51 protein-coding genes (2 of these 51 cut by a window edge) are annotated in these 56,482 nt (G+C 70.2%); 21 read left to right on the top strand and 30 right to left on the bottom strand.

Annotated features, from left to right (window positions below):
* From KYK13_RS02200 to KYK13_RS02160, 9 genes are all read right to left on the bottom strand, one after another.
* Positions 1 to 1,361: the 5' portion of a 4-alpha-glucanotransferase gene (locus tag KYK13_RS02200; RefSeq protein ID WP_223641567.1), read on the bottom strand. The gene continues 619 nt to the left of window position 1, outside the view; the window shows 1,361 of its 1,980 coding nt (coding positions 1–1,361); the start codon lies at positions 1,359 to 1,361; its stop codon lies off the left edge, out of view.
* Between the two features lie 72 nt (positions 1,362 to 1,433).
* Entirely contained in the window at positions 1,434 to 4,619 is a 3,186-nt protein-coding gene (locus KYK13_RS02195) for an efflux RND transporter permease subunit (RefSeq protein ID WP_223641565.1), read from the bottom strand.
* A gap of 45 nt (positions 4,620 to 4,664) precedes the next feature.
* Entirely contained in the window at positions 4,665 to 5,939 is a 1,275-nt protein-coding gene (locus KYK13_RS02190) for an efflux RND transporter periplasmic adaptor subunit (protein WP_223641563.1), read from the bottom strand.
* 238 nt (positions 5,940 to 6,177) lie between these two features.
* The gene (locus KYK13_RS02185; protein WP_223641561.1) at positions 6,178 to 8,064 is read right to left on the bottom strand and encodes a hypothetical protein; all 1,887 of its coding nucleotides are present in this window, start codon (positions 8,062 to 8,064) and stop codon (positions 6,178 to 6,180) included.
* Positions 8,065 to 8,320: 256 nt separating this feature from the next.
* Positions 8,321 to 9,289: an ADYC domain-containing protein gene (locus KYK13_RS02180; RefSeq protein WP_223641559.1), complete on the bottom strand. Its 969-nt coding sequence runs from the start codon at positions 9,287 to 9,289 to the stop codon at positions 8,321 to 8,323.
* A 186-nt stretch (positions 9,290 to 9,475) separates the two neighbouring features.
* Entirely contained in the window at positions 9,476 to 13,291 is a 3,816-nt protein-coding gene (locus KYK13_RS02175; protein WP_223641556.1) for an SUMF1/EgtB/PvdO family nonheme iron enzyme, read from the bottom strand.
* A gap of 119 nt (positions 13,292 to 13,410) precedes the next feature.
* Positions 13,411 to 13,878: a response regulator gene (locus tag KYK13_RS02170; RefSeq protein ID WP_223641553.1), complete on the bottom strand. Its 468-nt coding sequence runs from the start codon at positions 13,876 to 13,878 to the stop codon at positions 13,411 to 13,413.
* A gap of 202 nt (positions 13,879 to 14,080) precedes the next feature.
* The gene (locus KYK13_RS02165; protein ID WP_223641551.1) at positions 14,081 to 15,835 is read right to left on the bottom strand and encodes an Ig-like domain-containing protein; all 1,755 of its coding nucleotides are present in this window, start codon (positions 15,833 to 15,835) and stop codon (positions 14,081 to 14,083) included.
* A 315-nt stretch (positions 15,836 to 16,150) separates the two neighbouring features.
* Positions 16,151 to 17,791: a carboxypeptidase-like regulatory domain-containing protein gene (locus KYK13_RS02160; protein WP_223641549.1), complete on the bottom strand. Its 1,641-nt coding sequence runs from the start codon at positions 17,789 to 17,791 to the stop codon at positions 16,151 to 16,153.
* Positions 17,792 to 17,942: 151 nt separating this feature from the next.
* Between KYK13_RS02160 and KYK13_RS02155 the strand changes: the two genes are divergently transcribed.
* The 3 genes from KYK13_RS02155 (at position 17,943) to KYK13_RS02145 (ending at position 21,789) form a co-directional block, all read left to right on the top strand.
* Positions 17,943 to 18,386 (top strand): HIT family protein, encoded by a 444-nt coding sequence (locus KYK13_RS02155; RefSeq protein WP_223641546.1) that lies wholly within the window; start codon positions 17,943 to 17,945, stop codon positions 18,384 to 18,386.
* Between the two features lie 86 nt (positions 18,387 to 18,472).
* Positions 18,473 to 21,337 carry a TonB-dependent receptor domain-containing protein gene (locus KYK13_RS02150; RefSeq protein WP_223641543.1) on the top strand — a complete coding sequence of 955 codons (2,865 nt, stop codon included), beginning with the start codon at positions 18,473 to 18,475 and terminating at the stop codon, positions 21,335 to 21,337.
* A gap of 14 nt (positions 21,338 to 21,351) precedes the next feature.
* The gene (locus KYK13_RS02145; protein ID WP_223641540.1) at positions 21,352 to 21,789 is read left to right on the top strand and encodes a GNAT family N-acetyltransferase; all 438 of its coding nucleotides are present in this window, start codon (positions 21,352 to 21,354) and stop codon (positions 21,787 to 21,789) included.
* 14 nt (positions 21,790 to 21,803) lie between these two features.
* Here the strand turns inward: KYK13_RS02145 and KYK13_RS02140 are convergent, their stop codons facing one another.
* Complete coding sequence (locus tag KYK13_RS02140; protein ID WP_223641537.1) at positions 21,804 to 23,015, bottom strand: MFS transporter; 1,212 nt, start codon at positions 23,013 to 23,015, stop codon at positions 21,804 to 21,806.
* Between the two features lie 137 nt (positions 23,016 to 23,152).
* Between KYK13_RS02140 and KYK13_RS02135 the strand changes: the two genes are divergently transcribed.
* On the top strand, positions 23,153 to 23,608 hold the full coding sequence (locus KYK13_RS02135; RefSeq protein ID WP_223641535.1) for an FKBP-type peptidyl-prolyl cis-trans isomerase: 456 nt from the start codon (positions 23,153 to 23,155) through the stop codon (positions 23,606 to 23,608).
* A gap of 4 nt (positions 23,609 to 23,612) precedes the next feature.
* Here the strand turns inward: KYK13_RS02135 and KYK13_RS02130 are convergent, their stop codons facing one another.
* The gene (locus KYK13_RS02130) at positions 23,613 to 23,834 is read right to left on the bottom strand and encodes a hypothetical protein (protein WP_223641533.1); all 222 of its coding nucleotides are present in this window, start codon (positions 23,832 to 23,834) and stop codon (positions 23,613 to 23,615) included.
* Positions 23,835 to 23,926: 92 nt separating this feature from the next.
* Here KYK13_RS02130 and nudC point away from each other — a divergent pair, with 92 nt between their 5' ends.
* Positions 23,927 to 24,757: an NAD(+) diphosphatase gene (nudC, locus tag KYK13_RS02125; RefSeq protein ID WP_223641531.1), complete on the top strand. Its 831-nt coding sequence runs from the start codon at positions 23,927 to 23,929 to the stop codon at positions 24,755 to 24,757.
* Between the two features lie 49 nt (positions 24,758 to 24,806).
* Entirely contained in the window at positions 24,807 to 25,499 is a 693-nt protein-coding gene (locus KYK13_RS02120; protein ID WP_223641529.1) for a radical SAM protein, read from the top strand.
* Positions 25,500 to 25,511: 12 nt separating this feature from the next.
* On the opposite strand, the gene KYK13_RS02115 is transcribed toward KYK13_RS02120, so the two are convergent.
* Both KYK13_RS02115 and KYK13_RS02110 read right to left on the bottom strand, forming a co-directional pair.
* On the bottom strand, positions 25,512 to 25,952 hold the full coding sequence (locus tag KYK13_RS02115; RefSeq protein ID WP_223641527.1) for a hypothetical protein: 441 nt from the start codon (positions 25,950 to 25,952) through the stop codon (positions 25,512 to 25,514).
* Positions 25,953 to 25,984: 32 nt separating this feature from the next.
* Positions 25,985 to 26,266: a hypothetical protein gene (locus KYK13_RS02110; RefSeq protein ID WP_223641525.1), complete on the bottom strand. Its 282-nt coding sequence runs from the start codon at positions 26,264 to 26,266 to the stop codon at positions 25,985 to 25,987.
* A gap of 91 nt (positions 26,267 to 26,357) precedes the next feature.
* Between KYK13_RS02110 and KYK13_RS02105 the strand changes: the two genes are divergently transcribed.
* The gene (locus KYK13_RS02105; protein ID WP_223641523.1) at positions 26,358 to 26,660 is read left to right on the top strand and encodes a hypothetical protein; all 303 of its coding nucleotides are present in this window, start codon (positions 26,358 to 26,360) and stop codon (positions 26,658 to 26,660) included.
* Between the two features lie 9 nt (positions 26,661 to 26,669).
* Here the strand turns inward: KYK13_RS02105 and KYK13_RS02100 are convergent, their stop codons facing one another.
* The 3 genes from KYK13_RS02100 to KYK13_RS02090 all read right to left on the bottom strand — a co-directional run bounded on the left by KYK13_RS02100 (position 26,670) and on the right by KYK13_RS02090 (position 27,881).
* Positions 26,670 to 27,071 carry a hypothetical protein gene (locus KYK13_RS02100; protein ID WP_223641521.1) on the bottom strand — a complete coding sequence of 134 codons (402 nt, stop codon included), beginning with the start codon at positions 27,069 to 27,071 and terminating at the stop codon, positions 26,670 to 26,672.
* A 189-nt stretch (positions 27,072 to 27,260) separates the two neighbouring features.
* Positions 27,261 to 27,500, bottom strand: coding sequence for a GIY-YIG nuclease family protein (locus KYK13_RS02095; RefSeq protein WP_223646483.1), 240 nt, complete (start codon positions 27,498 to 27,500; stop codon positions 27,261 to 27,263).
* A 69-nt stretch (positions 27,501 to 27,569) separates the two neighbouring features.
* On the bottom strand, positions 27,570 to 27,881 hold the full coding sequence (locus KYK13_RS02090; protein WP_223646480.1) for a CBS domain-containing protein: 312 nt from the start codon (positions 27,879 to 27,881) through the stop codon (positions 27,570 to 27,572).
* A gap of 152 nt (positions 27,882 to 28,033) precedes the next feature.
* Between KYK13_RS02090 and KYK13_RS02085 the strand changes: the two genes are divergently transcribed.
* The 4 genes from KYK13_RS02085 (at position 28,034) to pdxA (ending at position 32,324) form a co-directional block, all read left to right on the top strand.
* A complete protein-coding gene (locus KYK13_RS02085) occupies positions 28,034 to 29,053 on the top strand; it encodes an alpha/beta hydrolase (protein ID WP_223641519.1) in 1,020 nt (339 codons plus the stop codon).
* 178 nt (positions 29,054 to 29,231) lie between these two features.
* Positions 29,232 to 30,242, top strand: a complete 1,011-nt coding sequence (locus KYK13_RS02080; RefSeq protein WP_223641517.1) for a peptidyl-prolyl cis-trans isomerase — start codon at positions 29,232 to 29,234, stop codon at positions 30,240 to 30,242.
* A gap of 61 nt (positions 30,243 to 30,303) precedes the next feature.
* Positions 30,304 to 31,275, top strand: a complete 972-nt coding sequence (locus tag KYK13_RS02075; protein ID WP_223641515.1) for a peptidylprolyl isomerase — start codon at positions 30,304 to 30,306, stop codon at positions 31,273 to 31,275.
* Positions 31,272 to 32,324 carry a 4-hydroxythreonine-4-phosphate dehydrogenase PdxA gene (gene pdxA, locus KYK13_RS02070; RefSeq protein WP_223641513.1) on the top strand — a complete coding sequence of 351 codons (1,053 nt, stop codon included), beginning with the start codon at positions 31,272 to 31,274 and terminating at the stop codon, positions 32,322 to 32,324. The genes KYK13_RS02075 and pdxA overlap by 4 nt, the downstream gene beginning before the upstream one ends.
* Here pdxA and KYK13_RS02065 read toward each other — a convergent pair.
* The 5 genes from KYK13_RS02065 to KYK13_RS02045 form a co-directional block, all read right to left on the bottom strand.
* Positions 32,245 to 32,565 (bottom strand): hypothetical protein, encoded by a 321-nt coding sequence (locus KYK13_RS02065; protein WP_223641511.1) that lies wholly within the window; start codon positions 32,563 to 32,565, stop codon positions 32,245 to 32,247. The two genes, pdxA and KYK13_RS02065, sit on opposite strands and share 80 nt — an antisense overlap.
* An 8-nt stretch (positions 32,566 to 32,573) precedes the next feature.
* Positions 32,574 to 33,071 (bottom strand): SRPBCC domain-containing protein, encoded by a 498-nt coding sequence (locus KYK13_RS02060; RefSeq protein ID WP_223641508.1) that lies wholly within the window; start codon positions 33,069 to 33,071, stop codon positions 32,574 to 32,576.
* On the bottom strand, positions 33,068 to 33,421 hold the full coding sequence (locus KYK13_RS02055) for a helix-turn-helix transcriptional regulator (protein ID WP_223641505.1): 354 nt from the start codon (positions 33,419 to 33,421) through the stop codon (positions 33,068 to 33,070). Before KYK13_RS02055 ends, KYK13_RS02060 begins: the two co-directional genes overlap by 4 nt.
* A gap of 77 nt (positions 33,422 to 33,498) precedes the next feature.
* The gene (locus KYK13_RS02050; RefSeq protein ID WP_223641502.1) at positions 33,499 to 35,052 is read right to left on the bottom strand and encodes an AgmX/PglI C-terminal domain-containing protein; all 1,554 of its coding nucleotides are present in this window, start codon (positions 35,050 to 35,052) and stop codon (positions 33,499 to 33,501) included.
* A gap of 216 nt (positions 35,053 to 35,268) precedes the next feature.
* Positions 35,269 to 36,354, bottom strand: a complete 1,086-nt coding sequence (locus KYK13_RS02045) for an aldo/keto reductase (protein WP_223641499.1) — start codon at positions 36,352 to 36,354, stop codon at positions 35,269 to 35,271.
* 245 nt (positions 36,355 to 36,599) lie between these two features.
* Here KYK13_RS02045 and KYK13_RS02040 point away from each other — a divergent pair, with 245 nt between their 5' ends.
* Together KYK13_RS02040 and KYK13_RS02035 are read left to right on the top strand one after the other, a co-directional pair.
* Positions 36,600 to 37,259 (top strand): hypothetical protein, encoded by a 660-nt coding sequence (locus KYK13_RS02040; protein ID WP_223641497.1) that lies wholly within the window; start codon positions 36,600 to 36,602, stop codon positions 37,257 to 37,259.
* On the top strand, positions 37,256 to 38,395 hold the full coding sequence (locus KYK13_RS02035) for an OprO/OprP family phosphate-selective porin (RefSeq protein WP_223641494.1): 1,140 nt from the start codon (positions 37,256 to 37,258) through the stop codon (positions 38,393 to 38,395). The genes KYK13_RS02040 and KYK13_RS02035 overlap by 4 nt, the downstream gene beginning before the upstream one ends.
* On the opposite strand, the gene KYK13_RS02030 is transcribed toward KYK13_RS02035, so the two are convergent.
* The 6 genes from KYK13_RS02030 to KYK13_RS02005 form a co-directional block, all read right to left on the bottom strand.
* Complete coding sequence (locus tag KYK13_RS02030) at positions 38,396 to 38,731, bottom strand: HPF/RaiA family ribosome-associated protein (RefSeq protein WP_223641491.1); 336 nt, start codon at positions 38,729 to 38,731, stop codon at positions 38,396 to 38,398.
* A gap of 158 nt (positions 38,732 to 38,889) precedes the next feature.
* Positions 38,890 to 40,326: a S41 family peptidase gene (locus tag KYK13_RS02025; protein WP_223641489.1), complete on the bottom strand. Its 1,437-nt coding sequence runs from the start codon at positions 40,324 to 40,326 to the stop codon at positions 38,890 to 38,892.
* A gap of 63 nt (positions 40,327 to 40,389) precedes the next feature.
* Positions 40,390 to 41,022 (bottom strand): DUF1360 domain-containing protein, encoded by a 633-nt coding sequence (locus KYK13_RS02020; protein ID WP_223641487.1) that lies wholly within the window; start codon positions 41,020 to 41,022, stop codon positions 40,390 to 40,392.
* Between the two features lie 59 nt (positions 41,023 to 41,081).
* A complete protein-coding gene (locus KYK13_RS02015; protein WP_223641485.1) occupies positions 41,082 to 42,125 on the bottom strand; it encodes a zinc-dependent alcohol dehydrogenase family protein in 1,044 nt (347 codons plus the stop codon).
* A 52-nt stretch (positions 42,126 to 42,177) separates the two neighbouring features.
* Positions 42,178 to 43,020, bottom strand: a complete 843-nt coding sequence (locus KYK13_RS02010) for a GIN domain-containing protein (RefSeq protein WP_223641483.1) — start codon at positions 43,018 to 43,020, stop codon at positions 42,178 to 42,180.
* A gap of 33 nt (positions 43,021 to 43,053) precedes the next feature.
* A complete protein-coding gene (locus KYK13_RS02005) occupies positions 43,054 to 44,526 on the bottom strand; it encodes an LA_2272 family surface repeat-containing protein (RefSeq protein ID WP_223641481.1) in 1,473 nt (490 codons plus the stop codon).
* A 258-nt stretch (positions 44,527 to 44,784) separates the two neighbouring features.
* Between KYK13_RS02005 and KYK13_RS02000 the strand changes: the two genes are divergently transcribed.
* On the top strand, positions 44,785 to 45,609 hold the full coding sequence (locus KYK13_RS02000) for an aldo/keto reductase (RefSeq protein ID WP_223641479.1): 825 nt from the start codon (positions 44,785 to 44,787) through the stop codon (positions 45,607 to 45,609).
* On the opposite strand, the gene KYK13_RS01995 is transcribed toward KYK13_RS02000, so the two are convergent.
* Positions 45,606 to 46,100: a hypothetical protein gene (locus tag KYK13_RS01995; protein ID WP_223641477.1), complete on the bottom strand. Its 495-nt coding sequence runs from the start codon at positions 46,098 to 46,100 to the stop codon at positions 45,606 to 45,608. The two genes, KYK13_RS02000 and KYK13_RS01995, sit on opposite strands and share 4 nt — an antisense overlap.
* Positions 46,101 to 46,266: 166 nt before the next feature.
* Here KYK13_RS01995 and KYK13_RS01990 point away from each other — a divergent pair, with 166 nt between their 5' ends.
* The 6 genes from KYK13_RS01990 to KYK13_RS01965 all read left to right on the top strand — a co-directional run bounded on the left by KYK13_RS01990 (position 46,267) and on the right by KYK13_RS01965 (position 52,289).
* The gene (locus KYK13_RS01990; RefSeq protein WP_223641474.1) at positions 46,267 to 46,785 is read left to right on the top strand and encodes a pyridoxamine 5'-phosphate oxidase family protein; all 519 of its coding nucleotides are present in this window, start codon (positions 46,267 to 46,269) and stop codon (positions 46,783 to 46,785) included.
* Positions 46,786 to 47,214: 429 nt separating this feature from the next.
* Complete coding sequence (locus KYK13_RS01985; protein ID WP_223646472.1) at positions 47,215 to 48,549, top strand: inositol-3-phosphate synthase; 1,335 nt, start codon at positions 47,215 to 47,217, stop codon at positions 48,547 to 48,549.
* Positions 48,527 to 49,462, top strand: coding sequence for a phosphatase PAP2 family protein (locus KYK13_RS01980; protein ID WP_223641472.1), 936 nt, complete (start codon positions 48,527 to 48,529; stop codon positions 49,460 to 49,462). Before KYK13_RS01985 ends, KYK13_RS01980 begins: the two co-directional genes overlap by 23 nt.
* Positions 49,455 to 50,699, top strand: a complete 1,245-nt coding sequence (locus tag KYK13_RS01975) for a GtrA family protein (RefSeq protein ID WP_223641470.1) — start codon at positions 49,455 to 49,457, stop codon at positions 50,697 to 50,699. Before KYK13_RS01980 ends, KYK13_RS01975 begins: the two co-directional genes overlap by 8 nt.
* Entirely contained in the window at positions 50,689 to 51,687 is a 999-nt protein-coding gene (locus KYK13_RS01970) for a hypothetical protein (RefSeq protein ID WP_223641468.1), read from the top strand. Before KYK13_RS01975 ends, KYK13_RS01970 begins: the two co-directional genes overlap by 11 nt.
* A 20-nt stretch (positions 51,688 to 51,707) precedes the next feature.
* A complete protein-coding gene (locus tag KYK13_RS01965) occupies positions 51,708 to 52,289 on the top strand; it encodes a phosphatase (RefSeq protein WP_223641466.1) in 582 nt (193 codons plus the stop codon).
* A gap of 30 nt (positions 52,290 to 52,319) precedes the next feature.
* On the opposite strand, the gene KYK13_RS01960 is transcribed toward KYK13_RS01965, so the two are convergent.
* Entirely contained in the window at positions 52,320 to 52,907 is a 588-nt protein-coding gene (locus KYK13_RS01960; RefSeq protein ID WP_223641464.1) for a sterol desaturase family protein, read from the bottom strand.
* A gap of 138 nt (positions 52,908 to 53,045) precedes the next feature.
* Positions 53,046 to 55,529 carry an RND family transporter gene (locus tag KYK13_RS01955; protein ID WP_223641462.1) on the bottom strand — a complete coding sequence of 828 codons (2,484 nt, stop codon included), beginning with the start codon at positions 55,527 to 55,529 and terminating at the stop codon, positions 53,046 to 53,048.
* 432 nt (positions 55,530 to 55,961) lie between these two features.
* On the opposite strand from KYK13_RS01955, the gene KYK13_RS01950 reads away from it, so the two are divergent.
* A protein-coding gene (locus KYK13_RS01950) for an RND family transporter (protein ID WP_223641460.1) crosses the window boundary here: on the top strand, positions 55,962 to 56,482 show its beginning. Its footprint extends 2,005 nt past the window's final position; the window shows 521 of its 2,526 coding nt (coding positions 1–521); the start codon lies at positions 55,962 to 55,964; the stop codon falls past the right edge of the window.

The raw sequence follows: 56,482 nt of genomic DNA, 5'->3' as shown, positions 1-56,482 counted from the left end.
TCGTAGGGCAGCGTGCTCAGCACCTCGCACAGCACGTCCTCACGCGCGCGGCCGTACTCCCGCGCCGCGCGCACCACGGAGTCGAAGAGGATGGCGTACCGGGCCACCTGGTCTTCCGTGAGCCCCGTCACCCACCCATCCGCGTAGCGGGGCACCGAGCGATTCAGCTGTTCCGGAGCCACGATGGCGTACCGGGCCAGCTCCGCGTGGTCCGGCAGGTCCGGCGAGGAGAACAACCGCGCCCCACCCTGCACCGCGCGCAGCGGATCCGCGGAGCCCGCGCGGTACACCCAGGGACACACGAGCCCATGCGGGTGGTCGATGCGCAGGCCGTCATACTCCGCGAGCATCTTGCCCAGCCGGGCGTCCAGGTAGCGCAGCACCGGCCCGGGGCCGTCCGGCGTGACGTATTGCTCGGGGTCCAGCACGGGGTAGTTCCAAGGCTGGCCCTCCGGGTTGGTGCGGCTGGGCGGCGCGCCCATGAGGTACGCGCCGAGGAACAGCCCCTGCCGCGCCCACGCGTCCCGGGGCGAGAAACCAATCTGCAGGTCTCCATACAGCTTGAGGCCCCAGGCCTCCGCGCGCTCCCGCAGGAGCCCATGCTGCTCATGCACGAGGAACTGGCGGAAGGCGTACTGCTCCACCGCGTCGGCTTCCTCGGTGAGCAGCTCCCGGATGCGGGCCTCCGCCTGCACCACCTCGCCAGGGCGTGGCGCATACAGGCGCCCGTCGAGCGAGTCCGCCCACCCGCGCCAGTCATCCGGCGTGTGGTGCCGGGCCGCGAGCACCTCGAAGAGGGCATCCCGCTCCAGCCACTCCTGATGCTCCAGCCGGAAGTCCGCGAAGCGCCGGACGAGCGCGAGGATGGACGCGGGAGCATCCACGCGGTCGCGCTCGCGGCGGAAGGTGTCCCATGCCTCCTGGAGCGCCTCCATCTGGCCCCTGTACGCGGCCAGGTAGCGCACCTCCGGTCCACCACTCCCGGGCGCTCCGGCGACGAGCCGGTCCAGGGTGTCCGGGGACAGCAGCGCGCCCCAGGGGCCGGACGGCTCCGTGAGCGGCGCGAGCGCCACGTTCAGCGTGTTGCGCGAGAACAGCGTGCCGTCATACGGCGACGGGTTGTGCGAGGTGGTCTGCCCCTGCGGCCCCAGCTGGATGCCGGTGAAGCCCATGTCCCGGGCGAACGCGAGGAAGCGAGCGGCGCCCTCGGAGTACGGCGAGCCGCGCCCCAGGTCCTCTCCGGGGAGGCCCGGGAAGCTGGGGTCATGGATGCTCAGGACCCAGCGCGTGACGCCCAGGGCCTCCAGGGCTTCGGTGATGAGCGAGCGGTGCGAATCGGGCAGCAGGGACAGGAGCTCCACACTCCCGACCCTATGGCTCCGCGCCCCATGCGCCAACCGTTCCTTGAGGGTGACGCGAGCGTCTTCTCCGCGTCAGTCCTGCCGGGCCTGCGGCTGGGGCCGGACCTCCGCGCCGCCGTGCACCGGGCCGTGGGCCGGAGCGTTCGCCTTGAACACGCGGCGCAGCCTGCGCGTCATCCACGTCCGGGCGTCCGACAGGATTTCATACACCGTCGGGATCACCAGCAGTGTGAGCAGCGTGGAGGTGACGACGCCGCCAATCACCGCGCGCCCCAGGGGCGCCCGGAAGTCACCGCCCTCGCCGTGCCCCAGCGCCACCGGCACCATGCCCGCGATGAGCGCGAAGGTCGTCATGACGATGGGCCGCAAGCGGATGCGCCCCGCTTCAATCAGCGCCTCGCGCAACGGCATCCCCTTCGCGTGCTGCCACTTGGCGAAGTCGATGAGCAGGATGGCGTTCTTCGCGACGATGCCCATCAGCAGGATGACGCCGATGAGGCTCATGATGTTCAGCGTGTCCCCTGTCAGCACCAGCGCCAGCACCACCCCGATGAGCGACAGCGGCAGGGACACCAGGATGGCCAGCGGATCCAGGAACGAACCGAACTGGATGACGAGGATGAGGTACATCAACATCACCGCCACGCCCAGCGCCAGGAACACCCGGCCGAACACCTCCTGCTGATCCGCGGACTCGCCGCCCGTGGACAGCTCGTAGCCCGGCGGCACCTTCACCGCCTTGAGCCGCGACTCGATGCCGCGCGTCACCTCCGACAGCGACCGGCCCGCCACGTTCGCCTGCACGTTGATGACCTTCTCGCGGTTCAGGTGGTCGATCTGCGCCGGCCCCACGGTCTGCTTCACCGTCGCCACCTGCCCCAACGGCACGACGATGGGAGCCCCCGTGGGCCCGGTGCCCACCACCAGCGGCAGCTGCGCCAGGTCGGACGGGTTCTGGCGGAACTGCGGCGCCAGCCGCACCATCACCTTGCGCGTCTCGCCAATGGGGTCCACCCAGTCACCGGAGTCCAGGCCCGCGAAGGCCGGCCGCAGGGACTGCGCCACCTGCCCCACCGTCACGTTGAGCTGGCCCGCGACGCCGCGGTTGAGCTCCACCTCCAGCTCCGGCTTCTCGCCGCGCGTGGACAGGCCCACGTCCACCGCGCCCGGCACCTGCTTCACCTCCTTCATCACCTGATGCGCCAGCTGGTTGAGCCCCCTGGCCTCTGGCCCGCGCAGCTCCAGCTGGATGGACTTGATGGCCCCGCCGAAGCCGCTGGTGAACACCGACACGCTCGCGCCGCCCACCGAGAGCAGCTCCTGGCGCAGCGTCTTGCCCAGCACCTCCTGGCTCGCCTTGCGCTCCGTCTTCGGCTTGAGCCGCACGTACACCAGCGCCTGGTCCACGCCCGGCGAGCGCAGGGGCAGCGGCACGCCGATGGTCGTGTACGTGTACTCGACCTCCGGGTGCGCGCGCGTGAGGCGGGACACCTCCTCCACCTTGCGCCGCGTGTAGTCCAGGCTGGAGCCCGCGGGCGTCTCCACCAGCATCTCGATCTCCGCGCGGTCGCTCACCGGCACGAAGCCCGCGCCGCCGAAGACGCCCTGGAGCGCCACCGCGCCCACCAGCGAGCCCACCGCCAGGAGCACCATCGCGAGCCGGTGGTCCAGCGCCCACGCGATGACGCCCTTGTAGCGGTCCGCCTGCCGGTCGAACCAGCGGTTGAAGCGAGCCAGCCCGCGCGAGATGAAGTTGCGCCGCTCCCCCTTCTCCACCTGCGGGTCCGGCCAGTACGCGCTGAGCATGGGGTCCAGCGAGAAGCTCACGAACAACGACACCAGCACCGAGCACGCGATGGTGAGCGCGAACGGCTTGAACCACTGCCCCGCCACGCCGTACATGAACGCCACCGGGACGAACACCGCCACGATGGAGAACGTCGTCGCCGCCACCGCGAGGCCAATCTCGTTGGTGCCCTCGCGCGACGCCGTGTAGTGGTCCTTCCCCATCTCCACGTGCCGCACGATGTTCTCGCGCACCACGATGGCGTCGTCGATGAGGATGCCGATGGCCAGCGTCAGGCCCAGGAGCGACATCGTGTTGAGCGTGAAGCCGAACGCCCACACGCTCACGAATGACGCCAGCACGGACACGGGCAGCGCCAGGCCCGTAATCACCGTGGAGCGCCACGAGTTGAGGAACAGGAACACCACCAGCACCGTGAGCAGCGCGCCTTCAATCAGCGCCTGCTGCACGTTGACCACCGAGTTCTCCACGCGCGTGCCCGCGTCGCGGACGATTTCGAGCTTCGCGTTGGCGGGCAGCCGCTGCTGGAGCGTCTTCACCCGCTCGCGCACGCCGTCCGCGACCTCCGTGGTGCTGTGGCCCTTGGCCTTGATGACCTCGATGCCCACCGCCTGCGCGCCGTTGTAGAGCGACAGGGTGCGCGGCTCCTCGGTGCCGGCGAAGACGTTCGCGACCTCCCCCAGCCGCAGCGTGCGTCCGTTGCGCTCCGCGATGGGCACCTGCGCGAAGTCCTCCGGCGTCTCCAGGCGGCCCTTGAGCCGGATGGTGCGCTCCTGCAGCTCCGTGTTGAGCCGGCCCACCGGCGCCGCCAGGTTCTGCGCCTGGAGCGCCGCCACCACCTGCGCCACCGACAGCCCCGCCGCCTGGAGCGCGGCGGGCCGCACCTGCACCGTCAGCTCCCGGTCCACGCCGCCCACCACCGTGGCCTGCGCCACGCCCGGCACCGAGCGAAGGTCGCCCACCACCATCGGATCCGCGATGAGCGACAGCGCGGGCACGTCCAGCGTGTCCGACGTCAGCACCAGCGACACGATGGGCTGGTCCGACGGGTCGAAGCGCGTGAGGATGGGCTCCTCCATCTCCTGCGGCAGGTCCGCGCGCTTGCTGGAGATGGCGTCGCGGATGTCCTGGGACGCCTCCTGGATGTCCTTCTCGAAGTCGAAGAAGACCGTGAAGTTCGCCAGGCTGTCCGTGGAGCTGGACGTCGTCTTCTTCCCGTCCACGCCGGAGATGGCGAAGATGGCGTCCTCGATGGGCTCCACGATCTCACGCTCCACCGTGTCCGGTGATGCCCCTGGGTACGCGATGGTGACGTTGATGACCGGCTGCTGAATGTCCGGGAACTCGTCCGTCTCCAGGTTGATGAGGGCGACGATGCCGAACACGACGAGCGCCACCATCGCCGTGATGGTGATGATGGGGCGCTTGATGGCGAAGTCGGAGATGAACACGGACGACTCCTGCGGTGCTTCTTCAAGGTGTGGAGGCGCCTGGAGCTACTTCGCGGGAGCCTGGGCCGGGGGCGTGCGAGCCCCGGCCGCCGCCGGTGCCCGCGCGGGCGCGCCGGAGGTATTGCCCGCGCCGCCCACGCCCTGTTGGGCCTCCGGCGGAGCCGCGGGCCGCTGCTTCTTCGGGCCTTCCGGCGCGGCGGTGAGCTTCACCGGCGTGCCGTTCGTCAGGTCGCGCGCGGATCCGAGCAGCACCACGTCCCCGGCCTTCAACCCCGACGTCACCTCCACGGTCTGCGCCACGTCGTCCCGCAGCCCCACCGTCACCGCCACCTCCTCCACCTTGCCGTTGGAGATGCGCTGCACGGTGGGCGGCTCCTGGCGCGTGTCCAGCGAGTCCACCGGCACCGCCAGCGCCTCCTTCGACTGGGACGCCACGCGCCCCTCGGCGAACAGGCCGGCCAGGAGCACCTGTTCGGTGTTGGGGATGCTCACGTAGATGCGCACCTGCCCCGTGGCGGGGTCCACCGCCGGGTTGATGCGCTCCACCTGTCCCCGGAAGGCGCGGCCCACGTAGCCGTTCACTCGGAAGTCCACGGTCGTGCCCACCTGCACCTGGCCCAGCTGCGCCGCGGGCACGGAGGCCTCCAGCCGCAGCGTGGCGGGATCCACCACCGTGAACAGGGGCGCGCCCGGCTGGACGATGTCGCCCGCGTGCACCTGCCGCTCGCTCACCACGCCATTGAAGGGCGCGGTCACCTTCGTGCGCTCCAGCTGGTCCTGCGCCAGCTTCAGCCGCGCCTGCGCGTCCGCCAGCTGTCCTTCCGCCTGCGTCCGAGCGAGCTGCGTGCGCTCGAAGTCGCGGCGGGTGATGACGCCCTTCTTGACGAGGATTTGATTGCGCTGCTCATCCCCCTTGGCCACCTGCAAGGCATTGCGCGCCACGCGCACCGTGGAGCTGGCCGCCTGCACCTGCTCGCGCAGCGTGCCCTCCTCCACGCGCGCCAGCAGCTGCCCCTCCTTCACCGTCTGCCCCTGGTCCGCCATCACGTCCAGGATGCTGCCCCCCACCTCCGCGCGGACGCTGGCCAGCCGCCGCGCCTGCAACGTCCCGGAGATGACGGGGCCGGTCTCCAGCTTCATCGGCGCCACGCGCACCACGTTCTCCGGCCCCAGCGACACCACGGCGGGCGTCGTGGGGGCGGCGGCGTCCTCGGAGCGCCGTGCGCAGGCGCCGGCCAACCAGACGACGGCCCACACGGCGCCCAGCCTCCTCCCCGCGCGCCGGGCACGACGGCCCGTTGTCTCTTCGGTGCGTTCCACGGCCAGCCTCCCCGGTCCCTGGAGTCCCAAGGTCCAACCCGGGGGCCTCCCCGGAGCCGGGTAAACGTGGTGCCGCCTCCCCGGCCGGGGAAGTCGCCCCCGTATTGGCCGTGAATCCAGGACGCACGCCCGGCCCGTCCCCCGGACAGGCGGGGAGCCATGCCCACGGCGTCCTGAAAGACGACGGCCTCCGCCCCACGCGCGGGGACGGAGGCTGCCGGGACGATGCGCGACGAAGCTAGTGGACCGCCGCGCTGGAGCTGAGGAACGACAGCGTCAGGCAGCTCTGGTTCGCCACCTGGTCCAGGAACGTCTGGCGCCCGAGCACCTCGTTGAAGGTGCGCGTGGGCGCGCCGTCCGCGCGGTCCGGCACGGTGAGCACGCCGCTCAGGAAGGGCGACAGGCCGCCCGCCTGGTTCACGTGGGTGAAGGGCGTTCCAATCTCATCACCGTGGCAGCCGTCGCAGGTGTTGAGCGAGAAGACATGGCGGGCCTGGCGGTTGGGGATGGTCGCCGCGGGCTGGCTCCAGAACGGAGGGCTGCTGGGGCTGGCGAAGGTCGACGTCACGATGGCGCGGCCGCCCCGGAACGGGCCCGTGCTCCACGAGAGCGGGACGGTGTACGTGGGCGGCACCGCGACGATGGGCGGCACGTTGGCGTTCACGTAGGACGGGAACAGGGTGTTCTTCGTCGCGCGGTCCGGCGTCTGGGCCACGGTGTGGCTGTTGAGCAGCCCCAGCACCGGGCCCGGCGCGGCGAACGACGCCGGGTTGATGGAGCTGTTCCAGAGGCGGAACTCCCTCAGCTCCCAGGGCGACGTCTGCAGCCAGTTCTCGTTGGTGCGCACCTGGTTGATGGAGCTGCGGTTGGGCTTGCGCGGGGACAGGTCGCGCTTCGCGAACTGCTCGGTGAGGTTCTCCAGCGCCGCGTTGTACGTGGCGCTGCCCAGCGTCATCGACGACAGGGCCTGCCACTGCTGCGCGTACGTCTTGATGGACACGCAGTCGTTCTTGTCCACCCCGTACTCCAGGATGACCAGGAAGGGCACCGTGTGGCACGCGGAGCCCGTGCCCTCGGTGGCGGCGAAGATGAAGCGCCCCTCGCCCGCGCGCCCGCTGCCGTACGCAGGGTTGTTGCCCGCCAGGTCCAGCCGGTTGACGATGGCCACCAGCTTGAAGGGCGACTTCGCCAGGTCCAGCGCGCCGCCCACCTTCGGCCACGGGTTGATGAGCTTGGTCACGATGCTGGTGCGCGGCGGGGTGGTGAAGCCGTTGACGGTCTTCGCGGCCTCCCACTGCCGCAGCCACTCGCGCACGAAGGTGGACGGAGCCACGCCGGTGAACGGCTGGTTGGCCATCTCCGTCATCAGGTAGTTGAACGTCCACTTGCCGTTCGGGTTGCCCGCATTGGTGCACGGGTCCCACGTGCGGCCCAGGTCATTCACCACGGACGGCGCACGGATGATGAGCGAGCGCGCCGGATCCACCAGCGTCGCCAGGCCAATGGGGCGGATGGGCACGCGCTGGCCCACCGGGAACTGGGTGGACAGCGCCGCCACCGGGACGGTGCGCACCAGCTCGCGGCCCTCGAACACCGCCGTCGTCAGCGGCTCCTGCGACTGGGACTGCGCCTGCGCGATGCGCTGCTGCTCCGCCTGGAGCGCCACGAAGTCGAAGGTGCCGGTGGCGACGAAGAGCAGGTCCCCCGCCACCTCGTCACCGCCCTGTCCGTCGTCGCGGAAGAGCAGCTGCTGGGTGCCGTCCAGCATCGTCAGCGTCTTGCCGCGGAACTGCTCGTTCTGCTCGCGCTTCGCGTCCAGCTTCAGCTCGAACACGGCCGCCGTGGCGTTGCTGGCCGGGCCCTGCGGGATGGCGAACAGGGACTCCACCACCGGGCGCTCGGGGATCGCGTCCTCCTCCTCGTTCGCCGCCGTGTTCAGCGCCGCCTCCAGGTTGCCGGACGGCTCCACGGCCCGGGCGGCGGACTCCGCCTGGGGCGCGGAAGGCGCTGGGGCTTCGGACGGTTCAGCGGGCTGGCCACAGCCCACCGCCAGCGACGAGGCCAGCAGCGCGAACGGCAGACGCCTCCGGGAATGCATCCACAGCGAAGACAGCACGGGCTTCATGGGTGTGCTCCACTCACGACGGGGGTGACCGCGACGACAGCCTCGCGATGGGGCACCCTCCCTTCACCGTGCGCGGGCTCCCGGCCCCCCCGGGCCCGTCCCCCACCGTGAATGCGGAAAGCGCCCCATCCCCCTCCGGTCCTTGCGACGCGGAGGCGAACGGTGCGCTCTCATAACACGAAACACTGACTTTTATCGACTTCCAGATATTGTAACGTAATCAGTTACAAGTCTGGGATTGCTGTAACCTGTCAGGCTACAGGCCGCCGGCCCCGTAGGGCGACTCGCTGATGAGGCGGGTGCCGGACTCGAAGTGGCTGGTGTCACCACAGTCGGGGATGGGGTTGAGGCCCGAGCACGTCACGGGCGCGTGGGCGCGGGTCTCCGAGGTGAAGCAGCGCGCGCCGGACTCGTTCCACTCGGCCTCCACGCTCCAGGACTCGGTGTCCGCCTGGACGCCCACGCCGTCGTAGAGGTTGACCCACTGGCCGTCCACGGTGTGCGACGCGCCGTCGCCGCAGAAGTCCGCGCGCACCATGCGGGTGCAGGCCTGGTGGTGGCCCGCGAGGCTCTCGCCGTTGGCGGCGGTGGCCCAGGGCTTGTAGCCGAAGTGCATGCACTTCGCGATGGCGGCGCCCTCGCAGGCGAAGGTGAAGGCGGTGGCGTCTTCAATCTTCTCGCCGCCCCCCGCGACCCCCTGGAGGTAGTTCCAGCGGCCGGCCACGGCGATGGCGGAGAGCGCCCCGCCGTTGGCGTCCTGGCACACGGGGCGCCAGCTGCCGTCGGAGCCCTGGTAGGAGACCTGGTAGGACCACAGGTCGCTGTCGGCGCCGCTGCCCTGGGTGATGCTGTCCACGCGCAGCGGCAGGGTGCTTCCGTCGCCCAGCTTGCCGACGAAGCGCGCCCCGACGAAGGCCTCGCCCGACACGGGGGTGGTGCCTTCCGTGCCCTCGAAGGCCGAGCCCTGCAGCCGCACATTGGTCAGCGGCCTGCCGAAGGCGGAGTGCGCGCCCGCGTACGCCACGGACACCAGCATGCCGCCCAGCTCGCTGTTGTTCAGGTTGCGGCCGTTGAGGTTGCGTCCATTGAGGTTGCGCCCATTGGGAGACACGAGCTCCGCCACCTGCGTGCGCAGGGAGGGAGCCTCGGGCTCCGACGATTCCGTGCCACAGCCCACCGCCACGACGGCGAGACACGCCGCGACCACTCGCTGCAACGTCCTCATCTGGATGCCCCTTCCCTGCCCCGACCCCGACCCGCACCGCGTTACCCGGCACAAGGTCTGTCCGGGGGGTGGGAGCGGCAACCGCGACAGGCCCGTCCGGGCACTTGCAGCGTCCAGTGGCTTCCAGTTGGGAGGGCCCCCAGGGCGAGGCCAGCGGTTCCCGGGGGTTTCAGTGTCCGGTGGTGCTCAACCGCCGGTCACGGGCGCGTCCGCGCAGACGCGCAGGCCCACGGTGACGTCGCGCAGTGAGGCCTCGGGCAGCTCGCGGTTGGAGGACCGCGCGCTCGTCACGTTGAAGGTGAAGCTGCCCCCGCGGGCCACGGGCCGGCCGGGCTCCAGCCACGAGCGGGTCCACTCCCACACGTTGCCGGCCATGTCGTCCGCGCCGAAGGGGCTGCGGGACGCGGGGTGGCTGCCCACGACGTCCGGGCCGAAGCCGCCGGGGTCCTTGCCGTAGGTGATGTCCACGTTGGCTTCGTCCGCGCCCAGCCGGTTGCCGTGGGGGTACTCGCGGCCGTCCACGCCGCGCGCGGCGCGCTCCCACTCCAGCTCCGAGCACAGCCGCGCCCCCGGCACCCGGCCGGACGTGGACAGCCACGTCACGTAGGCCTCCGCGTCCGCGAAGCTGATGCCGCTGACGGGGAACTGGCGCCAGTCCTGCTCCGTGCGCTGCGAGCGCCGGGCGTACCGCACGGGCTCGCCCGTCCGCGCCGTGTAGCGCACGCCGCCGGGTTGGAAGCGCAGCCGCCAGCCGGTGCCGTCCGGCTCCAGCGCCAGGCCACCGGCGTAGCCGCCCGTGCCCACGCGGGGCTGGCGCGCGGCGCGCTGCTCCGGGGACAGGGCCGCGAGGAATTGGAGCCAGTCCGCGTACGTCGTCTCGTGGCGGGCGATGAGGAAGCCCTGCACGGGCACCGTGTGCAGCGGGGTGGCGTTGAAGAAGTCGCGCACGCTGGACTCGGCGGCGCTGCCGAAGCGCACGTCCCCCGGAGGCACGTACACGAACCCCGGCGGGAGCGCCCCTGCTCGGACGAGCGGCAGGACGACGTGCCGCGACTCCCCGCGCGTCAGGAGCAGCGGCTGCACCGACTCCTCGTAGCCCGGGGCGCGCACGGTGAGCTGGTAGCCTCCCGGAGGCACGCTGAGGCCGGTCCACGGGAGCGCGCCCGGGGAAGGCAGGGGCTCGCCCACGGCCTCCGGCCCCGTGGCCTCGCGCGACACGGGGCGCAGCTCCGCGGAGGCCCCGGGCGCGTCCACCTGGAGGGTCAGGTGCGCGGGCATGTTCCAGCGGCTCCAGCGCACGCCGTCGGTGTCGTAGAGGCGCAGGCGCTGGAGCAGCGCGGGCAGCACGGGCTCACGCTCGCTTTCGGCCCACAGGGCGCGCTCGTAGAGGAAGTCCGCCAGCGCGTCGCGCACGTCGGTGCGGGTGGGGGCCAGCGCCAGCGCGCGCTCCAGCCGGTCCGCCACGGCGTCGAAGTGGTGGGACAGCTGTCCGGCGTGTCCAGCCACCTTCGCCCAGCTCCGGTCGCCGTCCGCCTTGTGGCCGGTGTCGTAGAGCTGGAAGGCCTCCGCGCGCTCGGCCTGGAGCGCGTCGCGTTCATGGCGCACGGAGTCCAGCTCCAGCCCCGCCGCGGCCAGCTCGCCGCGCACGCGCGCGTCGAGGATGCGGCGGTCGCGCCACTGGAGGCCCGCGTACACGAGCCCCAGCGACGCGAGGAAGCCCAGCGCCAGGCCCACCTTCAGCCGGCGGCTGCGCACCCCGGTGCGGCGCGAGGTGCTGAGGAAGGACTGCTCGCGCTGGGTGAGCTCGGAGGGCTCCAGGAGCGCGGTCTCCGCCAACTGGCGCGGGCCCCAGAGCGACTCGCGCGCGTGGCCCAGGCGCTCCCACTGCGCGGCGGCGGCCTCCAGCCGGGCCTGCACCTCGCGGCGCTCGCCCGCCTCCACCAGCCAGCGCGCCAGCGTGGCCCACCCGGTGAGCAGCGCCTCGTGGGCCAGCTCGTACGCGGTGCCGCCCTCCCCTTCGCGGGCCACGAGCAGGCGCGCGCGCACCAGGGCCTCGAGCGCGGCGCGGTAGCGGGGGTCGTCGCCCACGAGCTCGCGGTCCGTCTTGCGAGCGCGGGTGCCGTCCGCCGTCACCAGGCGCAGCATCACCCCGCGCGCCGCCGAGCGCTGATCCGGCAGCAGCCGCGCCACCGCGGCGTCGGCATGCCGGGCGAGCGCGCCGGACACACCGCCCAGCGAGTCCAGCGCCGCCTGGGTCATCACGCCCCGGGACTCGTCGCGCGCGTCCCACAGCTCCGCGAGCGCGAACTGGAGCAGCGGCAGGCCGCCGTCGGACGCCGCCGTGGAGGCGACGAGCGCGTCCACCACGGCCTCGGACTCGAAGCGCACGCCCTTCACGCGGGCGGGGCCGACGATGGCCTCGCGCGTCTCCTCCGGGGTGAGCGCGCGCAGGAGGTACAGCGCGTGCGGCACCTCCGGGCCCAGGCCGGGCACGGCGGTGAGGCGGGTGAGGAAGTCGCTGCGGCCGGTGGCGAGCAGCCTCAAGCCCCCCGCGGCCTCCGTGAGCGACCCCAGCGCGGCGCCCGCGAGCGCGGCCTCCTCCGGCGGGGACAGCGTGACCAGCTCCTCCAGCTGGTCCATGTAGACGAGCAGCCCGCCCTGCGTGCCCAGCTTCGCGCGCAGCCGGCGGCCGAGCGACGTGGGGTCCTGGCGCAGCGTCTCCGCGAGCGGCGCCTCGTCCACCTCCAGCACCGGCGCGAGCGCCACGGCCAGCGCGGACACGGGCCTGCGCCCGGGCACCAGCCGCACGGTGCGCCAGCGCCGGCCGTCCTCCAGCGCGCCGTCCGCCACGGCGGGGAGGATGCCCGCGAGGCACAGGGACGACTTGCCCACGCCGGAGTCGCCCGTCATCAGCAGGAAGGCCTCCGCCTTGAGCCGCTCCAGCACGGCGCGCTGCTCTCGGCGTCGGCCAAAGAAGAGGGCGCGGTGCTCGGCCTCGAAGGCCTGGAGGCCGCGGTACGGATTGCCTTCCGGAACGGCGGTCGGCGTCTCCTCGCGCGTGAGCGCCTCCAGCGCGTCGAGCAGCTGCGCGGCGGACGCGTGGCGCTGGGCCGGATCTCGCTGGAGGCACTTGTCGATGGCGGCGGCGAAGCCCGGGTCCACCGACGGGGCCACCTCCAGGAGGGGGCGCACGTCGCGGGTGCGCACAGCCTCGGACAGCTCGCGCCAGGGCACGTCGCGGAAGGGGCCCCTGCCCGCGCACAGCTCGTAGAGCACGACGCCCAGCGAGTACACGTCGCTGCGGGCGGTGAGCTCCTCGCCGGCCCAGGCCTCCGGGGACATGTAGTAGGGCGTGCCCACCAGCGCGCCGCGCGGCAGCGAGGGCAGGAAGACGCCATCCAGCGAGCGCGCCCCCAGGGCGGGGCTGGACTCGGGGTCCCAGTCCGAGGGCAGCTCCGGCGGCGGCAGCGGCGCGCGCGCCGGAGCGGGCTCGCCGGCCTCGGCGCGGTCGAGCAGCTTGGCCAGACCGAAGTCGAGCAGCTTCACCTCGCCGCTCTCCGTGAGGACGGCGTTGCCCGGCTTGATGTCGCGGTGGAGCACGCCCCGGCGGTGCGCGGCGCCCAGCCCCCGGGCCAGGTCCCGCCCGATGCCCAGCGCGCGCTCCCAGGGCACCGGCCGGGCCAGCCGATCCAGGCTGACGCCCCGGATGAACTCCGAGATGAGGTACGGCTGCTCCTCCAGCTGTCCCACCCGGTACAAGGTGACGACGTTGGGGTGCTGGATGCGGGCCGCGGCGCGGGCCTCCACCAGGAAGCGCGCCAGCGCGTTGGAGCCCAGCGCCGGGATGAACTTCACCGCGACCGGGCGCTCCAGGAGCGTGTCGTGCGCCAGGTACACCCGGCCCGTACGCCCCCGTCCGAGCGGCCGCACGATGCGGTACTCATCGAACTCCTCGGGAGGAGTCCACGCGTCGGGTGGAGGGGACGAGGCGGGAGAGCCCACCAGGATTGCCTACGTTTCCCGCGTCCAGGGGTCAACCCGGGGGCCCGCGGGAGCCCCACCCGGCGCAGGGTGCCGCACCCGAGTGTCCACCCCTGGACACTGCCGGGCCACAGCCTGGGTTACTCCTGACCCGAGCGCGGCTTCGCCTTGCTGGGTTTGAGCATGTTGCGGATCTTGTTCTCCAGGTCCTGGGGCAGGCAGGGCTTGGCGACGAACTCGTCGGCGCCCACGGACAGGGCGTGCTCGGCGTTGCCGGCGAGCACGTGGCCGGTGAGGGCCATCACGGGGATGTCGCGGGTGCGGGTGTCCTGCTTGATGCGCCGCGTCGCCTCCCAGCCATCCATGACGGGGAGGGACAGGTCCATGAGGATGATGTCCGGCTCACCCTCCTGGGCCTTCTCCACGGCCTCCAGGCCGTTCTTGGCGGTGTCCACCTCAAACCCGCAGAATTCCAGGTATTCGGCGTACATCTCGCGGGCGTCGTCGAAGTCGTCGACGACGAGGACGCGCTGCTTGGAGTTCACGGGAGCGGGCCCACCGCTCGCGGTTGGCTCACCCTCTGGAGATGTCAGGACCGCGTTCTTCATGGAGCAGAGGCCTCGCATGCACGGGAGGGGCGGAGTGAATCTAAGCACGTCCAGCAAAAAGCGCCCGTTCTCGCCAGATTTCCCTGGACGGCTTCCAGGGTAGGTCCTGTGTCCGCTGTGCGACAGGGGCACAGCGGACGACAGTGTAGGTGCGCGGAGGGACTGGGGGTGGGGGCTACATCCGCCCCCAGGTGTGCCGGTTTCAGTCGTTGGGGCGGAAGACGTGAATGGCCGAAAAAACATGGGATTCGGCAGGATAAAACTGCTCCGTCCACGCAACGATAGGCACATCGTCAGCCGTCAACGCGAAGGACGGGCGTCCGTGGATGAACTTGCCTGGGAGCGCAGTGAGGACACCTCCTATGGCTTCCCAGCGGCTTCCATTCCATCGCCACGCCTGACCTACACGAGAAAGCGGATCAGAATCCGATAGCAACTCGCTGATGAACACCACTGGCCGACCTTGTGAGTCCAAGGCGATGGACTCGACAGGTATCTCATCATTACCGCCCGGGATGCTCTCAAGGGGCTCTCCCAAGGACAACCAACCACCACCAACATATTTCTTGACCATCGTTCGCCAGACGCCACCCACAAGGGTCCTCACCCCCACAAGCACATCACCGCTGGCATCAATGGCATGAACCCACACAACATCTTTGGTGTTTGGCGAAATATCTTCCCATGCGCCCCCTGACCACCGCCAAACCCGCCCCACATACGCACTCGATTGCCACTCACTATATACAACAACAGGCTTCCCCATCGCATCCAACTCGAAGGACGTATAGTCATAGCTAAATAGCCGCCGCTCCTTCTGCAGAGGGAGTGGCGCTATTCGTGACTCCCATCCTGTCCCGTTCCATTGGCGGAAAACCATTTGATACTGAGTCGAACTATCTTCAATCCAGGCGACGACCGGAGCCTGCCCTATCGTTGCATTGACTTGCAGCCAGTTCATGCGCCCCTGATTCAAGGTTGGAACCAAGAAGCTTCCCATGGACTCCCAAGTCAGGCCGGTCCATCGCCGGACATAAAGACGATTGGAATTATCCAACTCTGTTTCAATCCAGGCAACGAGAGGACGTCCTTCGGAGTCTATATCCAAGACGCTTGTCCATGCCACACCACTCGGATCACCATTCAAGGGGCCGCCAAGGGAATCCCAATGTTCGCCCGTCCAACCTCTCACATGAACCAAGCCATGCTGCATCCATGCCACAATCGGCCGAGAATCCCTTCCAACACGAATGGATGATGCAAAAACGCCACTGTTTTCGAATTTCCCATAAAATAGGGGCTCCCCCAGAAGCAAGTAGGACGGGACGTGCCAACTCCACTTCTGAGACAAGGAGTCCAGGGGGTTCCCAGCCAAATCCGTCACCGCAGGATCAATAACGACAGAGAACAACTTTCCCACGGGCAATGGTGTGCCAGGTACGAGTGTCAGCACCTTTCCGTCTTCGGAGAGCACGATGTCAGCAGCCAAATCCCCTGAATCCATTTGCAAGTGAATGGACTGCCCACTGACAGACTCCCTCCTGAGCGGCTCCGAGAAGGTTGCCTGAATCGCTGCGTCTACCAGTACCTGGAACGCCCCGCTCAGGGGCGTCTGATCAATTATCTTGGGACGAGTCCGGTCGACGTTGATGCTTCGCTCCGAACTCACAAAGGTATGCGTTCCCAAAATCGCTCGCACAGTGAACGCATGGGGTCCCTCTGAAAGCGTCCAGGTTTCGAACTGGAGTTCAGAAGATGCCGACAGCGGAGCAACAACAACTCCGTCCACGAGCAACTCCAAACGCTCTGGCTTGGAGCCAGCAACATCTACCCTGATCAAAACGTGGCTATTGGTATAGGAGTTCGTCTCTGGCGACACCCAGTCAATGCGGACAGATGTTTCTGTTTCGCTTCCACCATCGGTAAGTCTTGGAGATTCCAGTGTGGGAATTTCCAAGCAGGCAGTTGCCTGTAGTAGGGCAACCAGCACAAGAAGATGTCGGCAAAAACGCATGACTCACCGCTATAGGTCCAGGGGTTATCCAAGCTTCAGGCAGGCCGCCCTTTGCTTGGGCCGTGCCATACGACATCCTGGGCATCACTCTCTGGAAGTCATGCCCCTTATGGGGCGAACAAGTCCATGGCGGGATGACCGTCCATGAAGTGGGACGGCTCACTCAATTGCCAGAGGACCGAGCCGAGAACAAAAATGCCCCTGTGAAGCCAGGGCTTCACAGGGGCATTGGCTGCTCAGCGTTACTAGGTCATGCGCCTACGGGATGTTTGGGTTCTTCTGCTGCATGACCATCCCAGTGCCGCTTACATCCTCATTGATGGCCTGGCCCCAGATGGTTTCGTAGGCATCGACATATCCCTGCTGAATCAGCCTGCTGAACTCGACCTTGAGCTTCAGGCTGCCGATCTGGGTCTGACTGAACGGAGTCGAACCTACATAGGTGAAGGAATAGCGCGTGGTGTAGGTCGAGGGGGTGATGCCGAAGACAGGCCTCTCGCCAGGGGTACTGGTCACGTAGGGGGCAGTGGGTTCGGCCGAGAAGAGGGGGAACCCCTGCGCATTTCCGACCTCACCCTGGACGTTGCCGACGGCCCCGTTGCCATCAAGGTCTTCATTGAAGAAGACCTGCGCCGTCGTACCAAGCAAGGCCTTGATGGGGGCCGAGAACGTTACATAGACGGTCTCGCCGCTGTTGAGCTGGCTGGAGGCCGGCGCAATCGAGGAGGTTTCCTGATAACGGATGTCCGTAATGGACAGCGCCCTCGGGCTGCCCTGGTCACCGCCAAAGAAGAAGCCCGTCTGGCTGTAGTTGCTCCCGCCTTCTGCAGCAGATGCCCGGATAAAGATGTTGTACTCCTTGCCCTCCTGCACGACGCCGCTGGCCGGGGTGATGGTCACCGAGTAGCCACCGACATTCACGGAGGCCGTCACCGGCAGGCCCTCCTTCGCGTACTCGTCCGTCAGGCGCACGACCAGCGAACCCGGCTGCACCGGCTGGTTGAAGTACACGTAGACGGACTCGCCCGGACGCACCATGTTCCGGAGCGGCTCGAAATCCCCCTTCAGGCTGGCCACGTTGCCACCTTCAATGGCCAGGTTCCCCGCGCTCGACGGCTTCGAGTACGCCAGCTGCGCGAGCGCCGTGACCTGGGTCCCCACGATGGCGGCCCCCGAGTAGCTCTTCGCGTAGCCGCCCGTGTCCACCACGCCGTCGCCGTTGGAGTCCATCGGCGCGATCCACAGGTTGTACGAGCCGTTCAGCCGCGCCAGCTCGACGCCGGAGGGCACGCCCGTGAAGGTCATCACGCCGTTGGAGTCCGCCGTGGCCTCCACGTAGACCTTGCTCACCACGGAGGCGGCCCGGTCGGCGTTGCCCAGGATGACCGAGCCCGCCTTGTCCACCTCGAGCACGCCCTTCGCGCCCACCGCCGGACGGCCCTGCGGCGTCACCACGTTGACGCTCAGCGAGCTGTTCAGCTGCGTCAGCGTCACCGGACCGAAGCTCGCGTTGCCGTTGTTGATGGGGACCGTGCCCGCGGACGACGGCACCGTGGAGGTCGCGCGCAGCGTCGAGTAGCCGCTCTTGCTGAAGGTCAGCAGCACCTCCGCACCCGCCGGCACGTCCTTCATCACGAAGTTGCCGCTCGCATCCGTCGTCGCGGACTTGCCCGTCGGCTGGCTGCCAATCGTCATCGCCACCGTGACGTCCGCCAGCGGCTGCAGCGTCGTGGTCAGCACCTGCCCGGACACCGTACCCTTCGGCGTGGAAGGCACCACCACCGAGACGTTGTTCGGATCCCGGATGCCGTCCGCCACACCGTCGTTGTCCGCGTCAGTCGGGTCACCGCACCCCCAGGCCAGCAGCGGCAACACGGCCATCAGCACATGCTTCTTCATCGTCCCCACCTTGAATGTATGACGGAAATTTCACGCCCCAGCTGCACCCAAAGGGCGGAAATCGGACACTCCCTGACCCGAGCCCACGCCGTCAAGGTGGGGTGGATTCTACCCAAGGGCGTCCAAGCGCCCTGAATCAGGATGACTCGCCATGTCAGACGTCAACGACCCCTGCCTGGGCTGCGCCATCGTTCGCGGGGAGGTCCACCCACCGGGTGGCGTGCTCGCGAGGGCCCCCGGACTCGTCCTCCACGGGGTGGCCTCCCCCAGTCCCGTGCCCGGCTGGGTGGTGCTCACCAGCGCTCAGCACGTGCGCGGCTGGTATGACCTGGACGCAACGGCCGCGCGGGAGCTGGGGCCGTTCGCCGCGCGGGTGATGCGCGCCCAGCGCGAGGTGCTCGGCGCCGAGCACGTCTACGCCTTCGCCATTGGCGACGTGCTGCGCCACTTCCACCTGCACCTCGTCCCCCGCTTCGCGGACACCCCCGCCCACCTCCGGGGTCGGGGCGCCTTCGACGCGGCCCCGGCGGAGCACCTCCCGCCGGAAACGCTGGAAGCCGCGGCCCGGCGGCTGGCGGCGGCGCTCGTCGGCTGACCCACGCCGGGTGTGCGGGGGGCCTCCATGCGGTGGCCAGTGTCATGGACCTGACACCGCATCGGGGGAAGAATGCAGGCGTCCTCATGCGTGCATCCCCCCTCGGTCCCTGGTTGCTGTCCGTCTGGCTCCTCACCGCCGGTCCCGCGCTCGCGGACAACACGGCGGACGAGGCGGACATCGCCTTCGAGCTGGGCAACGACGCGTACTCGCACGGCAACTACACCGAGGCGCTGCGCTCGTACTTCACCAGCTACCGGCTGGTCCCCAACCGCAACGTCCTCTTCAACATCGCGCGCTGCTTCGAGGCCCTGGGCAAGTTCAACGAGGCGTACCGCTATTACAACGACCTGCTCGGCGAAGACCTGCCCGCCGAGGACGCCTCCGAGGTCACCCGCTCCCTGGAGCGGCTGCGCCCCAAGGTCGCCCTGGTGCGCGTCACCACCAACCCCCGAGGCGCGGACGTCTTCGTCGACCGCGCGGACCTGGGCAGCCGGGGCCGCTCGCCACAGACGCTCGCGCTGTCTCCGGGCCGCCACAAGGTCCTGGTCCAGAAGTCCGGCTACCGCCCCACCGAGGCCACCGTCACCCTCGTCCGGGGCAAGGAGGTGCCGGTGGACCTGGACCTCGGCCTCATCACCGGCGTGGTGGACATCACCGGCTCGCCCGAGGGCGCGGAGGTGCGTGACACCCCCACCGGCCCCGTCCTGGGCCGCATCCCCACGAAGCTGCGCATGTCCCCGGGCCAGCGCGTGCTGCACGTGCGCGCCCCCGGACATGCGCCCGGCCAGTACGTCATCGACGTGCCCGCCGAAGGCACGCTACCGCTCGCCGTCACGCTGAACGCCCAGGCGGCGCCCAGCGGGCGCGTCGTCGTCACCTCCAACCACGACGGCGCCACCGTGCGCGTGGACGGCCGGCCCGCGGGCTTCACCCCCACCGTGGTCACCCTCCCGCAGGGGGAGCACGTGCTGGAGGTGGAGAGCCGCGACGTGCGCCCCGTGCGCCAGAAGGTCACTGTCATCCCCGACCAGGAGGTGAAGGTCCACGCCACCCTGCGCTACGAGCCGCCCCCCGTGCGCGCCGCGTCCAAGCGCCTGTTGTCCGTGGACGAGGCCCCCGCCTCCACCACCGTGCTCACGCCGGAGGAGCTGCGCGCGTTCGGCTGGCGCACCCTGGCGGAGGCGCTGGCGGGCGTGCGCGGCTTCTTCCTCACCGACGACCGGACGTACACGTACGTGGGCGTGCGCGGCTTCGCCCCGCCGGGTGACCTCAACACGCGCATCCTCATCCTCTGGGACGGCCATGCCATCAACGATGTCTGGGCCGGCCAGGGCTACGCGGCGCACGACCTCAGCGTGGACCTGGAGGAGGTGGAGCGCATCGAGGTCGTCCGCGGCCCGGGCAGCGCGCTGTACGGCACGGGCGCGTTCTTCGGCGTCATCAACGTGGTGCCCCGCGACACGCTGGGCCTGGACCGGCGGCTGGAGGTCACCGGCGCCGTGGGCGCGCTGGGCTCCACGCTCGTGCACGCCACCACGTCCTGGGAGGACCCCCAGCGCTCCATCCTCTTCAGCCTGGCGGGCATGAAGTCCCACGGCGCGGACACCACCCGCCTGGGCGACCCGGGCCCCATCGTCACGGGCCTGGACGGCGAGAAGGCCGGCACCGGATCCCTGCGCGCGCGCGTGGGCAACCTGTCGCTGGTGGCCCAGCTGCATGGGCGCAGCAAGGACGTGCCCACCGCACCCTACGGCACCGTGGTGGGCGCGCAGGGCACGCGCGTGCAGGACGTGCGCGGCTTCGCCGAGGCCCGGTACGAGCGCACACTCTCCGAGCGCTTCACCCTGTCCCTGCGCGGCGCGGTGGACATGCTCCGCTACAAGGGCAACTGGAACTATGGCGGCGACACCTCGGAGACGAACACCGACTCCGGCGACGCGGACTGGCTCACCGCCGAGGGGCGCCTGCTCGCGGCCCTGACCGAAGCCAACCGCCTCACCGTGGGCGTGGAGGGTCAGCACCAACTGCGCGTGGACCAGAAGAGCGTGAGCCCCGCGGTGGACAAGCCGCTGGAGACGCGCACGCGCTCCATCGTGTCCGTATACGCGCTGGACGAGTGGCGCCTGCACCCGCGCCTGAGCCTGTCGCTGGGCTTGCGCGTGGACAAGTACTCCGACCTGGACTCGCTGCTGCTCGCGCCCCGGTTCGCGGTCATCGGCCGGCCCTATGAGCAGGGCCTCACCAAGCTCGTCATCGGCCGAGCGTTCCGCGCGCCCAACGTCTACCAGCTGTTCTATCAGGACAACTTCCTCACCCAGCGCCCCGCGGAGCATCTGGAGCCGGAGACCATCACCACCTTCGAGGTGGAGCACTCGCACGACCTGACCAACGAGCTGCGGCTGACGGTCGCCGGCTACCACAACCGCATCTCGCGGCTCGTCACGCTCACCACCGAGTCCGCGGCCACGCCCGCGTGCGGCACCCCGAGCGCGCCCACCCAGTGCCTGGTGTACGCGAACAACTCCGGCGAGGCGCTCGCGTGGGGCGCGGAGGCCGGGCTGCACTGGCAGCCGGGCCGCTGGCTGCTGGTGGACCTGAGCTACTCCTATGTGACGCTGCGCAACGCCTCGCAGGAAGTGGTGGAGGCCGCGCCCGCGCACCTGGCCTCCGGGCGGCTCCTGCTGCCCGTGGGCAACGGCGACATGCGCATCGCCACGCAGGCCACCTACCAGAGCGCTCGCGTGCCCGGCGTCGCGGGCGCGGCCAGCGGCGAAGCGCTCCTGGTGGGCTTCGGCGTGTCCGGCGACTACGGCCGGCTGCGCTACTTCGCGGGCGTGAACAACCTGCTCGACACGCGCTATGCCTTCCTCGTGAGCGATGACGTGTCCGCCGGCCCCGTGCCCCAGTACGGCCGCACCTTCAACCTCCAGCTCACCGGCAGCTTCTGAGAGACTCGCGCGCCATGACCGACCTCCGCTTCGAGTTCATCGACCCTCGCCATCCGCTCTACGAGGGCGAGCTGGAGCTGCGCTTCCGCGTGCTGCGCGAGCCCCTGGGCCATGCCCGCAAGGACGTGAAGTTCCCCTTCGAGAACGAAAGCCTGCACCTGGTGGCCCACGCGGACGGCGACGTGCGAGGCTGCGTGCTCTTCAATCCGGAGGACTCGCGCGGCGGCCGGCTCTTCCAGATGGCGGTGCAGCCGTCCCTGCAGGGCAAGGGCCTGGGCGCGAAGCTGGTGCGCGCGCTGGAGGACGAGCTGCGCAAGCGCGGGTTCCGCCACGTGCACCTGCACGCGCGGGCCCCCGTCGTCCCCTTCTACGAGCGGCTGGGCTACGCGGTGTACGGCGAGCCCTTCGAAGAGGTGGGCATCGCCCACCGGCACATGCAGCGCGACCTCTGAAGCCCAGGTGAAGCTCAGGCCGCGGGGGCGTGGGTCACCGGCAGGCGTCGCGCGCCCCAGAGCACCGCCACCAGCGCGGTGAGCGACATGACCGCGCCCACGGCGCACACGCCCGGCCAGCCCGCGCGCGTCCACGCCGTCATGCCCGCCCACGCGCCCGCGGCGCCGCCCACGAAGTACGTCACCATGTAGAGGGTGTTGAGCCGGCTGCGGGCATCGGGCCGCAGCGAGTACACCCGCGCCTGGTTGGCGATCTGATTCGCCTGCGCGCCCAGGTCCAGCAGCACCACGCCCAGCGCGATGCCCCACAGCGATTGCCCCAGGAGCCACAGCACGACGAAGGACGCCAGCAGCACGGCGATGGCCAGCGCGTTGATGCGCCGCCCGGCCCCCCTGTCGGCGAAGCGGCCCACCAGCGGCGCGATGACCGCGCCCGCCACGCCCACCACGCCGAAGAGGCCCGCCACCTGCGCGTCGTAGTGCCCGGGCAGTGAGCGCAGGTAGAGCGCCAGCGTGGCCCAGAAGGCGCTGAACGCGCCGAAGGTCAGCCCGCCCAGCACCGCGTGCAGCCGCAACACCGGCTCCGTGCGGACCAGGTGGATGAGCGACCGCATCAACTGCGGATAGGGCATGGAGGCCACCGGCGGCTGCGCCGGCAGCGTGAAGCGGAGCACGACGCCCGTCACCACCATCAGGCCCGCGGCCGCGAAGAACATGGTGCGCCAGCCCAGGTGCGTGCCCACGAAGCCCGCCGCCGTGCGCGACAGCAGGATGCCGATGAGCAGCCCGCTCATCACCATGCCCACCACGCGCCCGCGCTCCGACGGCGCCGCCAGCTGCGCCGCGAACGGGATGATCATCTGGGGCACCACCGTGGTGACGCCAATGGCGAAGCTCGCCGCCACCATCACCCGCAGGCTGGGGGCGAGCCCCGCCGCCACCAGCGCCACGCCCACGCAGCCGCACAGCAGGAGGATGACCTTGCGGCGCTCCAGGCTGTCCCCCAGCGGCACCAGGAACAGCATGCCCACCGCGTAGCCCACCTGCGTCAGCGTGGGCACCAGCCCCAGTGCGCTCCCGTCCGCACCCAGCGTCCGGCCGATGTCTCCCAGCAGGGGCTGGTTGTAATAGAGGTTCGCGACGGTGACGGCCGCGGCCACCGCCATCAGCCAGACGAGCGAGGGACGGAGCGAAGCGGAAGGCGCGGATTCAGAAGGCGTCTGCATGGCGGGCGGCGCAACGGATAAGCCCCGCGCGGACGCGCTTCAAGCACGACGTGCGCGTGCAGCCTCCGCTCAAGCGGGCAGGCTGTGGGTGCGGGCCCCCCTTCCCCACAGGGCTCGCGCGCGGCAGGCTGCGGGCCATGCTTCGTTCCCTTCTGCTGTGCGCGGTGCTGGCCCTGGCTGGCTGTGGTGACTCCTCCTCCGGTGACCCCGCGAAGGTGACCTACGCCGAGTCCCTGGGCGTGAACCTGTCCGCGATGAACAAGAGTGACTCCGGGCTCTACACGCAGGACCTCGTCGTGGGCACCGGCAAGGAGGCTGTCAGTGGCAGCTATGTGCTCGTCCACTACACGGGCTGGCTGCCGGATGGCTCCATGTTCGACAGCAGCCGCTCGCGCAGCCAACCCTTCGACTTCGTGGTGGGCCGGGGTCAGGTCATCAAGGGTTGGGACGAGGGGCTCGTCGGCATGCGCGTGGGCGGCAAGCGCAAGCTCGTCATCCCTTCGGACCTGGGCTACGGCTCGCGCGGCTCCCCGCCCGTCATCCCCAGCGACGCCGTGCTCGTCTTCGACGTGGAGCTGATGAACGTCTACTGAGGCTTCAGACGCCGGGCGTTCCGCCGGACACGGGCGGCGGAGGCGAGCGCTTCTTCGGAATCGTGGAGCGCCCCTTCGGCCCCTTCAGCGCCACGCCCAGCAGCATGGTCAGGGGCATCATCATGCCCAGCCCCTGCGTGAGGTCCTTCGGCGGATGGAGCACCACGCCCAGCACCATTCCGGCGAAGAGCAGGCCGCACACGATGCGGAGGATGAGGGCGTTCAAGGTCGAAGGCTCCCAAGGCGGGCAGTGCCCGGTGGCGGGCGGCCGGAGCATAGCGCGCGGCGCCCCGCCGCGCCGTCCGTTAAGGTGGCCCCGTGAGCCTCCTCCAACGCTTCCAGCCCGGATACGACCCGCCCGCTCGCTCGCGCGACTCCGCGCTCCTGTTCGCCGCGCGCGGCATGGACCTGCTCGTGTCGGAACGCGATGGCCGCCTCGAGCTGCCCCGCGGCTCGGTCCTTCCCCAGACCGCGTCCGGCGCCCACTTCCTGGGCGTGCTGGACGAAATCGACTGCTACGCCGCGCCCGTGCCCGGGGACTTCGCGCCGCCGGACGGGATGAAGTTCGTGCCCGCCCGCTCGCTCTACAAGCAGGTGGATGAGGCGACGTTCGCCGTGGCCGGACGCGCGCTCTCCATCGCCGAGTGGGACCTGAACCACCGATTCTGCGGCAAGTGCGGCACGGCCACGCATCTGGTGCCCGGGGAACGCGCGCGCCGCTGCCCGGTGGACCACACTCCGTTCTACCCGCGCATCTCTCCGGCGGTCATCGTCCTCATCACCCGGGGTGATGAGATGCTGCTCGCGCGCAACGCGTCCTTCCCGGAGCCCTTCTTCAGCACCGTGGCCGGCTTCGTGGATCCCGGCGAGTCGCTGGAGGAGACCGTGCGGCGCGAGGTGAAGGAGGAGGTGGGCGTGGAGCTGAAGGACGTCATCTACTTCGGCAGCCAGCCGTGGCCGTTCGGCCGCTCGCTGATGGTGGGCTTCATGGCCGAGTACGCGGGCGGCGACATCGCCGTGGACGGCAAGGAGATCGCCGAGGCGCGCTGGTTCGGCGTGGATGACCTGCCGCGCATCCCGCCCCGCCTGAGCATCGCGCGCCACCTCATCGATACCTTCATCGACCGGGTGAAGGCCCGCCGGACTTGACCCCGTCCCCCCAAGGGTGCGCTTGATGCACCCCTTCGCACCGCACGCCATGCCTGCCGCACGCCCGCACATCGAGCCCCGCCGCGTCCCCACCGCTGACTCCGTCGTGGTGAAGGAACTCTATCTCTCCCTCCAGGGCGAATCGTCCCACGCCGGCATGCTGTGCGGCTTCATCCGCCTCACCGGCTGCCACCTGCGGTGCTCGTACTGCGACAGTGAGTTCGCCTTCCACGGCGGCAGCCGCATGAAGAACGCGGAGGTCGTCCAGAAGGTGCTCGCCTGGAACACGCCCACCGTGGAGGTGACGGGCGGCGAGCCCCTGCTCCAGCCCGGCGTGTATCCGCTGATGGAGTCACTGCTGGACGCGGGCCTCAAGGTGCTCCTGGAGACGAGCGGCGCCATCGACGTGCGGCTCGTGCCCCCGGCCGTCCACAAGATCGTGGACATGAAGACGCCGTCCTCCGGCGAGTGCGACCGCAACGACTACCGCAACCTCACGTCCATGAACGCCAATGACGAGCTGAAGATCGTCATCGGCTCGCGCGAGGACTACGAGTGGTCACGCGCGCTCGTGCGCGAGCACCACCTGGGGCAGAAGCCGTACGGCGTCCTGTTCTCCACCATCTTCGACAAGCTCCACCCGCGCGAGCTGGCGGAGTGGATCATCGAGGACCGGCTGCCGGTGCGCTTCCAGCTCCAGATGCACAAGTACCTCTGGGACCCCAACGCGCGCGGCGTGTAATGCGCACGGCCTTCAGCGGCCGTGGCGCCCCAGCGCCATGAACGCGCCCAGCACCAGGAGGTGCCCCAGGAGGCTCAGCGCGGACAGGACGCGCAGCACGATGGCGAAGCCCTGGTCCCCCAGCTCCGTGTGGCGCCGTATCTTCCAGGTGGAGATGACGGTGCCCGCCACCGCCGCGGCGAACGTCCACGTCAGCAGCAGCGGCGGCGCGATCTGTCTCGACACCGACAAGAGAGGCACCACCGGCGCGCAGAGGAGGCCCAGGAGGTTGGCCCCCAGCGCCAGCCGCACCGCGGGCGACGGGCGCGTGTCCCGCTGGTGGCGCTCCGCGCAGGGCGCGCAGTACGCCATCTCCCAGACCACCTCCGTGCACGCGCCGCACACGTAGCCGCCGCAGCGTGCACAGAGGGCCACCGCCACCACGTCTGGATGCCGGCCACAGTGGGCAGCCATGGGGCTGGGGGCGGCTCCGTTCATGCCCCGGATTAGAAGCCGGGGGGCGGCGTGCGGGCCACCGCCGCCGCGATGCCGTGCGCGCCCATGCCCAGGAACACCGCCGCCAGCACGGTGCTGGCCACGAAGCCCGCGACGATGAGGTTCTTGCGCGGGTGCTCGAACTGGCTGAACGCGTACACCAGCATGTAGCAGGGGATGAGCAGCACCATCACCCCGGTGCCCACACTGCGGCGGAAGGCGTGCGTCAGCAGGAGGGCCGCGCACACGAGCGAGACGACCCCGAACAGGATGGCGAGTGGCAGGAGCGGCACACCCGCCCCCTTAGCACGCCTTCGCCCCTTTCGCGGCGGGCGTGCTCATACTAAGGACGGCCCGCCGCCCACCCTCCAAGGAGGTCCCGCCATGGCCATGCTCAAGACGTTCCTCATCTTCATCCTGGCCGGCACGCTGCTGGGCACCTTCGTCGCGTCGCTGACCGCTCCCTCCTACATCGAGTGGAACAACAGCACGCCGCTCGCCACGCAGACCATGTGCAACCTGCCGGAGGTGGTGCGCAACGTGACGTCCTCACTGATGCACTCGCAGCTGCTGGGCGCGGGCATTGGCGCGGGCGTGGGGCTGGTGGCCGCCATCATCTTCGCCGTGCGCGCCCGGAGCCGCGCGAAGCGCCCGGGCGCGACGCCGCCCGCGGCCACCGCCACCTGATGCCCGGCGCTACTGCTTCGGCAGGATGAAGAGCGGCGGCGACTGGCCCAGCAGCACGCCGCCGTTGCGGTCCTCCACCTCCACGTAGAGGTAGATGGGCTGGTGCGGATCATCCAGCGGCTTCGGCGCCGTCCAGGTGGGCGTGGCGATGTTGGGGTCGCTGAAGACGCCGCCCGCGTTCGTGGGGTTCTGGGTCCAGCGGTAGTAGATTTCGTCGTTGTCCGCGTCCGTCACCTCCAATTGGAGCTGGATGACGGTGCCCTCCTCGAACTGGAGACCGCCCGGCGTGGACGGGGAGCCCAGCGGGCGCGGTCCGGCGATGATGACGGGCTGGTGGTTGGGCTGGCCGCACCCCGCGCCTCCCAGACCCAATGCAAGCAAGACGAACATGAACGAGCGAGAACGCGACATGAAACTCCCCCTGCTAGGAACGGCTACACCCTAATTCGGCACCCGGCGTCCCGTACACCCGCCCGGCGGCCCCGGCCGTTTCATCAGCAGGCGATGAAACACTGACGTGCCCCGCGCCAACTGTCGCGCCGCGCGCATCCCGCGCCCCTGAAATGGAGCCACCTCGCAAACAAGCCGGCGGGACGTGCGTCAACGCCTGCTCGGACGCAGCGAGAACAGCCTCAGCTTGTCCGCGCGCGTGAGCCGCTTGATGGCGGCCTCGCGGCGCAGGGCGGCGCTCCGGTCCGGGGCAGGCTCGCTCCACACCAGCGTCACCGGCAGCCGGGCCCGCGTGTACGCGGCGCCCTTGCCCCGGCCGTGCGTGGCCAGGCGGCGCTCCAGGTTGTTGGTGGCCCCCGTGTAGAGCGTGCCGTCCCGGCAGCGCAGCATGTACACGGTCCAGGCGGTGGCAGGGGCTTCCGGCACGGCGCCCCCACTCTACCGCCAGGACCACGCCCTTCAGGAAGGCTTCTGCCAACTCCCTGGCTTGCCGTGCAGGCGCGCCAGCCGCCGCGTCCGCGTGCGGACCGCGTGCGTCTTGCGAACGCGCGCCATCACGTCCGACACCTGCGCCAGCGGATCCGTCCGCCACCCCGCCAGGACCTGCGTCTCGTGCACCACGCCCACCAGACTGCCCCCTGCCCCCACCACCCCCACCACCTGCACGTGATACCGCTCCATCACCTTCAGGGCTCCCAGCAGTGTGTCTGTGGGAAAAACTGTGGCGATGAAGGACGACAAAACTTCCCTGAAAGCCCGGCCCTGCACCATTTCCACGACCTCCCCGCGATGGACCCACATCCCCTGCAACTGTCCTGCCGTTCGGGAGAGGTTCACGTGCGACACTCCGGCAACGGCCATGTGTCGGGCGTAGACTGAGAAGCGTGACAGCACGACAGGCCACAGCACCCCGGTTGAGCCGGATGGCGGACCTCTTCACCAAGGCGGTGGAGCGGAGCAAGGAGGGGTTGCTCACCCTCACCTTCAAGCCGGACGAGCTGTACCGGGTGCCCACGGACGACGGGGCGGCCATCGCGCTGGGGCGCTACCACCCTCGGGGCGAGCGCCGGTTCGCGGAGCCCGTCCTCCTGTGCCATGGGCTGGGAGCCAACCGCTTCCACATGGACTTCAACGAGCAGTACAGCCTGGCGCGCTACCTGGCGCGGGCGGGGTTCGAGACCTGGGTCATCGAGCTGCGCGGCCGGGGGCTCGCCGGGGCCTGCTCGGACTGGAACTTCGACGACCAGGCCGAGCACGACGTGAGAACGGCCTTGCGCACGGTGATGTCCACCGGTGCCCAGCAGGTGCTCTGGGTGGGCCACTCCAAGGGCGGCCTGATGCTCTACGCCCACCTGGCCAGGAACCCCCAGGCGCCCGTGAGGGCGGCCGTGTCCCTGGGCGCCCCCTTCACCTTCGCGGTGCAGCCGGGCCTGCGGCAGTTCGTGCAGCGGATGGAGCCCCTGCTCAAGCTCAAGGTCATCCCCACCCGGCGCGTCACCAGCATCGCCTTCTTCGGGGCGCCGCCGGGGCCGCTCACGCGGTACATGATGCTGGCGGACAACATGGATCCGCAGGTGGTGCGCTGGGCGCTCGCCAACGTGCCCGCGGATGTGTCCGGGGGCGTGGGGCGGCAGTTCGCCCGGTGGATCATCACCAGCCAGTTCACCAACCATGACGGCAGCTTCGACTACCGCGAGCCGCTCGCCGGGGTGAAGGTGCCCTTCCTGCTCATCGCCGGCAGCCGGGACCTGCTCGCGCCGCCCATGGCGGTGGCCCGGGCCAAGGACCACCTGGGCGGCCCGGTGAAGATGCTGGTCGCGGGCCGGGGCCACGGCTTCGCGGCGGACTACGGCCACGCGGACCTCATCCTGGGCCGCAAGGCGCCGGATGAAATCTTCCCCCAGGTGGAGGCCTTCCTGTCCACCCACGCCACGCCCGTCTGACCGGAGCCCGGCACGCGCCGGAGCGCCGGTTGTCCGGGCCCTCACGGCGTGCTACCCGGAAGGCCGCTATGGGCCCATCCGTTCGCTTCCCACCCCGGCCGTGACGTCCCGCTTGAAAGCCCGGCGGCCCGGCATCACCGTGGCAGGTCCCCTGTCCCCTCCCTTGAGGCCTCCGCGCATGCGCCCCGCCCTCTTCCGCGCCTCCCCGATGTCATGGTCCGTCATCGCCACCCTGGGCATCGCCCTGGGTGTGCTGGGGCTGACGGGCTGCCGGCCGCAGACCCAGGAGGGGCCGGACCCCACGGTCGTGGCCAGCGTGAACGGCGAGTCGCTCAGCCGGGCGGATTTCGAACAGGAGCTGGCGCGGGAGCTGGCCACCACGGAGGGCCCGGAGCCCACGCCCGAGGAGGTGGAGCCCTTCAAGCGGGCGCTCGTGGACACGTTGGTGAAGCGGATGCTGCTCCTCCAGGCCGCGAAGCAGAACAACATCGCCGTGACGCCCGAAGAGGTGGACCGGGGCGTGCTGCGGCTGTCGGGCGACTACCCGGCGGGCAACTTCAACGAGGTGCTCGCCCAGGGGCAGCTGTCCATGGCGGAGCTGCGCGCGCGGGAGGCGAGCCGGCTCACCATCGAGAAGCTCTTCACCCACCACGTCTATTCGCGCGTGGCGGTGACGGAGGAGGAGCTGCGCGCGTACTACGCGGCGCACGAGGCGGACTTCCAGGAGCCGGAGGAGGTCCACGCGGCGCAGATGGTGGTGAAGGGGCTGGACGAGGCGCGCAAGCTCCAGGTGCAGCTCAAGGCGGGCAAGAAGTTCTCCGACCTCGCCCGGCGCTACTCGCTCAGCGCGGACGCCAAGGTGGGAGGCGACCTGGGCTTCTTCCCCCGAGGACAGATGCCGCCAGCCTTCGACGAGGTGGTATTCAAGCTGGGGGTGGGGCAGGTTTCGGACGTGGTGTCCACGGAGTACGGCTACCACCTGTTCAAGGTGCTGGAGCGCAGGTCGGCGAGGAAGCGGGAGCTGGCGGAGGTTCGCGCGAAGGTGGAGGCACGCCTGCTGGAGGCCAAGCGGGCGGAGGCGCAGGAGGCGTTCGAGAAGGAGCTGCGCGACAAGGCCCAGGTGGTGGTGAACGAGGCCACGCTGCAGACCATCCGCGGGCGGCCGGCGCCGCAGGCGGCGGCGAAGTGAAGGACTTTTCCGGGAGCTGGTGGGTTGGGCTTCCGGCGTTTGGAGCAAGAGGGTCGTTGCGATGAAGAACCTGGTGGCGTTCCTGGCGGCGGTGATGCTCTTCACGGGGGCGACGTCCGCCCGCGCGGAGCTGGTGGACAAGGTGGCGGCGGTGGTGAACCGCGACATCATCCCGCTGTCGGAGGTGCAGCAGCGCGCCGCGCCGGAGCTCCAGCGGGTCAACTCCGAGATCGATCCGCACAAGCGCGCCGAGGCCCGCGCGCAGCTGATGAAGAGCGCGCTGGACACGCTCATCGGCGAGAAGCTGATGGAGGCGGAGGTCCAGCAGCTGGGCATCACCACCAGCGAGGCGGAGGTGGATGAGCTGGTGCAGGACGTGCTCAAGCAGAACAACGTCAGCGACATGAGCCAGTTCGAGCAGCTGCTCAAGAACGAGGGCTTCACGCTCGCCAGCTACAAGGACATGCTCCGCAAGCGCGTGGTGCGCGACAAGCTGCTGCGCATGAAGGTGGGCCCCAAGGTGAAGGTCACCGAGGAGGACCTCAAGGCCGCGTACACGCAGTACTCGCGCCTGGAGAACGAGGACGTGGAGGTGCACGCCCGCCACATCCTGGTGCAGGTGGACGCCAAGGCCACGCCGGAGCAGGTGGCCGCCGCGAAGCAGAAGGCGGAGAACATCGCGCAGGAGGCCCGCCGGCCGGGCATGGACTTCGCGGCCCTGGCGCGCGCCCGCAGCGAGGGCCCCAGCGCGTCGGACGGCGGAGACCTGGGCTACTTCAAGCGCGGCGTGATGGTGCCCGCCTTCGAGAAGGCCGCCTTCAACCTCAAGGAGGGCGAGGTCAGCGAGCCCATCCGCACCAACTTCGGCTGGCACGTCCTGAAGGTGGAGGAGCGCCGCAACGTGGCGGTGGCCTCCTTCGAGGAGATGAAGCCCAAGCTGGAGGCCAAGCTCCTCAACGAGAAGACGGAGAAGTTCCTGGACCAGTACGTCCAGGAGCTGCGCTCGAAGGCCAACGTCGAAGTGAAGATGTGAGCCCGCGTCCCGTGGCCACCGCGGACGCGCGGCCCCGCGTGGGCATCTCGCTGGGGGACGTGTCGGGCATCGGGCCGGAGGTGACGGCCCGGGCGCTCTCCAAGCCCGCGGTGCGCCGCGCGCTGGTGCCGGTGGTGTTCGGCGACGGGCCCACGCTGGAGGGCTTCCCCCTCTTCCGCCGCTTCCCTCGGGTCGCCCTGGAGGACCTGGGCCGCACGGAGGGGCCAGCGGTGGTGGAGGTGACGCACCTTCCGGCGAAGCACCGCGTGCCGGGCAAGCCCACGCGCGAGGGCGGCAAGGCGCAGTACGCGTACGTGCGCGCCGCCATCGACGCGATGCGCGCGGGGACGGTGGACGCGCTGTGCACCGCGCCCGTGTCCAAGGAAGAGATTTCGCGCGCCGGCATTCCTTTCATGGGCCACACGGAGGTGCTGGCGGACGCGTTCGGCGTGGACGTGTTGATGATGATGGACGGGCCTCGCGTGAGGATCGCGCTGGCGACGAACCACGTCCCCCTCTCCGAGCTGCCCCGGCTGCTCACGGTGGAGAAGCTGGTGGCGCAGTTGCAACTGCTGTCGCGCAGCCTGCGGCCGGTGGTGGGCCGCGGGCCGCGCATCGCCGTGCTGGGGCTCAACCCGCATGCGGGCGAGGGCGGGATGCTCGGGCGCGAGGAGGTGGAGGTGATTGGCCCCGCCATCCGCCTCGCCCGGGCGAAGCGGGTGGACGCGCACGGGCCCATCCCCGCGGACGGACTGTTCGCCCGGCCGGATGAGGTGGGCGCGAGGTACGACGTGGTGCTGGCCATGTACCACGACCAGGGGCTCATCCCGGCCAAGGCGCTGGACTTCGAGCGCACGGTGAACGTGACGCTGGGCCTGCCGGTGCCGCGCACGTCACCGGATCACGGCACCGCCTATGCGATTGCCGGCACGGGGACCGCGAGCTGCGTGCCCATGATGGAAGCGCTGCTCAAGGCGGCCCGGCTTTCGTCGGGAGCCGGGCGGACAGGTGCCTCGCGAGGTCCTCGCCGTCCTCCTTCGGGTCGATGAGCTTCGCGTGCGTGCCCCGCGCCGTCGCGTCGGGGACGATGAGCACGGTGACCCTCCCCGTGGGGCAGTGACCCAGGCAGGACGCGGGGATGAGCTGCGTCTTGTCCGCCAGGCCGTGGGCCTTGAGGGCTTCGCGCACGCGGCGCGGCAGGTCCACCCCGCCTGCATCCACCGGCAGCCGCATCAGGCAACGGTGACACAGGTGCAACTCGATGGGGTCTTCTTCCTCCCTCGCGGCCATGCCGCAATCTAGCGCTGGAAGCGCTTGTCGAGCTTGGTGAGCTGGCTCTGCATTCCCATGGACGCCCGCTTCGTCCACTCCTCGCTGTGCATGGCGTCGGAGGTCACGGTCATCCGCACGGTGCCGCCGTTCGCCTGGAGCTCCACCACCGTGGCGACGCTGTACGGCGTGACGCCGGGGATGAAGTCCACCGCGTGCCGATACGAAAGCCGCCGCTTCGGCGTCAGCTCCGTGTACGTGAGGCTGCTCGGGCTGGAGAGGGGCATGCCTGCCTGCTTCATGAAGGCGATCTGCTCCGGCGCGGTGGCGATCATGTCGTAGCGCAGCAGTCCCTCCGGGCGCGCGTCCAGCTCGTGCACCTTCACGGAGAAGCCCTCGGGGCCCCACCAGGACTCGAAGCCGTCCTTCGTCGTCCACAGCTCCCAGACTTCGTCGAGCGTCGCGGGATAGGTGCGCTCGAAGGTGACGGTGCTGCGCTTCTGCGGCTCGGTCGTGGTCGTCGTCATGGGGGTTCCTCTCCGCTCTTGGGGGTGTTGTCCGCGCGTGCCTTGCGTCTTCGCTCCAGCGCCTGGCCGAACCGGTCGAGCCGGGCCTCCCACAGGCCGCGATACCCGGTGACCCAGGCATCCAGCTCCTGAAAGGGCTCCGGGCGAAGCGAGTACAGCCGCTTCGTGCCCTCGGGGCGGACCTGGACGAAGCCCGCCTCCTGGAGGATGCCCAGATGCCGGGAGACCCCCGACTGCTGGATGTCCACCCGGGCCACCAGGTCGTTCACCGACAGCTCGCCGCCCTTCAGCGCCTCCACGATGCGGCGGCGCGTGGGGTCGGCCAGGGTCTGGAAGACGTCGACATTCATGGATATGTATATACATATCAATGAATACTTCACCTGTCCAGTGCCCTTCGCGTGGGCCTGGCGGGTGAGGGGGCGGGCTAGAAGACGAAGGGGAAGTGCACGGGGGCGCTCATCGCGACGCGGTGCACCGGGAACTTCCAGCCGCGCACCTGGTCCTCGATGCAGCCGGCGAGCGGGGAGCCCTTGAGGGCTTCGGTCTCCATGGCGACGTCGGACACCGCGCCGGTGGTGTCCACGGACCAGCGCACCTGGAAGCGGCCGCCGTTCTCCAGCGCGGTGCCTGCCTTGAAGTTCTGGACGCAGGTGGCGATGGCGGGCTGGTTCGTGACGACGACGTTGGTGATGTCGCCGGGCGTGAGGTGATCGCGCTCGGAGGTCGGAGCAGGCGGGATGTAGACGGTCTTCTCCGGCGGGGTCTGCTTCGCGGCGGTGGCCTTCGCGTCGTCGGTGAAGCCCAGCTCGCGGGCGAAGTCCTCGTCGAGCTCGGATTCGGGCTCTTCGTCCTCTTCCGGTTCAGCGGCGGCGGCCTGAGCGGCGCGGGCCAGCTCCTCCTGGGAGATCTCGCCACCGAAGGCCAGCTCGCGGACCTCGCCCGGGTCCTCGGGCGCTTCGGGCGCGGACCCGGGCTGGGCCACGGGGGCGTTCTTCTTCGTCACCGGCGCGGGCCGCGGGGACTCGGTGGGCTCCGGGGCCAGCGTGTGCAGGCCGGTGGTCAGGCCCGCGCTCGCGGGGCCCGCGAGGACGGGCGTGTTCGGCGCGAGGGCCTGCGCGGCGCGCTGCGCGTCCGTCAGCGCGGGCGTGTTCACGCCGCCCGCGATGGCCTGCGGGAGGTTCTGCGCGGGCTGCTCCTGGGTGCCCGGCAACGCGCCCGGGAGCCCCTGGACGCCCGGAGCAGCGGTCCCCGCGGCCAGGGTGCCCGGCTGGGCGCCCGCGAAGCCCTGCGTGCCTGGAGTGCCCGCCTGCGTGCCCACGGGGGCAGCCAGCGCCTGCGCTTGCGGCGTGGGCCGCGCCTCATCCTTCGCCGTGAGCCGCAGGCCCGCGACGACGAAGAGGCCCGCGGCGAGCGCGCCCATCGCCACGGCGCTGACGAAGGACATGGGGCTCAGGCCGAGGATGCGCGTGGACGCGTCGGCGATGGCAGGCGGCGGAGGCTCGGGTGCCACGGGGGCGTACGGCATGTACGGCGTCCACGGCTGCGGCGCGTAGGCCTCGGCCGGAGAGCCGGGCGCGGCCCAGACGGGCGCCCGCGGCGCGGCGTCCCACGTCGTCACGGCGCCGCAGAAGGACGCCAGAGCGGTGCTGGACGGGGACGCGTCCGCGCGCAGCCACTCCGGGATGATGAAGTTCGCGGCCTCTTCGGACAGCGTGAGCGCGGGCTCCCTGTTGTCGTTGGAGGACGGCGGCAGCGACTGCAACCAGGACTCCTCCGTGGACGCCAGGTCGAGCAGCGTGCGCAGCGGGCCCGTCGCGAACGACTCCGGCACGAGCTCCGCTTCTTCGGACGTCTCGAAGGAGAGCGCGCGCTCCAGGCACGCATCCAGCTCCGCGTCGAAGGCCTCGGGGTCACGGGAGAAGTCCGAACCGCCCACCTGCGCCCGCGAAGACACATCGCCAGTCAGTAGCTCGCTCACGCCACCCTCCCCGCCGCCCATACCGCGCCAGACCGCCCGATCAGCCGCTCACTGCCAGGGGGCCGATGTTAGGAACGACCCCCGTTCGCGCCACCGCGAGCGTCCTGTCGTGAACGCTCCAGCGGTCATTTGCCCACGCCCGAGGCCCGAAACGTGCGGCCTCGCACTCCACACTGTGCGCCGGTGTGCCGACAGCGCCTGTGTTGACACAGCTGATCAGTACCGCGGGGCACCCGCCTTGGGCGTCAGGGGGCTGGGCGCTCCGAGGACTCCGTTCACGCGCAGGCCCGCGTGCATGAAGGACGGCGCGCCCTGGAGGATGGCCGCCGGGAAGTTGAGCGTGGGCTGGGATTCATCATCCAGCGCCTTCACCTGCTGCGGAGTGAGCTTCACGTCCAGCGCGCCCAGGTTGTTGTCCAGCTGCTCCAGCGTGCGCGCGCCCACGATGGTGGAGGCCACGCCCGGCCGGCCCTGCACCCAGGCCAGCGCCACGCGCGCCACCGTGGTGTTCTGCTCCTTCGCCACGCGCTGGAGCACGTCGATGAGGCGGTAGGTCTTCTCGTTGAGCGAGCCTTCCGCCCGCGCGCCCCGGTCCGCCTTCAGCTTGCCCGCGTTCTCCCGCGTGTACTTGCCGCTCAGCACCCCGCTGCGCAGCGGCGACCACGGCGTCACGCCCAGCCCCAGCTCCCGCGCCATCGGGATGAGCTCGCCCTCCACCGTGCGCTCCAGCAGCGAGTACTCGATCTGCAACGCCACCAGCGGCGCCCAGCCCCGGAAGAAGGCCGTCACCTGCGCCTGCGACACCTTCCACGCGGGCGTGTCGGAGAAGCCCACGTAGCGGACCTTGCCGGCGCGCACCAGGTCGTCCAGCGCCCGCATCGTCTCCTCGATGGGCGTGTTCGCGTCCCAGGCGTGCATCCAGTACAGGTCGATGTAGTCCGTCTGGAGCCGGCGCAGCGATTCATTGCACGCCGCCATCACCGACTTGCGGCCCGCGCCACCGCCGTTCGGATCCTTCTCATACAGGTTGGTGAAGAACTTGGTCGCGATGACCACCCGGTCCCGCTTCGCCGGGTGCCGTCCGATGTGGTCCCCGATGATCTTCTCCGAGTGCCCGAACGTGTACGCGTTCGCCGTGTCGATGAAGTTGCCCCCTCGCTCAATGAAGCGGTCCAGGATGGCGTTGGACGTCTCCACGCTGCTGCCCCAGCCCAGGTCCTCGCCGAACGTCATGGCGCCCAGGCAGAAGGGGCTGACGCGCAGGCCAGAGCGGCCCAGGGTGACGTAGTGGTCGAGCGACATGAATGGAGTTCCCCCGCGAATGGAAATGGCACGGCCGTCAAAGGCGCGCGGAGCCAATCCCAGACGCCTCCACCGCGCCAATCCTTGCATCCCCGGACGTCCAACGTCAGACAGGCCTCCGCGCGCATCCGACCACCGCCGGACATCGGCGAGGCTCCGTCCCGCCGGGGCGTCTCCAGCCACCCTCCCTGAAGGGCCGGGTCAATGTCCGGCACCGGATTCCCCCACCTGCCCTCCTGGGATAGGTGGCGGACCTGCCCCCGGCGCCCGCGAACGGCCCGGGCCTGGGTGGCCTGGTGCGGCTGTCGGACGGCACGCTGGTGGTGGTGCGCTTCGGTGGCGGCACCGCGGGCGACGTCGTCTACGTCAAGCCGGATGGCACGTCCGCCGTCATCCCCAAGCTGCCCGCGGTGCGCCGCCGCATCGGCATCACCGTCACCCAGGACGGGCAGCTCTACGACGGCTACTTCGTGCGCAACAACAACGTGAACGTGGGCAGCGTGGCCCGCCTCACGCTGGAGGGCAGCGAGGAGGAGGTGGTGGGCGCGCTCCAGAAGCCCGTGGGCGTGCTCGCGGTGGACGACACGCTCTTCATCAGCGACCAGCTGGCGGGCAAGGTGTATCGCGCGCCGCTGTCCGCACCGTCGCAGCTGGTGGCCTTCGCCACGTTGAACAGCCCGGACCTGTTGGCCGTGGGGCCCAACAACACGCTGCTCACCGGCAGCCGCGACGGCACCGTGCTGAGCATCCGCCAGACGGGCGAGGTCAGCGTGCTGGCCGGCGGCTTCCAGCAGCCGCATGGCCTGGCCTACGACGCGAAGAACAAGCGCCTCTTCATCGCCGACCATGACGGCACCCCGGAAGACGGCACGAACCACACCCTGCGCATCATCCCGCTCGAATGATCCGTCCGCTTCCCGTCCTCGCCCTGACCCTGCTCGCCTCGGCAACCGCCCAGGCGCAAGAGAACTACCCGCGCTTCACCCCCACCTTCGTGAGCGAGGTGGACTACCGCGTCCACGCCGACGACATCGAAGGACACAACGGCTTCAGCCTGGCGCGCCTGCGTCTGGGCGGCCGGGGCCAACCCGTGCCCTGGCTGGTGGCCGTGGGCACGGCGGAGTGGGCGCAGGAGAAGCCCGCGCTCCTGGACGCGTACGTGGACTTCCTCGTCATCGAGGGGCTGCGCTTCTCCATTGGCTACGCGAAGACGCCGCTGTTCCCCGCCGCGCGCGACCAGAGCATCGAGACGCTGCCCATCCCGGAGCTGCCGCGGGTGACGCAGGCGTTCTGGCCCCGCCGAGACCTGGGCGCGGAGGTGCAGTGGACGCCCGCATCGCTGCCCGTAGAAGGCTGGCTGCGCGTGGGCAACGGCTCCGGCAGCCCGCTGGGCAACGACAACGCCCAGCCCTCCGTGGACGCGCGCCTGGACGTGCGCTCCGGCGGCGTCCGCGTGGGCGCGGGCGCGCACGTGGAGGACGCCTTCGACCGGCCCGGCATCGGCGGGCGCGGGGCGCAGAACTTCCTCTTCTACCGGCCGCCTCCGGTGTCCGGCTACCGCACCGTGACGGAGGCGCACGGGCGGCTGGACGCGGGGCCGGTGCGCGTAGACGTGCAGGCCGCCGCCGCGTGGGAGCACCGCTCGCGCGACACGGACGGCAACCCGGCCACGCCGCGCGAGGCCCTGCCCACGATGAGCAGCCAGGGCCTGGGCGTGGAGGCGTCCTGGGTGCTCCGCGGCAAGCCGCGCGAAGGAGCGCGGTGGCCCGAGCCGCTCGCGGGCGTGGGCTCGGAGGGCATCCCCGCCGGCTCACTGGAAGTGGCCGCGCGCGTGGAGCGGCTGTGGCTGGGCCGCGGCGCGCCGGACGTGGTGCACGGAGGCACCACAGGCGGCGCGGTGGCGTTCCACGGGTGGGCCACGCGCTTCCTCGGCTTCGGCGTCGCGGGCTACGTGAACCACTACGACACACCGCCCGTGGAGATGCCCACGCGCGACTGGTCGTACTTGGCGCTCCTGCGCACCACGGTCAGCCTGCAGTGACTAGCGGTGGTACGCGTGCTGACGGTCCGCGTGGTGCTGGAGCTGGCGCCGCGCGGCCTCGAACGCGTCGGTGACGGCCTGGTAGGCATCCGCGTGGGCCGCGAGCTCCACCGGCTCGCGGTCCGCGACGATGTCCCTGCCCGGCACATGCAGCTCCACACGGACATGGAAGCGGTGGCCTTGCGCGTGGTGGCGGTGCGGCTCCTCCACCACCACGTTGCAGCCGGTGATGCCGTCGTAGAACTGCTCCAGCTTGTCCGCCTGGTCGCGGATGTGCTCGTTGAGGGTGTTGCTCGTCTCCATGCCCCGGTAGGTGATTCGCAGTGCGCGCTTCATCGTCCGCCTCGGGTGGGGCTCCGGTGTGCTGGAGCCGGTGTGGATTCAAGGCATTGCATGGGTCCTGCCAACCTCCGGGACCCACTGAGACACCTATAACGGCCCCGTGTTGACGGGGCATGACGGGACACGCGCCCGGGTGCGTGGGGCACGTTGACTCACGGCAGCTTGCGCAAGCGAGGCAGCAGCTCCGCTACCGGCCGCTCCATGTCCTCCGCGTCCAGGTACACCTGCACGGCGTGTCCCACGCCCTCCACGGGCGCGTCGAAGTAGTTGCGCTTGTTGGGCACCACCCAGGCGAAGCCCGTGCGCGGCAGGACGAAGCTGGGGGCGTTGCCGTAGGTGAGGAAGCCCGACGTCCGCTCGCCCACCATCGGTGCTCCCGTGGCGCGGTGCAGGGCGTATGCGCCGCTCTCTCCCGAGGACGCGGAGTCCCGGTCCACCAGCACCACGATGCGCCCCGTGAAGGGCGTCTTCGCGTGGCCCTCCACGCGGCCGCTGTCGAACACGGGCCGCGAGGGCTCCGGCTTCACCGGCCACTTCGGTTGAATGGCTTCACGCTCCGCCTTCGCCTCCGGCGTGTCCAGCCACCCATCCATGGCCTGCCGCTGCACGCGGGTGTTCCATTGGAAGCACGGGAAGAAGGCGCCGTGCATCCAGACCTCGCCGGAGGAGAACCACGGCCCGCGCACCATCGCGTCCAGCCATTCGTACACGTAGCCGTCGTCGCCGCCGCTGTTGCCCCGGAGGTCGAACACCAGCAGCTTGTGCTTGCGGTGCCTCGGCGCGTCCGAGACGAACTGGCGCAGCCCCGCCTCGGCCTCCGGTGGGCCGGAGAAGCGGCGAATGGTGATGATGCCCACGTCGCCCTTCGGCTCGTATGTATAGGTGTCCTTCGGCTCGAACTTCCGGGGCGCAAGCCCGGGGCGCACCGTGAGCGGCACCGACGTGGCGCCGCACTGGAGCGTCCGCGTCTCCCCTCCGCCGCGCGCGGACACGGTGAGCCGCTGGCCCCGGGAGCCATCCGGCTTCAACACCGGCGCCACCCGCAGCGTGTCCGCCTGGGCACCGTCCACGGTGTTCGCGTCGCAGGACGCCAGGGGAAGCCCCGGAGGCGCGTCGGCCTGGTACTCGTGGAAGACGAGCCGTGGCTCCTCGCGCAGCACGTTCAGCATGCCGGACGGGCCGAAGTGGCTGTCCGTCAGCGCCTCGCGGATGGCGATGGTGGGCGCGAGCACGCCCTCCTGGAAGGACACGGTGGGCCCGGACGCGGCGACCTTCGCGCTCCAGTGCTGGAAGAAGGCATCGGGGTCGAAGGTGCGGTGCGCGAGCAGCTCCGGCCAGCCGGAGTACGTGGTGCGCAGGAGCTGGTGCAGGAAGCGCACGTCCTCCGCCAGCGCGGCGCTGTCCACGCGCGCATCGGGCGCGGGCTTCGGGCGGCGGAAGGCCTCGCGCAGCAAGGGGCTCTCCGGGTCGTAGCAGTACGCGGCGCCGGTGAGCTGCCGGTCGAGGTAGGGCCCTCGCGCGGCGGAAGCATCGGGGAGGGAGGGAGCCGCCGCCGTCAGCAGGGCGCCCACGAGCAGGGGAAGGGGCATGCCCCTCTCTACGACAGGGCCCGCGCGGTCATTGCCTGATGCGAGGCCTGGACGCGAGTGCCTTCAACTCGGAGACGGGATGGGGGCGCGGCCGGGCTCCACGACCTGCGGCCCACGCCCCGGAAGCTGCACGTTCGCGTCGGCGTCGGCGTCCTTCTTCTGCTGCTTGCCCAGGATGCGCGCCTGCGCCCGGGCGCGGTGCAGCCCTTCGCCCACCCATTCGTAGGCCCGGTGCAGGAAGAAGGACGCCGCGCTGACCGCGAAGAGGGTGGCCACGAAGCGCGTCTCGCGCGGGCGCACCGTCGACGCCATCATGAAGCCCGACGCCACCCACGGCGTCAGGCAGAACGGGCAGTCCAGCAGCTCGCCCAGTGCGCGCCGGGGACCTTCGCCTCGCGCGGTCTCCACCACCTCGCCCGCGGTGCTGCCGGATTCGTAGCGTGTGAAGGGGGCCCGGAGCACGCCGAAGACCCGGTCCATGGCCACCAGCCGGCTCACCGTGTGCGTCGCCACGCCGAACAGCGCCAGGTCCTTCCAGCCCATGCGCTCCGGCAGCCGCCTCCCCGAGGCATTCATCCATCCCAGGAAGCCGAGCAGCGACGTGCTGAACGTCCCGATGAGCGCGGCGTACGAGCCCAGCGGATGGTGTTCCGAGTCGTAGCCAGCGAACAGCCTCGTATCCTCGAGCGCTTTCATGGGGTGCACAGCCTCCGTGCAGCGAAGACTGTGCATTCCCCCCCACTCCAAGCATCCGGTCAGCCAGGCGCGCGGGCACTCGCTCCGGCGCGGCCCTCCCCCGCCGCCGTCATGTCCAGGACCGCGGCGCCTCGCACGCGGCCTTCGCGCAGGGCCTGGAGCGCCTCGTTCGCGGCGGACAGGGGAAACACCCGCACCTCCGTGCGCACGGGCACCCGCGGCGCCAGCGCCAGGAAGTCCACCGCGTCCTGGCGCGTGAGGTTCGCCACCGAGCGCACCACCCGCTCCTCCCACAAGAGCGAGTACGGGAAGGAAGGGATGTCACTCATGTGGATGCCGCCGCACACCACCACGCCGCCCTTGTCCACGGCCCTGAGCGCGGCGGGAACCAACGCGCCCACGGGGGCGAAGAGGATGGCCGCGTCCAGGGGCTCCGGCGGCAGCGTGTCCGAGCCCCCCGCCCACTCCGCGCCCAGCTCCCGTGCGAAGGCCTGCCCCTTCGCGTCGCCCTCGCGCGTGAAGGCATACACGCGGCGCTCCTGATTCCGGGCCACCTGGATGAGGATGTGCGCGGCGGCGCCAAAGCCATACAGCCCCAGCCGCGCTCCTCCGCCCGCCATGCGCAGGCTGCGAAAGCCGATGAGCCCCGCGCACATCAGCGGCGCGGCCTCCGTGTCGCTGTACGCAGCAGGCAGCGGGAAGCAGAAGCGCGCATCCGCGACGGCGTACTCCGCGAAGCCGCCGTCGATGTCGTAGCCGGTGAAGCGCGCCGTGTCGCAGAGGTTCTCCCGGCCGGAGCGGCAGAAGCGGCACCTCCCGCAGCTCCAGCCCAGCCACGGCACGCCCACCCGCGTTCCGGGGGCGAGGCCCTCCACGCGCGCGCCCGCGTCCACCACCGTGGCCACGACTTCGTGGCCCGGCACCAGCGGCAGCTTCGGGCGCGGCAGCTCCCCATCCACCACGTGCAGGTCGGTGCGGCACACCGCGCAGGCGTGCACCTTCAGCAACACCTGTTCCGGCCCGGGCTCCGGGATGGGGCGCTCCTCCTGTCGCAGGCGCTGTCCGGGTGCGTGGAGCACCATCGCCCGCATGGTCCCTGCCATGGCCTGCCTGCCTCCCCACCCGCGCCGTTCACGGGTGTCGAGGACAAGCTAGTCAGTGCCAGATGACCCGGCCGCTGCCGCCAGCTCGCACCTGGGTCGACAGCGCATGGCCGTACAGGTCCACGTTCCCCGACGAGTCGAGCGTGATGGCGGCCCCACCCCCGTCCACGTACGCGGCGACGTGCCCCGAGCTCGCCGACAGGATGTTCGCGTCCACGGCCTGGAGCCCCTGGGCATCGATGCCGCCGCTGCCAACCAGCCAGGCATCGAGCCGGTTGGTGACTCCCGTCAGCGTCGTGAAGCCCGCGCCATCCGTCCGGGTGCGCACCTGCTTCGAGGCCCCTGTCCACCTCAGGCTCCCGGCACCGGTCTGAGACAGGTCCACCCACTCGGCCAGGCCCTCGCCGGCCGCGCACAGGTCCATGCTCCCGGAGCCCTTGAGCTTCGCCTCCAGGGTGCGCACCCCGCCGCAGAACCTCAGCGAGCCGGAGCCGATGGCCAACAGCTTCACGTGCTCCCTCACCCGCTCGAATCCCTCCACGCGCAGGGAGCCGGAGCCGTCCTGCGTCGCGCCCAGCAAGCGCGGCACGTGGACCTCCACCCGGGCCGGGCCCCGGGGCGCGAACGAACCGTCCGTCTCGATGACGAGCGTGTTGCCCGGAGACACGAAGGTGCGCACGCGGTGCTGGAGGTTCTCATCCAGCATGACCTTCACGTCCGGCACCTCACCCTCGCGGACCACCACCTCCAGCGAGCCCCGGTTCTCCACGGTGGTGAAGTTGGTGGCCACGCGCGAGTCGATGACCGTGTTGCCGTCGCCCTGCATCTCGTCGGTGTAGTAGCAGCTGGACATCAGTCCCGTCGCGAGTGCAATCCCTCCCAGACACTTCCACATGTTTCCCTCCCGGATTTCCAGCCGGATACCGCGTCAGATCTGCACGCCCAGCAGGACGCCCGGCCACACACGCACGGTGGTGCGCCCCCCGTCGGAGACGCTGCGCCACTCAGGCCCGATACCCAATTCCTCCCAACGATCCCCGTTGTCCCAGGTCACGAGTGTGTTGCCGGTGACACCGCCGATGAGCGCGAACCGCTTCGCCACCTGCCAGCCCGCCACCAGCCGCAACTGTCCCAGCACATTCAAGCCATCGCCATCACGAAAGAGATTGTCTTTGTGCACTCCACTGCCAATGACATCCAGGTCGAAGAACAATGACCCCGTGGGGATGTGCGCGCCGAAACCAATGCCTCCCACGTAACGGCGACGGTGTGTTTCAGTGCCGGGGTTGAAGCCCAACGTCAGCAGCGTGTGGAAGTGCCGGCCACCGAACTTCACCGCCGCGTTGGTGTACGCGATGTCGCTGGCCCACAGTTGCAGGTTCGCCTGGCCATTGCCGATGAAGCTCAGCAGGCCCACGGCCTCGCCCTGGGACTCGCGCGCCACGTTGATCAACCCCAGCTGGAGGCCGTCCACCTTCCCCGCGATGTTGACCAGCCCCACCTGCGCGCCGGACACCTCCCCGCCCACGTTGAGGAGCGACAGCTGCGCGCCGTCCATCCGGCCCGCGTAGTTGAGGCCCGTGGAGGCCTGGAGCCCCGACATCGACGGGGCGATGTTCGCGCCCACCGCGAGCTGCGCGCCCTTGAGCGGCGCGGTCGTGATGTTCGCGCCCACCGTGAACTGGCCTCCCACGCCGCCCGCGCCCGCGATGTTCGCGCCCACGGAGAACTGGCCGCCGGACAGCTCGCCGCCCGCGATGTTGCCGCCCACGGAGAACTGGCCGCCGGACAGCTCGCCGCCCGCGATGTTGCCGCCCACGGAGAACTGGCCGGCCGCCGCCGCGCCCTTCGCCACGTTGAGGCCCACCGAGGCCTGGAGGCCCTCCAGCTCACCCGTGACGACGTTGCCTCCCACGGCGAACTGCGCGCCGGACGCGGCGCCCCGCACCACGTTGATCCCGAGCGCGAGCTGCGCGCCGGACAGCTCCTCGCCCACCCAGTTCGCGCCCAGGGACATGGCCGCGCCCTCCACCCGCTTCGCATGCGTCCCGAGCGCCCCCAGCGCGAACGTGGTCACCAGCCGCTCCGTGGCCGTGCCCGCGGTGCTCACGTGCGGCAGGGCCATCAGCACCACCGGGACGTGGATCTCCTCGGCGTCCGAGCGCTGCCGCGCCACCGGGGCGTCCGTGGTCCGCGCGGGCTCACCGCCCGTCGCGGCCTCCACGAGGGGCGCGGGCGACAGCGCCTGGACCGGAACCGCGATGACCGTGGCGGGCGGATCCTCGACGGGCGCGGGCCGTGGATCCTCGGCAACGGCCCCTCCGGTCCGCTCCTCGGCCCCGGCCGCTCCCGCCACCACCGCGACCATCACCCCGACACACACCGCGACCTTGCGCTTCATCGCCTGGACCTTCCTCAAAGGGACTCGAGCAGGGCGGAATCGCCCCTCGCGGCGAGGGGAACACCGGTGCCATCCCGAACTGTCACCTGCCCGCCTTCCCCCTCACGAAGCACGGTGCCCGGCGTCCCCGGCCGCTACGCTTCCCCCATGCGCCCGTCCCGTCCCCGATCCCGCCGCGAGGTCCTGCTGGCGGGCGTTGGCGCCGCGCTCGCGCCGTCCCTCTCCGCTCTCGCCCAATCCCCAACCCCCGGTCCCCGCATGCTCACCCGTCCCATTCCCAGCTCCGGCGAAGCCCTGCCCGTCATCGGCATGGGCACCTGGCAGACCTTCGACGTCGGCGGCGCCGCGAGCGAGCGCGCCCCGCTGGCCGAGGTCCTCCAGAAGTTCTTCGCCTCGGGCGCGCGCCTCATCGACTCCTCGCCCATGTACGGCCGCTCCGAGGCCGTCGTGGGTGACCTCTTGGAGCAGTCCGGTCAGGAGAAGACGCCGTTCCTCGCCACCAAGGTCTGGACGCGCGGCAAGGCGGAGGGCGCGGCGCAGCTCCAGGCCTCGCTCCAGAAGATGGGCCACGGCCGCATGGACCTGATGCAGGTGCACAACCTGCTGGACGTGGACGTGCACCTGCCGGTGCTGCGCGAGCTGAAGGCCGCGAAGAGGATCCGCTACGTGGGCGTCACCCACTACCTGCGCAGCGCCTTCGACGACCTGGAGAAGCACCTCCAGGGCAGCAAGCTGGACTTCGTGCAGCTGCCCTATTCACTCTCCATGCGCGACGCCGAGAAGCGCCTGCTGCCCGCCGCGCGGGAGCACGGCGTCGCCGTGCTGGTGATGGAGCCCTTCGACAAGGGCAACCTCTTCCGCAAGATGAAGGGCCGCCCGCTGCCGGACTGGGCCTCGGAGTTCGACTGCACCAGCTGGGCCCAGTTCTTCCTCAAGTTCATCCTGGGCCACCCCGCCGTGAACTGCCCCATCCCCGCCACGTCCGACCCCGCCCACCTGGAGGACAACGTCAAGGCGGGCTTCGGACGGCTGCCCGATGAGAAGCTGCGCGCGCGGATGGTGAAGTTCTTCGAGTCGAACTAGAGGTCCGGAGACGGCGAGTAGCTCAGCTCGCCGCTCAGCTCCAGCACCAGCCCGGTGCCGGGCTCGCCGGCCTCGTCGTCGCGCCCCACCTCCAGCACGCCCTCCTCCGCGTCCCACTGGCCCAGGTAGTACTCACCGCCGGCCGCCATGCACGCGCGCCCCTCCGACACCACCGTCTCCACCACTTCCTTCCTGTCGCTGGTGAGCCGGTAGAGCGTCCACTCCTTGCCGTCCTCGCGGAAGCCCTTCACCAGGTCCGCCAGCTCCTCGTCGCGAGGCGCGCCTCCCGCCTTCTCCTCGCGCGTCCACTGGCGCGGCTCCTTCGCCGGCTGCGTCTTCTGCCACGCCCGCGCCAGCTCCAGCAGCTTCTGCTGGGCCGCGTCCTGGAGCGCGTGCATCGCGTCCGGCAGTTCGATCTCCTCCAGCGCCAGCAGCGCCGTCTCCAGCTGCAGCGCCTTCAGGCTCCACTCGTTCCACGCGGTCTTCAGCATCCGTGTCGCTCCCGGGCCGGCGGCCTCGTTCCCAGGGAAGAAACAAGCGAGCGGTCCCGGCACGCCCCCTATCACACGCCCGGCTGCCCTGGCGCCGACCCGGCCGCCCCCCCGGTGTTCGCTGCCTGACCGCTGCCTACCTTCAACCCCCAAGGGAGGCGAGGACATGACGACGACGAAGAGTCCGCAGGACGTGGTGGAGCACCTGGGCAAGCTCATCCACGGCATCAAGGTCGCGATGATGACGACCGTGGACACCGACGGCAGCCTGCGCAGCCGGCCCATGTGGACCTACGACAAGAACTTCGACGGAGAGCTCTGGTTCTTCACCCACGACCACACCCAGAAGGTGGACGAGGTGCAGAAGGACCACTCCGTCAACCTCGCCTACTCCGACCCGGCGAGGGACCGCTACGTGTCCGTCAGCGGCCGCTGCCACCTGGTCCACGACAAGGCCAAGGCCAGGGAGCTGTGGAACCCCTCCCTCAAGGCCTGGTTCCCGCAGGGACTGGATGATCCACACCTCGCCCTCCTGCGCGTCTCCGTGGAGAAGGCCGAGTACTGGGATACGCCCAACAGCAAGATGGTCCAGCTGGTCGGCTTCGTGAAAGCCGTCCTCACCGGCGATACGTACCGCCCGGGCGACAACCAGAAGCTCGACAAGGGCGCCGCCCGGCACAATTGATCGCGAAACCGGCGGAAGGCCGCCGGAAACCCGGCGGTTCTCACCTTCTCAAAACCTGACATACGTGTCAGGGTGTGTGCGAAAGCAGAGCAAGCGCAGAGCCGTACCACCCCGGCCCACCCGGCAGGCGCTCCGAGGACGCCCGCCGCGGTGGGTGAGGCCTTTGCCCCCGGGTTTGCTGTTTCTCTGACAGCGCCGTTCGTCCTGGCTTGTAGCGCGCCCCGGCCCGAGTCATGCAGCCGGCCGCCGCCGTGGTACGAGCCGGGACCGCCCTCACATCACGTTGAAGTGACAGACGGTTTAGAGTATCAACCATCCGCTTTCGAGATTTTCCACCTTCCGTCCGGCAGCCTGCCGGCGCCGGATGGACGGACTCGGAGACGCTCATTGGGCGGAGCGATTTCCCGCCTTTTCGAAGGAATCAGGATGATGGAGAACAAGAAGAAGGTCGCGAAGCCCGAGGGCAAGCTGGCGGTGCTCATCCCGGGCCTGGGCGCGGTGTCCACCACGCTGATGGCGGGTGTGGAGCTGGCGCGGCAGGGCAAGGGCGCCCCCATCGGCTCGCTCACGCAGATGGGCACGGCCCGTCTGGGCAAGCGCACCGACGGCCGCACCGTGAAGCTCAACGAGCTGGTGCCGCTGGCCACGCTCGACGACGTCGTCTTTGGCGCGTGGGACATCATCAGCGAGGACGCCTACCAGGTGGCCGTGCGCTCGGGTGTGCTGACCGACAAGCACCTGGAGCAGGTGAAGCCCTTCCTCCAGGGCATCAAGCCGAAGCCGGGCGTGCACGACCCCGAGTTCGTGCGCCGCATCGCGGCAAACCACATCAAGTCCACCAAGACGCACCGCGAGAGCATTGACGCGCTGCGCCAGGACATCCGGGACTTCAAGAAGGAGCTCAACGCCAAGCGCGCCGTGATGGTGGTGTGCAGCAGCGTGGAGACCTTCCGGCCGCTGCCGGAGGCCTTCCAGACGCTGGCCAACTTCGAGAAGGCGCTGGACGCGAACAGCCCGGACATCAACCCCACGGCGCTCTACACCTACGCGGCCATCAAGGAAGGCGTGCCGTTCGCCAACGGGACGCCGAACGCGGCCGTGGACACGCCCGCGCTGCAGGAGCTGGCCAAGCTGGAGGGCGTGCCCGTCGCGGGCCGTGACCTCAAGAGCGGCCAGACGATGATGAAGACGGTCATCGCGCCCGCGCTCAAGGCGCGCATGCTGGGCCTGGAGGGCTGGTTCTCCACCAACATCCTGGGCAACCGGGATGGCGAGGTGCTGGATGATCCGCAGGCCTTCAAGGCCAAGGAAGTGACCAAGTCGAGCGTGCTCGACACCATCCTGCAGCCGGACCTGTACCCGGAGCTGTACAACAAGTACTCGCACAAGGTGTCGATCCACTACTACCCGCCCCGCGGCGACGCGAAGGAGGGCTGGGACAACATCGACATCACCGGGTGGCTGGGCTACCCGATGCAGATCAAGGTCAACTTCCTCTGCCGCGACTCCATCCTGGCGGCGCCGCTCGTCCTGGACATCGCGCTGTTCATGGACCTGGCCAAGCGGCTGGAGTGGCGGGGCATCCAGGAGTGGATGTCCTTCTACTTCAAGAGCCCCATGGCCCACCCGGGCCTGCCGGTGGAGCACGACCTGTTCATCCAGCTGACCAAGCTGAAGAACACGCTGCGCGTCGTCGCGGGCGAAGAGCCCATCACGCATCTGGGGATGGACTACTACGGGGATGACCTCCCGCTCTCCCGCTAAGAACGACACCGCGTTCAAGTGGCTCGTCACCCTCATGGCGACGGGCCACCTCGCGATGGTTGTCGCCACCGGGCGGGTCCGGTGGGAACACGCCGCGGCGGACCTGCTGCTGGTGGTGCTGGCCTGGGCCGGCGCCGGCCCGCGGCGGTTCCTCCGCGGTGCGTTTCCGCTGTGGCTCACCGGGATGATCCTGGACAGCCAGTCGCTGTGGCTGGGGGTGCGCGGCACCATCCACACCGGCGACCTGTTCAACCTCGAGAAGACGCTGTTCCCCGCCCCGGGAGGGGTGAACTGGCCCGAATGGTGGTCGCACCACCCCAACACGCCGTTGGACCTGCTGTGCGGCTTCGCCTACGCGGCCTACATCTACGAGGTGTTCCTGGTGGCGCTCCTGTTCTTCTTCAAGAAGGACGCGCGCTTCGAACAGCTCTGCTGGGCCTTCTTCCTGGTGAACGCCATTGGCGTCGTGACGTACGTCCTCTACCCCGCGGCGCCCCCCTGGTACGTCCTGAAGTACGGGCCGGGACTCGCGAACCTGGCGGCGCCACCCAGTCCGGCGGGCACGGCGCGCTTCGATGCCTTCTTCGGCATCCACTATTTCGCGAACTTCTACGGCCGCAACCCCAACGTGTTCGGCGCCATGCCGTCGCTGCACGCGGCCTACCCGCTGATGATGGTGCTCGTGCTCTGGCACAAGGGCCCCGCGTGGCGGGTGGGGACGGGCTTGTTCGCGCTGCTCGTGGCTTTTTCCGCCGTGTACCTCACGCACCACTACATCCTCGACGTGCTCGCGGGCATGACCGCGGCGGTCGTGGCCTACGTCGTCGTGAGGGCTGTCTTCGCTAGACGGGCCGTGGATGCGCCAGGAGTGGCGCCCATGACCCTGCCGTCTGGAGGGAATACCCGTGCATGACCACATCCTGGCCTGGCTGAGTGGAGACCTGTCCCCCTCGGCACGCATCTGGACCGCACTGGCGCCCGCGCTCCTCGCGGTCGCCTACTTCCTCGTGGGCCTGGTGCTGTTCTGCATCCGCTGCGCCATCAAGGGCATCCCCCGGGACGCGGAGACGCTGACGCGCGGCAAGTCGGTGCTGGTGGGCTTCTTCCTGCGCCACTACTTCTTCTGGGTCATCCAGCCCCTGTGGGCAGTGCTGTTGCGCTCGGGGCTGCCGGCCAACGCGCTGTCCATGCTGTCCGGCCTGCTGGGCGTGTCCTCCGGCGTGGCGGTGGCGGCGGGCCGCTTCGCGCTGGGCGGCTGGCTGTTCCTCTTCGCGGGCGTGCTGGACGTGATGGACGGCCGCGTGGCGCGCACCCGCAAGGAGGCCAACCCCGCGGGCGCGGCGCTGGACTCCGTGCTGGACCGCTACGTGGACTCCGCCATCCTGATGGGCCTGGCCTGGTACTACCGGGACACCTGGGTGCTGCTGCCCGCGCTGGGGGCGCTGATGGGCTCCTCGCTGGTGCCGTACGTGCGCGCCAAGGGCGAGGGCCTGGGCGTGAGCGTGCGTGACGGCGCGATGCAGCGGCTGGAGCGGGTGCTGTTCCTGGGCGTGGGCACGGCGCTGTCGCCCATCCTGGAGGCGCTGTTCTGGCCGGAGCAGAAGCACCCCATGCACTGGCTGGCGGTGGCGGGCCTGGTGTTCGTGGCCATCCTGAGCAACGTCACGGCGGTGTCGCGCTTCCGCACGCTGGTGCGGGCCCTGACGCCCAAGAAGCCGGTGCAGCCGCGCTCGGGCATGGCGCTGTTCGGCTTCAACGCGGCGGCGGGCGCCATCGCCACGGCGGTGGACTTCGTGGCGGTGCTGGGCATGGTGGAGTGGGGAGGCCTCTCCCCGGTGTGGGCCACGGTGGCCGGCTGCGTGCTGGGCGGCGTGGTGAACTACACCCTCAACCGGGTCATCACCTTCCGCAGCCAGGGCGCGGTGGCGCCGCAGCTGGCGCGCTACACGCTGGTGAGCGCGACGAGCGCGCTGCTCAACGCGGGCGGCGTGGCGCTGCTCACGCTGCACCCGCAGCTGGCGTACACGCTGGGCTGGTGGATGGTGCGCGGGGTGGTCTACTTCGCGTGGAACCTGCCGCTGCAGCGCGACTACGTCTTCAACGACCACTCCTCGGACGAGCTCATGGAGCAGCGGCCCCATGCGGCGTGACACGCTCGCCCGCGGCTTGAGGGCCCTGCTGCTGGGGGCCCTGCTTTCGCTTCCGGGGGTGGCGGCGGCGGGTGGTGGCGTGCTGAAGCTGTCGTACGACTCCAACGACCGGTACGGAGAGAGCTTCACCTTCGTGGCGGACACGGACGACGGCACCTACGTGACGGTGAACCTGTCGGTGACGAACATCGGCCCGGGGTCGCGCACGGGCATCTGCCGCGCCACGGTGCTGCGGCCCGGCAAGCGCGCCTGGGCGCCGCAGAAGCGCATGGGGGCGAATGACTGGAGCTACAACCCCGCCCAGGACCAGCTGACGATGGGCGCCTGCTTCGCCCGGGCCACGGACACGGGCCTGACGGTGGACGCGCCGCTGGACAACGGCCGGGTGCAGCTGGAGTACGCGCGCAAGCCGGCGCCGTGGTCGCCGGAGGGCTCCGTGGTGGAGAGCGGCAAGGACCGCTACCGCCACGAGGTCGTGCTGGCGGGCAGCCCCGTGACGGTGAAGCTCCGCGTGCCCGCGGAAGAGGGCGTGACGCTGAAGGGCGGCGGGTACGTGGACCACTCGCGCAGCACGGTGGCGCCGGCGAAGGTGGCGAAGCGCTGGGTGCGCTTCCGCGCGCTGAAGGGGCCGCCGTACGCGGTGGTGCTGGGCCGCGAGGGGCAGAGCGGAGACTACGCGCCGGTGTACCTCTGGGAGGACAAGGGGGACGCGCGGCTGTTGGAGTCCTTCGCCCTCACGCAGACGGGGACGAAGGACAAGAGCACCTGGCGGGCGGAGTTCACCGACCGCGACGGCAAGCCCGCGCTGACGCTCAAGGGGACGTCCCTGCTCCAGCGCAGCGCGCCGGTGGAGTCGCTGGGCGTGCTGGGCGGGCTGGTGCGACCGATGGTGGGCTCGCCGGTGACGTACCTGCTGCGGGGCGTGATGGAGCGCCCGGGCAAGGCGCCGGTGGACGGGTTGATGGAAGTGACGTTGGAAGGCGAGTAGCCGCCCGGGAGTTCCTCAGCGTGAGCGAGTCGTTGCTGCGGTCGGTGCATCACGTCCCCGGGGTCCGGGGGTTCGTGCGCAAGCAGGTGCTGCGGGTGGTGGCGCGCGGGGTGGAGTGGACCACCAAGCTGCCCGGCCAGCGCGCCCTCAACGTGTCCCAGGTGAACCCGTGGCTGCACGTGGGCGGCAGCGTGTCCCGCGCGCGCTACGGCGAGCTGAAGGCCCGGGGCATCACCTGCGTCATCGACCTGCGCGCGGAGCGCTGTGACGACCGCGAGGCGCTGGCGGCGCTGGGCATCGAGCTCTTGAGCCTGCCGGTGACGGACCGCCATCCGCCGTCCGTGGAGCAGCTGTCGCAGGGCGTGCGCTGGGCGCTGCCCCGGCTGGACGCGGGCGGCGTGCTGTACGCGCACTGCGAGCACGGCGTGGGGCGCGGGCCGCTGATGGGGCTGGCGGTGATGGTGGCGCGCGGCTGGGACGCGCCGGAGGCGTACCGGGCGGTGCGCCACGCGCGCTGGCAGGCGACGCTCAACGACCGTCAGCTGCGCGGCCTGGCGGACTTCGTGGCCGCGTGGACGGGCGTGCCGGACAAGGCCGCTTGAGGAGCGGGGGCCTGCCCCGCCCCACGCGCCTCACCTCGTCCTGTCGCGCCGGCCGTCGCTCCCCATCAAGCGGTCCATCCACCGGTTGCTGATGCCGAAGTTGCGATCCGGCGTCGCGAAGTGGTGCGCCATGTGGTGCGCGCGCAGCTTCCTGCCCCAGGCCGTGCGCGGCGCATGCGCGTGCGTGGCCCAGTGGATGCAGTCGTACGCCACATAGCCCCAGACGATGCCCACGAAGTACGGGAGCATCTGCGCCGGGCGGCCCACGCACCACAGCATGCCGCCGATGAGGGCCACGACGGGGGCGCTCGCCCCCAGCGGCATCACCAGGCGCATGGGGTCGTCCGGGTACTTGTGGTGGTAGCCGTGCACCACCTCGTGCAGCCGCCGGGTGAACGGCCCCCTGCCCTCCCAATGAAAGACATACCGGTGGATGCAGTACTCCATCACCACCCATGTCAGCAGGCCGAGCGGCACGAACACCGCGCTCGTCCCCAGCGTCGTCCTTCTCGCGTGCAGGCCCCACCCGAGCAGGCCCAGCGTGAGCGGGCCGTAGAAGAGGAACGGCACCGCGGGGTGGAGCTTCGAGCAGGCCTCGAGAAAGGCATTCTCGAACATCGGCCCGGACTGATACCTGAAGTATGAGCGTCCCATACTGGACGAAGGTGGGGATGGAGGGCGCCGGACGCACCAACAGAAAGGCCCCGGCGGGAGGAGCCGGGGCCTTCTTGTCCGCACGGATGCGGCTGTCGCTCGTCAGCTCTCGGCGGGGTGCTCGGCGCCGTCGCCGCCCGCCGGGGTGGGCGTGGCGCTGTGCTTGTGGCGCCAGCGGTCCACCAGCAGGAGGAGCGCCGGGAAGCCCACCAGCACGATGACCATGTTCACCGCGAAGCCCAGGTTGGCCAGGTCACCAATGGAGTTGAGGCCCGGGTGCTTGGCGAACACCAGCGCCAGGAAGCCGATGGCGCTCGTCAGCAGGCCGCCCGCGATGGCCCGCCCCGTCTCCGCGTAGACGCTCACGAAGTCCGAGCCCGGCTCGCCCAGCCGTTCAATCAGGTGCACGCCCGCGTCCACCGTCGTCCCGATGAGCACCGGGATGACGACGATGTTCAGGTAGTTGAACTGCAGGCCCAGGATGGCCATCAGGCCCACCAGCGCCGCGACGGACAGGAGCGTGGGCAGCATGCAGATGACCGCGTTGCGCAAGGAGCCCAGCGTCAGCCACATGGCCAAAAAGACGCTGAGCACCGCGGCCACCAGGATGCGCGGGCCCTCGGACGCCACCATGTCCAGGATGTCCGCCAGGATGAGCGCCTCGCCCGCCGCGGACACCTCGCTGCCGTCCGGCATCTGGAGGTTGCGGACCTCCTTGGTGAAGCGCCGCGTGCCCGCGCCGTCCGACAGGCTCACGTTCGCGTAGACGAGCACCACGCCGCCCTTCTGGCCGGCCGCCGGCTCGAACTGGCGGCGCAGGCTCACCGGCAGGTCATCCCGCGTGAAGGGCTTCGCGCCCGTCATCTTCACCGCGCGCACCAGGTCCTCGCGCTGGGCCTTGTCCACGCGCGCCGGGTCGATGCGCTGGAGCTTCTGGTGGATGGACTGGAGCAGCGCGTGCTTCTCCTCCTGCTGCCGCGGCACCAGGTCCTCCAGCGCGCCCACGAAGTCGATGGTGGAGTCCTTGCCGTACTTCTCCTTGCGCGCCTGGAGCTGCTTCACGACCTCGCGCTCCATGTCCTCCGTGTCCGTCAGCACCACCACCGGCGTCGCTGAATAGCCCAGGATGTGGTCGATGCGGCGGTCCAGCCGCACGCTCGGCAGCGTCACGTCATCCAGCTTCGTGGAGTCGTAGTTGAAGGTCACCCGGTACGCCTGGCTGATGAGCCCCACCAGCGCCACGCCGATGACCAGCGCCACCGCGCGGTAGCGCCGCGGCAGGAAGCGCGCCAGGAGCGCCATGGGCCCGGACTGGGACTGGTGCTCGCGCGGCACCCAGCCAAAGCGCGACACCAGCCCCAAGAGCGCCGGCAGGATGAGCAGGTACGACGCCACGCTCACCATCATGCCCACGGCGGCGATGACGCCGAACTCGTGGAACGCCCTGAACTCAGACCACGACAGGCTGAGGAACGTGAGCGCCGCCACCAGGGCGGAGATGAGCGCGGAGAAGCCCGTGTGCCGGAACGTCTCCCGCACCGCCTCCTCCGACGTCATGCCCTCCGTGCGCAGCGCGCCCCACCGGCCCAGCAGGTGGATGCCGTGCTCCACGCCCAGGCCGCCCAGCACCGCCGCGAGGAAGCCCGTGAGCAGGTTCACCTGCCCGTACGCGATGCCCACGAAGCCGTAGGTCCACGCGAGGCCCGCGACCACCGGCGCCATGGTGAGGCCCACGGACAGCGCGCTGCGGAAGTGGAAGATGAGGTAGCCCAGCAGCAGCACCAGCGCCAGCGTGGACGCGCGCGCCAGGTCATTGGTGATGACCTCCTGCTGGTCGATCTTCTTCTTGAACGTGCCGGTGATCTCCGTGTGGAAGCCGGGGCCGTACTTCGACAGGTCCTGCTTCGCGAGGAAGTCCTCCACCTGGGAGATGACCTCCTTGGAGTAGCCCAGGTCCGCGGAGGAGCCCTTGGCCTTGAGCAGCATCACCACCATGCGCTCCTGCGGATCCAGGTAGTACAGGCCGCCCTGCCCCGCGAGCCGCATGTTCGCGCCGCCGGTGTACTTCTTCTGGATGTCGCTGAAGTCCAGCGACGGGGCCGGCTCGTCCTCCAGCCGCACGAAGAGCGGGTTGGCCTGCTCCTTCTCCCACGCGAAGCGCGCGTCGATGCGCTGCTCGATGGTCTTCAGGTCGTCCAGGTCCACGTAGTAGAGGCCGTGCTCCTCGAAGAACTGGCTGGGCCGCTGCGCGTTGACGAAGCGGATCTCCGGCAGCGTCCCCAGCCTCGGCGCCAGGTCATCCACGAACTGCTTGAGCTGCTCGGGCTCCGCGCCGATGCCGGCCACCACCACGTTGCCCTGGCCCCCGAAGCGCGTGCGCAGCTTGTCCAGGTCCTTCACGGACTGGAACGACTTGGGCAGCAGGTGCGCCAGGTCCGCGTTGAGGCGCAGGTCGCGCGCGAAGAAGGTGCCCAGGCCCGTGAGGACCAGCGTCAAGAACAGCGCCACCCAGGGCTTCTGGTGGCTGCGGGCCGCCAACGAGCCCATCGCCGCCTCGAACCGACCGGACCACCGCGTCTCACTCATGGATGTGACTTCCTGCTGAAAGCCCGCGCCGAGGCGGCGGGGACAACCTTGAGCCCGAACGAACCAGGACGCTCACGCGTATATGCCCCGGACCATCGTGCGTCCAGGCATCGGGCCAGGGCTCTGCTGGCCGCATGCCTGGACCTGGGAACAAGGGGAGCATGAACAAAGCCCGCCATGTATGCCGCCCCGGCATGGGGCACGCCAGGGGAACCGCCGCGCCCTGAAGCTTTGAGGCATTTTGCCCCAGCCCCTGTCATCACCGGGGAGCGGGCGGGCCACCACTCGCGCCGTGATGCCTCCGGTCCGCGGAATGGCCAGCGTTTGCTTCGACACGGGCCCTGCCAGGAGGCAGGCGCCGCTTGGAGGGGATGCGGCCGCGTGCCCCGGTCCGGCCGGTGCCGGCTCCCGGAGCGCGGACGCCCACGGTCGATGGCCTCGAACCCGACTTCATCCGCGGAGCGCGGCTGGATGGACCGCGTGGAGCGCACGATGGGTGCGCTGGCCGCGCACAACCACCGCCGTCCCATCACCGCGCTCGTCTGCGCGGTGGTGCTGTCCGTCCTGGGCCTGCTGTCCGCCCGGCACCTGTCCCTCAACGCGAACCTGGCGGACCTGTTGCCCCCTTCGTTCGAAAGCGTGCAGGCGCTGCACACGCTGGAGGAGCGCTTCGGCGCCCAGGGATGGGTGGTGGTGGTGGGCGAGGGCGGGGACCCGGCGCAGCTCCAGCGGTTCGCGGAGGACCTGGCGCCGAAGCTGGAGGCGCTGCCGGGCATCCGCTACGTGGAGATCACCCGCCCCAGCAGCTTCTTCCGCAGCCACGCGCTCTACTTCCTGTCGCCCGAGGACCTGAAGGAGGTGGAGCGCCGCATCGACGCGCGCCTGCGCTGGGAGCGGCAGCGCGCCAACCCGCTCTTCGTGTCGCTGGAGGATGAGCCGGCCCCGTCGCTGGA

The sequence above is a fragment of the Corallococcus sp. EGB genome, assembly GCF_019968905.1.
Classification (GTDB): Bacteria; Myxococcota; Myxococcia; order Myxococcales; family Myxococcaceae; genus Corallococcus.
Note: the sequence above shows the minus strand (reverse complement) of the source record. Positions and strands in the feature narration are given on the sequence as shown.

Coding starts and splice junctions, on each gene's coding strand:
- KYK13_RS02140 (WP_223641537.1), bottom strand. CDS start 23,015: ATGCAGACGCCTTCTGAATCCGCGCCTTCCGCTTCGCTCCGTCCCTCG.
- KYK13_RS01990 (WP_223641474.1), top strand. CDS start 46,267: ATGACGACGACGAAGAGTCCGCAGGACGTGGTGGAGCACCTGGGCAAG.
- KYK13_RS01970 (WP_223641468.1), top strand. CDS start 50,689: ATGCGGCGTGACACGCTCGCCCGCGGCTTGAGGGCCCTGCTGCTGGGG.
- KYK13_RS02030 (WP_223641491.1), bottom strand. CDS start 38,731: ATGAAGCGCGCACTGCGAATCACCTACCGGGGCATGGAGACGAGCAAC.
- KYK13_RS01985 (WP_223646472.1), top strand. CDS start 47,215: ATGGAGAACAAGAAGAAGGTCGCGAAGCCCGAGGGCAAGCTGGCGGTG.
- KYK13_RS02065 (WP_223641511.1), bottom strand. CDS start 32,565: ATGGCCGCGAGGGAGGAAGAAGACCCCATCGAGTTGCACCTGTGTCAC.
- KYK13_RS02000 (WP_223641479.1), top strand. CDS start 44,785: ATGCTCACCCGTCCCATTCCCAGCTCCGGCGAAGCCCTGCCCGTCATC.
- KYK13_RS02090 (WP_223646480.1), bottom strand. CDS start 27,881: ATGGTGCAGGGCCGGGCTTTCAGGGAAGTTTTGTCGTCCTTCATCGCC.
- KYK13_RS02095 (WP_223646483.1), bottom strand. CDS start 27,500: ATGCTGCGCTGCCGGGACGGCACGCTCTACACGGGGGCCACCAACAAC.
- KYK13_RS02115 (WP_223641527.1), bottom strand. CDS start 25,952: ATGGCTGCCCACTGTGGCCGGCATCCAGACGTGGTGGCGGTGGCCCTC.
- KYK13_RS02150 (WP_223641543.1), top strand. CDS start 18,473: ATGCGTGCATCCCCCCTCGGTCCCTGGTTGCTGTCCGTCTGGCTCCTC.
- KYK13_RS02185 (WP_223641561.1), bottom strand. CDS start 8,064: ATGAAGCCCGTGCTGTCTTCGCTGTGGATGCATTCCCGGAGGCGTCTG.
- KYK13_RS02035 (WP_223641494.1), top strand. CDS start 37,256: ATGATCCGTCCGCTTCCCGTCCTCGCCCTGACCCTGCTCGCCTCGGCA.
- KYK13_RS02010 (WP_223641483.1), bottom strand. CDS start 43,020: ATGTGGAAGTGTCTGGGAGGGATTGCACTCGCGACGGGACTGATGTCC.
- KYK13_RS02100 (WP_223641521.1), bottom strand. CDS start 27,071: ATGTCGCGTTCTCGCTCGTTCATGTTCGTCTTGCTTGCATTGGGTCTG.
- KYK13_RS01980 (WP_223641472.1), top strand. CDS start 48,527: ATGACCTCCCGCTCTCCCGCTAAGAACGACACCGCGTTCAAGTGGCTC.
- KYK13_RS01995 (WP_223641477.1), bottom strand. CDS start 46,100: ATGCTGAAGACCGCGTGGAACGAGTGGAGCCTGAAGGCGCTGCAGCTG.
- KYK13_RS02025 (WP_223641489.1), bottom strand. CDS start 40,326: ATGCCCCTTCCCCTGCTCGTGGGCGCCCTGCTGACGGCGGCGGCTCCC.
- KYK13_RS02180 (WP_223641559.1), bottom strand. CDS start 9,289: ATGAGGACGTTGCAGCGAGTGGTCGCGGCGTGTCTCGCCGTCGTGGCG.
- KYK13_RS02060 (WP_223641508.1), bottom strand. CDS start 33,071: ATGACGACGACCACGACCGAGCCGCAGAAGCGCAGCACCGTCACCTTC.
- KYK13_RS02160 (WP_223641549.1), bottom strand. CDS start 17,791: ATGAAGAAGCATGTGCTGATGGCCGTGTTGCCGCTGCTGGCCTGGGGG.
- KYK13_RS01955 (WP_223641462.1), bottom strand. CDS start 55,529: ATGAGTGAGACGCGGTGGTCCGGTCGGTTCGAGGCGGCGATGGGCTCG.
- KYK13_RS02155 (WP_223641546.1), top strand. CDS start 17,943: ATGTCAGACGTCAACGACCCCTGCCTGGGCTGCGCCATCGTTCGCGGG.
- KYK13_RS02005 (WP_223641481.1), bottom strand. CDS start 44,526: ATGAAGCGCAAGGTCGCGGTGTGTGTCGGGGTGATGGTCGCGGTGGTG.
- KYK13_RS02045 (WP_223641499.1), bottom strand. CDS start 36,354: ATGTCGCTCGACCACTACGTCACCCTGGGCCGCTCTGGCCTGCGCGTC.
- KYK13_RS02055 (WP_223641505.1), bottom strand. CDS start 33,421: ATGAATGTCGACGTCTTCCAGACCCTGGCCGACCCCACGCGCCGCCGC.
- KYK13_RS02170 (WP_223641553.1), bottom strand. CDS start 13,878: ATGAAGAACGCGGTCCTGACATCTCCAGAGGGTGAGCCAACCGCGAGC.
- KYK13_RS02015 (WP_223641485.1), bottom strand. CDS start 42,125: ATGGCAGGGACCATGCGGGCGATGGTGCTCCACGCACCCGGACAGCGC.
- KYK13_RS02085 (WP_223641519.1), top strand. CDS start 28,034: ATGGCGGACCTCTTCACCAAGGCGGTGGAGCGGAGCAAGGAGGGGTTG.
- KYK13_RS02135 (WP_223641535.1), top strand. CDS start 23,153: ATGCTTCGTTCCCTTCTGCTGTGCGCGGTGCTGGCCCTGGCTGGCTGT.
- KYK13_RS02080 (WP_223641517.1), top strand. CDS start 29,232: ATGCGCCCCGCCCTCTTCCGCGCCTCCCCGATGTCATGGTCCGTCATC.
- KYK13_RS02145 (WP_223641540.1), top strand. CDS start 21,352: ATGACCGACCTCCGCTTCGAGTTCATCGACCCTCGCCATCCGCTCTAC.
- KYK13_RS02075 (WP_223641515.1), top strand. CDS start 30,304: ATGAAGAACCTGGTGGCGTTCCTGGCGGCGGTGATGCTCTTCACGGGG.
- KYK13_RS02020 (WP_223641487.1), bottom strand. CDS start 41,022: ATGAAAGCGCTCGAGGATACGAGGCTGTTCGCTGGCTACGACTCGGAA.
- KYK13_RS02105 (WP_223641523.1), top strand. CDS start 26,358: ATGGCCATGCTCAAGACGTTCCTCATCTTCATCCTGGCCGGCACGCTG.
- KYK13_RS01960 (WP_223641464.1), bottom strand. CDS start 52,907: ATGTTCGAGAATGCCTTTCTCGAGGCCTGCTCGAAGCTCCACCCCGCG.
- KYK13_RS02120 (WP_223641529.1), top strand. CDS start 24,807: ATGCCTGCCGCACGCCCGCACATCGAGCCCCGCCGCGTCCCCACCGCT.